The sequence below is a fragment of the Macellibacteroides sp. genome (assembly GCF_050251695.1).
Taxonomy (GTDB): domain Bacteria; phylum Bacteroidota; class Bacteroidia; order Bacteroidales; family Tannerellaceae; genus Macellibacteroides; species Macellibacteroides fermentans.
In genome coordinates this window covers 1-57671 of the sequence record NZ_JBFWMI010000008.1, presented here as the reverse complement: position 1 = coordinate 57671, position 57671 = coordinate 1, and the positions used below count along the sequence as shown (strand labels likewise).

At 41.1% G+C, this 57671-nt stretch carries 36 protein-coding genes (1 of these 36 running past the window's edge); 17 read left to right on the top strand and 19 right to left on the bottom strand.

All coding sequences use genetic code 11. The features are described from left to right. The 7 genes from bglX to AB7E53_RS02520 form a co-directional block, all read right to left on the bottom strand. The coding region annotated (bglX, locus tag AB7E53_RS02550; protein ID WP_446774004.1) for a beta-glucosidase BglX crosses the window boundary (this coding region is incomplete at its 3' end): on the bottom strand, nucleotides 1–799 show 799 of its 2230 nt. 1431 nt of the annotated region lie to the left of the window's left edge. A 93-nt stretch (nucleotides 800–892) separates the two neighbouring features. After that, complete coding sequence (locus AB7E53_RS02545; protein WP_371690261.1) at nucleotides 893–2359, bottom strand: glycoside hydrolase family 30 beta sandwich domain-containing protein; 1467 nt, start codon at nucleotides 2357–2359, stop codon at nucleotides 893–895. A 6-nt stretch (nucleotides 2360–2365) separates the two neighbouring features. Further along, nucleotides 2366–3691: a DUF5125 domain-containing protein gene (locus AB7E53_RS02540; RefSeq protein WP_446774002.1), complete on the bottom strand. Its 1326-nt coding sequence runs from the start codon at nucleotides 3689–3691 to the stop codon at nucleotides 2366–2368. 31 nt (nucleotides 3692–3722) lie between these two features. Beyond that, a complete protein-coding gene (locus AB7E53_RS02535; RefSeq protein WP_446774000.1) occupies nucleotides 3723–5216 on the bottom strand; it encodes a glycoside hydrolase family 30 protein in 1494 nt (497 codons plus the stop codon). An 11-nt stretch (nucleotides 5217–5227) separates the two neighbouring features. Continuing rightward, nucleotides 5228–6745, bottom strand: a complete 1518-nt coding sequence (locus AB7E53_RS02530) for a RagB/SusD family nutrient uptake outer membrane protein (protein WP_068181199.1) — start codon at nucleotides 6743–6745, stop codon at nucleotides 5228–5230. Between the two features lie 12 nt (nucleotides 6746–6757). Then, nucleotides 6758–9712 (bottom strand): SusC/RagA family TonB-linked outer membrane protein, encoded by a 2955-nt coding sequence (locus AB7E53_RS02525; RefSeq protein WP_446773999.1) that lies wholly within the window; start codon nucleotides 9710–9712, stop codon nucleotides 6758–6760. 145 nt (nucleotides 9713–9857) lie between these two features. Further along, a complete protein-coding gene (locus AB7E53_RS02520; RefSeq protein ID WP_446773997.1) occupies nucleotides 9858–12734 on the bottom strand; it encodes a transcriptional regulator in 2877 nt (958 codons plus the stop codon). A gap of 350 nt (nucleotides 12735–13084) precedes the next feature. Between AB7E53_RS02520 and AB7E53_RS02515 the strand changes: the two genes are divergently transcribed. Further along, nucleotides 13085–13312, top strand: a complete 228-nt coding sequence (locus AB7E53_RS02515) for a helix-turn-helix domain-containing protein (RefSeq protein WP_446773995.1) — start codon at nucleotides 13085–13087, stop codon at nucleotides 13310–13312. On the opposite strand, the gene AB7E53_RS02510 is transcribed toward AB7E53_RS02515, so the two are convergent. Beyond that, nucleotides 13309–14307, bottom strand: a complete 999-nt coding sequence (locus AB7E53_RS02510; RefSeq protein WP_446773993.1) for an MBL fold metallo-hydrolase — start codon at nucleotides 14305–14307, stop codon at nucleotides 13309–13311. The genes AB7E53_RS02515 and AB7E53_RS02510 overlap by 4 nt on opposite strands. A gap of 274 nt (nucleotides 14308–14581) precedes the next feature. Continuing rightward, complete coding sequence (rsgA, locus tag AB7E53_RS02505) at nucleotides 14582–15637, bottom strand: ribosome small subunit-dependent GTPase A (protein WP_446773991.1); 1056 nt, start codon at nucleotides 15635–15637, stop codon at nucleotides 14582–14584. Nucleotides 15638–16675: 1038 nt separating this feature from the next. Between rsgA and leuS the strand changes: the two genes are divergently transcribed. Both leuS and AB7E53_RS02495 read left to right on the top strand, forming a co-directional pair. Next, the gene (gene leuS / locus AB7E53_RS02500; protein ID WP_446773989.1) at nucleotides 16676–19465 is read left to right on the top strand and encodes a leucine--tRNA ligase; all 2790 of its coding nucleotides are present in this window, start codon (nucleotides 16676–16678) and stop codon (nucleotides 19463–19465) included. 73 nt (nucleotides 19466–19538) lie between these two features. Continuing rightward, on the top strand, nucleotides 19539–20417 hold the full coding sequence (locus tag AB7E53_RS02495; protein WP_446773987.1) for a YitT family protein: 879 nt from the start codon (nucleotides 19539–19541) through the stop codon (nucleotides 20415–20417). Nucleotides 20418–20431: 14 nt separating this feature from the next. On the opposite strand, the gene AB7E53_RS02490 is transcribed toward AB7E53_RS02495, so the two are convergent. After that, complete coding sequence (locus AB7E53_RS02490; RefSeq protein WP_446773985.1) at nucleotides 20432–21979, bottom strand: phosphoethanolamine transferase; 1548 nt, start codon at nucleotides 21977–21979, stop codon at nucleotides 20432–20434. Nucleotides 21980–22032: 53 nt separating this feature from the next. Here AB7E53_RS02490 and AB7E53_RS02485 point away from each other — a divergent pair, with 53 nt between their 5' ends. Next, nucleotides 22033–22620, top strand: coding sequence for a non-canonical purine NTP diphosphatase (locus tag AB7E53_RS02485; protein WP_446771181.1), 588 nt, complete (start codon nucleotides 22033–22035; stop codon nucleotides 22618–22620). A gap of 24 nt (nucleotides 22621–22644) precedes the next feature. Next, nucleotides 22645–24963, top strand: a complete 2319-nt coding sequence (porZ, locus tag AB7E53_RS02480) for a type IX secretion system anionic LPS delivery protein PorZ (RefSeq protein WP_446773983.1) — start codon at nucleotides 22645–22647, stop codon at nucleotides 24961–24963. A 43-nt stretch (nucleotides 24964–25006) separates the two neighbouring features. Here porZ and nadA read toward each other — a convergent pair whose 3' ends face one another. Both nadA and AB7E53_RS02470 read right to left on the bottom strand, forming a co-directional pair. After that, nucleotides 25007–25993 carry a quinolinate synthase NadA gene (gene nadA, locus AB7E53_RS02475; RefSeq protein ID WP_179399930.1) on the bottom strand — a complete coding sequence of 329 codons (987 nt, stop codon included), beginning with the start codon at nucleotides 25991–25993 and terminating at the stop codon, nucleotides 25007–25009. 452 nt (nucleotides 25994–26445) lie between these two features. Continuing rightward, nucleotides 26446–28302 carry a biotin/lipoyl-containing protein gene (locus AB7E53_RS02470; RefSeq protein ID WP_421468425.1) on the bottom strand — a complete coding sequence of 619 codons (1857 nt, stop codon included), beginning with the start codon at nucleotides 28300–28302 and terminating at the stop codon, nucleotides 26446–26448. Between the two features lie 721 nt (nucleotides 28303–29023). Between AB7E53_RS02470 and AB7E53_RS02465 the strand changes: the two genes are divergently transcribed. Continuing rightward, entirely contained in the window at nucleotides 29024–29554 is a 531-nt protein-coding gene (locus tag AB7E53_RS02465) for an RNA methyltransferase (RefSeq protein WP_068187140.1), read from the top strand. Here the strand turns inward: AB7E53_RS02465 and AB7E53_RS02460 are convergent. Further along, nucleotides 29546–30073: a DUF4294 domain-containing protein gene (locus AB7E53_RS02460; protein WP_394333166.1), complete on the bottom strand. Its 528-nt coding sequence runs from the start codon at nucleotides 30071–30073 to the stop codon at nucleotides 29546–29548. The two genes, AB7E53_RS02465 and AB7E53_RS02460, sit on opposite strands and share 9 nt — an antisense overlap. A gap of 218 nt (nucleotides 30074–30291) precedes the next feature. Between AB7E53_RS02460 and AB7E53_RS02455 the strand changes: the two genes are divergently transcribed. The 3 genes from AB7E53_RS02455 to AB7E53_RS02445 all read left to right on the top strand — a co-directional run bounded on the left by AB7E53_RS02455 (nucleotide 30292) and on the right by AB7E53_RS02445 (nucleotide 33984). Further along, nucleotides 30292–31098: a hypothetical protein gene (locus AB7E53_RS02455; RefSeq protein WP_446773981.1), complete on the top strand. Its 807-nt coding sequence runs from the start codon at nucleotides 30292–30294 to the stop codon at nucleotides 31096–31098. A gap of 14 nt (nucleotides 31099–31112) precedes the next feature. After that, nucleotides 31113–33131: a helix-hairpin-helix domain-containing protein gene (locus tag AB7E53_RS02450; RefSeq protein WP_446773979.1), complete on the top strand. Its 2019-nt coding sequence runs from the start codon at nucleotides 31113–31115 to the stop codon at nucleotides 33129–33131. A 73-nt stretch (nucleotides 33132–33204) separates the two neighbouring features. Beyond that, a complete protein-coding gene (locus AB7E53_RS02445; RefSeq protein ID WP_446773977.1) occupies nucleotides 33205–33984 on the top strand; it encodes a radical SAM protein in 780 nt (259 codons plus the stop codon). A gap of 276 nt (nucleotides 33985–34260) precedes the next feature. Here the strand turns inward: AB7E53_RS02445 and AB7E53_RS02440 are convergent, their stop codons facing one another. From AB7E53_RS02440 to AB7E53_RS02430, 3 genes are all read right to left on the bottom strand, one after another. Further along, entirely contained in the window at nucleotides 34261–35445 is a 1185-nt protein-coding gene (locus AB7E53_RS02440) for an acyltransferase family protein (RefSeq protein ID WP_079684063.1), read from the bottom strand. Nucleotides 35446–35557: 112 nt separating this feature from the next. Next, nucleotides 35558–35803 (bottom strand): GlsB/YeaQ/YmgE family stress response membrane protein, encoded by a 246-nt coding sequence (locus AB7E53_RS02435; RefSeq protein WP_079684062.1) that lies wholly within the window; start codon nucleotides 35801–35803, stop codon nucleotides 35558–35560. 53 nt (nucleotides 35804–35856) lie between these two features. Then, a complete protein-coding gene (locus AB7E53_RS02430) occupies nucleotides 35857–37275 on the bottom strand; it encodes a tetratricopeptide repeat protein (RefSeq protein WP_446773975.1) in 1419 nt (472 codons plus the stop codon). A 259-nt stretch (nucleotides 37276–37534) separates the two neighbouring features. On the opposite strand from AB7E53_RS02430, the gene AB7E53_RS02425 reads away from it, so the two are divergent. Continuing rightward, on the top strand, nucleotides 37535–38368 hold the full coding sequence (locus tag AB7E53_RS02425; protein ID WP_179399937.1) for a helix-turn-helix domain-containing protein: 834 nt from the start codon (nucleotides 37535–37537) through the stop codon (nucleotides 38366–38368). Between the two features lie 92 nt (nucleotides 38369–38460). Further along, nucleotides 38461–39354, top strand: coding sequence for a carbohydrate kinase family protein (locus AB7E53_RS02420; RefSeq protein WP_446773973.1), 894 nt, complete (start codon nucleotides 38461–38463; stop codon nucleotides 39352–39354). Between the two features lie 35 nt (nucleotides 39355–39389). On the opposite strand, the gene AB7E53_RS02415 is transcribed toward AB7E53_RS02420, so the two are convergent. From AB7E53_RS02415 to AB7E53_RS02405, 3 genes are all read right to left on the bottom strand, one after another. Further along, nucleotides 39390–40616, bottom strand: coding sequence for an MFS transporter (locus AB7E53_RS02415; protein WP_446773971.1), 1227 nt, complete (start codon nucleotides 40614–40616; stop codon nucleotides 39390–39392). Between the two features lie 90 nt (nucleotides 40617–40706). Beyond that, the gene (locus AB7E53_RS02410; RefSeq protein WP_446773970.1) at nucleotides 40707–43508 is read right to left on the bottom strand and encodes an outer membrane beta-barrel protein; all 2802 of its coding nucleotides are present in this window, start codon (nucleotides 43506–43508) and stop codon (nucleotides 40707–40709) included. A gap of 125 nt (nucleotides 43509–43633) precedes the next feature. Further along, on the bottom strand, nucleotides 43634–44203 hold the full coding sequence (locus AB7E53_RS02405; protein ID WP_079684056.1) for an RNA polymerase sigma-70 factor: 570 nt from the start codon (nucleotides 44201–44203) through the stop codon (nucleotides 43634–43636). 156 nt (nucleotides 44204–44359) lie between these two features. Between AB7E53_RS02405 and AB7E53_RS02400 the strand changes: the two genes are divergently transcribed. The 6 genes from AB7E53_RS02400 to AB7E53_RS02375 all read left to right on the top strand — a co-directional run bounded on the left by AB7E53_RS02400 (nucleotide 44360) and on the right by AB7E53_RS02375 (nucleotide 57429). Continuing rightward, nucleotides 44360–45232, top strand: a complete 873-nt coding sequence (locus AB7E53_RS02400) for a FecR family protein (RefSeq protein WP_446773968.1) — start codon at nucleotides 44360–44362, stop codon at nucleotides 45230–45232. A gap of 255 nt (nucleotides 45233–45487) precedes the next feature. Continuing rightward, complete coding sequence (locus AB7E53_RS02395) at nucleotides 45488–48778, top strand: TonB-dependent receptor (protein ID WP_446773966.1); 3291 nt, start codon at nucleotides 45488–45490, stop codon at nucleotides 48776–48778. A gap of 26 nt (nucleotides 48779–48804) precedes the next feature. Next, entirely contained in the window at nucleotides 48805–50484 is a 1680-nt protein-coding gene (locus tag AB7E53_RS02390; RefSeq protein WP_079684053.1) for a RagB/SusD family nutrient uptake outer membrane protein, read from the top strand. Nucleotides 50485–50547: 63 nt separating this feature from the next. Further along, nucleotides 50548–52536 carry an FAD-dependent oxidoreductase gene (locus tag AB7E53_RS02385; RefSeq protein WP_446773964.1) on the top strand — a complete coding sequence of 663 codons (1989 nt, stop codon included), beginning with the start codon at nucleotides 50548–50550 and terminating at the stop codon, nucleotides 52534–52536. An 11-nt stretch (nucleotides 52537–52547) separates the two neighbouring features. Continuing rightward, a complete protein-coding gene (locus AB7E53_RS02380) occupies nucleotides 52548–55550 on the top strand; it encodes an FAD-dependent oxidoreductase (protein ID WP_446773962.1) in 3003 nt (1000 codons plus the stop codon). Between the two features lie 16 nt (nucleotides 55551–55566). Beyond that, nucleotides 55567–57429, top strand: a complete 1863-nt coding sequence (locus AB7E53_RS02375) for an FAD-dependent oxidoreductase (RefSeq protein ID WP_446773960.1) — start codon at nucleotides 55567–55569, stop codon at nucleotides 57427–57429. Nucleotides 57430–57671: the final 242 nt, after the last annotated feature.

Here is a 57671-nt window from a genome sequence, read left to right as displayed (position 1 = left end):
GCACATCCTTCAGGATATAACCGTTGCCCGAGGCAGGGATGCCGTCGTTGTCGTTAAAGGAGGTCATATAGGTAGCTGCTCCCGCTTTGGCTGCCGCCTCGAAAGAGGGCAGGTACACATTGCGAAGCAAACGTTCCGGAATATGGGTGGAGTTATAGTCGCGGCCACCTTCTGCTGCCCCGTAGCCCACAAAGTGCTTCGGACAAGCGGCGATGGAGGAGGGATTGTTCAAAGAATCTCCCTGGAATCCCTTCACCATGGCGGCACCCAATACCGAAGTTAGGTAGGTGTCTTCACCCAGACTCTCCGCAATGCGGCCCCAGCGAGGGTCGCGGGAGATATCCACCATCGGTGCGAAAGTCCACCGCACCCCTACCGAAGAGGCTTCGATGGCGGCGATGCGCGCTCCCTTCTCGATCAGATCCGGATTGAACGAAGCCGCCTGTCCCAGCGGAATAGGGAAAATCGTCTTGAATCCATGGATCACATCACGGCCCACAATCAGCGGAATGCCCAGGCGCGACTGCTCCACTGCCGTACGTTGGTAGGCATTGATGGTTTTGGCATCGGCCACATTGAGGATAGAGCCCACTTCACCCTTCTTGATCAGCTCGGCGGTTGTATTTACATCACCCGACGGACTGATCTGATTCATCTGGCCGATCTTCTCTTCCAGCGTCATCTGGGAAAGCAAGGCCTCCACCCTCTTCTCCACATCGTTGCTTTTTACCGAAGTGGAGCTTTGGCATGAAACCAATGCTGCCAAAAGTAAGCAACCTGTGATAATTCTCTTGTTCATATATACTAATTTATTTATACATTTAGTTCAATATATTCCAACCATATCCCGATCCACCGAAAGAATAACCCTCTACAGGATAGTTGATGTTCCTTACCAAATAAAAGAGCTTACACTCCTGGAAGGCACCTTACAGTTAAATGTCTGCTCATCCGCCGAAACCCGGATGTCCACTTCGGCATCCGTATCGTTCTGCAATACCAACCCATAGGTACCGTCGGGATTCAAAACAGCGGTATAATATACCCCATCCTGCTGCATACCTTTGGTCTCAATACGGAAAGCACCCGGCTTGATTACCTTTGAAAGATGGCCCATTGCATAATAATGGCTGTTTTTAACCATCGTCTTGTAATCTTTTGAACTGATATCGATGGCACCCAGACACATGTTGCAACCGTGAGGTCTGTAGGGAGCATGATTTTCATCCAGCATCAGGTTCCATACCATAACCGCTTTACAGAAGTTATTGATAGTACCGATACCTACCTCCCTCATATTCCACATCAAATCATTGGCAAACGAATAGCCGTCGCCCCATTCGCCAATAGATATTTCCGTAAAATATAGATTCTTGTCCGGACGAACCGTATGAATGCGGAGCATTTCAGATTTGTCGCCTCCATAGGCATGGAAAGCTGCTCCATCGATATACTGTGCTGCATCCGCATCTGCATAGATATGCTCCGGATAGCCTACCTGATCGGCACACTCTTCCTTATCGGGATAATCGTAATTGTAGTTGTGATCGTAAGCAACAATCTTGGTCTTGATACCCGCAGCCTTGAAGGCCGGTCCCAACGCCGTTTTAATAAAATCACGTTGTTCCTGCCATGTCATGAACAATGAAGCCGAATTTCCTCTGTTTAGAGGCTCATTCTGAATGGTGGTCGACTCAATCATGAATCCCTCCTTCTCCATCGCCTGGATAAACTTCACAAAATAAGTAGCATAATCCTGGTAGTATGCAGGATTAAGCTGTCCGTCTACCCAGGAAGGGAACGGTTTTAAATCCTTCAGGTTGTTCACCTTCATCCAGATCGGAGGAGTCCACGGCGAACTCATAATCTTTACCTTGGGATTAATCGCCAGGATCTCTTTCAAAATAGGAAACAGGTCCCGTTTATCCAATTCGTGGATGGCAAAGTTTTCGATACCTACCGAATCGCAATGCGTATACTCGTCCATCGAAAAGTCGGAACAGCCCATGGAGATACGGATGTAGCTATACCCCATTCCATCTACCGGATCGAATGTCTCTTTAAGCAATGCCGTGCGGTCTTCGGGTTTCATTTTCAACAAATTGTAGCAAGTTGAACCTGTGATTGCCGCACCAAAGCCATCCATCTCCTGAAATTTTACCGCCGGATTCAGAACAATTGTATTCGCATCCGCAGATGAACCATTATCCAATGGAATGGATAATGGTTTGAAGACCATAGACTGGTCTGCGGTGGTAACAAACGCATTCACATTCTTCTGCGCAGTACAAGCAGAAAACAGAATGGACGTTGCCAGCCCCAGACCGGCCATATGGGTTGTTAATTTACTAATTCGCATAAAATCTTATTTTTTTTCTGTAAGCGTCATCACCGCCTTTTTATTGCCCTGTGAAACATCCAGCGTAATAACATACCACTTGTTGGGATCCAGAATCAGATCGGCAGCAGCCTGGAAGTTACCTGAGTCAGTCACATAAATCATATCCGTTTGTGTAGAAACGTAATCGGCACCTCCGAATTCGCCGCCCCAACCCTTCTGATAGAAGAACTTAAAGTCGTATTTATTGGCAATTGTACCGTCTTCGTTGAAGGTAACCGGATAAGGCTTAAAGGTAAGCTGGAACTTTTTATCTCCGATCTTAGCCATACAAAGCGCCTTGTCGGGATTCCAGTTTACATTGTTTTCGTGGGTAGGCTTACCGATACCCCAGCCAATTACCCAGATTGCATTTCCATCCTTGTCAAGGGCAGAAAGATCATTGCCGTTCATATGTTCGACACTAAAATATTTACGTTCAAAATTGGCAGTAACCCTGTATTTACCGCTAACCGGCAAGAAGGTAAGCTTACCGTCCGCACCTTTGGTGAAGTAATCGGAATCAATCCACCACTCATCATAATCAGCTATACCCGATACCTCGATAACCTGTCCCTTTGTAAACTCCTTTTCAATCTTGTAATTATTGTCGTCCACCATGGCCATTTCACTTCCGGCAAACATCAACTTGATAAAAGGTGCAGCTGCATAGGTAAGCGTATTGAATTCGATATCGTAGGTTCCGGCGGTAGAGTTTGAAAACGAGATACCGTTGGTAGTCCCCTCAACAATGGCACCATTTGCAAAACCGAATACTATTTCATTTCCGGCAGGAGTAACCGTGGGAGTCTTGATATACCCTTTAATCTTCTGTGGAAATTCCGAAGTAGCCTTGTATTGATATAAACCTACACGCTCCATACGATACTCACCGCCTGCCGTTACAAATGTAAGGTACGGATAATCCGGACGGGTAAGAGGAACATTGAATTCCTGTTCGGTGATGGTAAAGTTGATGTTCTGCAGTACAAGTTTCAGAGTAGCCGTTGCGTTGGGCACATTGGCGTAGAAAGGAACAAATATCTTTCCTTTGTAGTCGCCTTTGGTCTTTGTACGGATTACGGTTTCAGACACCTTCTCGTCGCCATAAAAGAGCTGGGCCTTCAGTGTTGAAAGAGGCACATCGTTATCCGCCACTTCGGCACTGAATGCAAGACTGTCGCCAAACATAGCCGCCCCAATCTGTGTTGTGGGGTTGATAACCGGATTACCCGGAACCAGATCGTCGTCTTCGCAAGCCGCTAAACTTAACAAACCTGCAAGAGCAAAAACTAATGATTTATATTTTTTCATGATTCTGTTATTTTTAAAAGTAAAAGATTTATTATTTCCACTTGACGGAGACCACCGATTTGGCGGAGACTTCGAAAGTGAATGTATGTGATCCGTCTGCCAGGGTAATATTGAGCGGTTTATCCGTATCGTTTTGCATAACGGCCGCATAAGAGGCATCCGGGTTCACAAAAGCGGCATAATACAATCCGGTTGCCTTGTAACCGGTAGTAGCTATACGCTTTGCTCCGGGAGCAATAACTTTGGCAAGGTGACCGATGGTATAGTAATGCGAATTGCGTGTCATCGTTTTATAATCAGACTGAATATCGATAGCTCCGTAGCAGGTTGTACATCCTCCGGGACGATTCGGTCCGTGATTTGCATCCAGCATAAAGTTCCACACAATCACCGCCTTTGCCCAGTTATTGATCGTACCCAGACAAACTTCGTTCATATTCCACATCAGGTCGTCTGCAAAACTATAGCCCCAGCTGCCGATGGATATCTCCGTAAAATATAAATTCTTGGAGGTATTCCGGGCATGCACATCCGCCAGCTCCGACTTATCGCCGCCATACGCATGGTATGCCGCCCCGTCAATATACTGAGCCGCCTCGGGATCACTGTAAATGTGAAGCGGGTAATCGATCTGATCCTTGTTTTCGGCCCTATCGGCATCATAGTTGTAGTTATGATCGTACACGATGATTTTAGACTGTATACCCGCACTTCTGAAAGCCGGTCCGAGTGCAGTCTTGATAAAGTCGCGTTGCTCCTGCCAGGTCATATACAACGAAGCCGAGTTGTAACGGTTTAAAGGCTCATTTTGGATCGTTACCGAAGTAATATTGATCCCTTCAGACTTCATTGCCTCGATATACTTCACAAAGTAGGTGGCGTAATCCTGATAATAAGCCGGATTCAGTTGTCCGCTTGTCCACGAATCGAAAGGTTTCTTCTCTGTTAGGTTGTTCACCTTCATCCACTTCGGACAGGTCCACGGCGATGCCATGATGCGGATATCCGGCCGGATGGCCAGAATCTCTTTCAGCACAGGAATCACATAGGTTTTATCCTCTGTATGCAGGGCAAAATTTTCAATTCCTTTGGTATCGCAATGGGTAAATTCGCTCAGTGAAAAATCAGAACAGCCCATGGAAATCCTTATATAACTGTAACCCATCCCCGAAACCGGATCGAACGTTTCCTTAAGCAGTCTGGCACGGTCGCCGGCCGACATCTTAAGTAAATTATAACAGGTAGAACCCGTTATCGCCGCACCAAACCCCTCCATCACCTGATAACTTTCCGCCGGATTAAGCGTAATAGTATAAGGTGACATATTCGGCTTGGAATTGAAGGCGATTGAGTCGTGGAAAAACTTTCTGCTGCCGTTGGCCGTGGTGATAAACAGATCCACGTCGGAAGCTACCGTTCCGGGTTGATCCGGATCCGGTACACCTCCATTGTCTTTAGGATCACTGCCACAAGCTGTGAAGAGCAAAAGAGCGGTAAAAAATACGATCGGTAATTTTGCAAACATGCTGATGCTCATTAATAACCCTTGTTTTGAGTCAAATTAGGATTCTTGTCGATCTGAGTCTGCGGTACAGGCAACAGAACGGTCTCTTCGGTAACGGGAGTCATCGGTAATCGGCCCGAATCACGTGTATTCAGACTATTCAATATGCTGAACACCTTACCGGTACGTACCAGGTCGAACCAACGTTGTCCTTCATAAGCCAGTTCAAGTCTGCGTTCATTCAATACGGCATCCGCCATCTTCTCTTTCGAACTTACAGTAGTTGCAGGTAAATCAGCTAATTTGGCCCGGTTGCGAACTGTATTAACAAGAGCGGCTGCAGCCTGCAGGTTTCCGGTTTCCACATACGCTTCGGCCTTCAACAATAAAATATCTGCCAAACGGATCTTGATAATGCTGTTATACTTGGAACGGGTCTTATACATGAAAGGATAATGATCCGAAGGATAATGGTTACTCCAGGAAGGTTGTCCCCATACAATGGCCTGGTTCATACGAACATTGTCGCCTTCGTTTTCGTAAGCCTGGATCAGATCCCTCGAAGGAGTGATCCATTTAGCCCAGTTGTATGTACTGTTCGGATCTACATGGTCGATACCAAACATCCAGGTTACCCAATTGCCACTACCTACAGGGTAGGTAACTTCAAAGATCGATTCGGATGTATTCCGGAAATTCACATCGGTTTTTGCATCATTAACAGAAAACAGATCGGAGAAATCGGGAACCAATTTAAAACCATCGTTCTGTACAGCCTCTGCATATTGAATTACCTTAGCATAATCGCGTACCGGTTTTTCTGCATAAACACGGGCCAGCAACGCATTGGCGACTGACTTGGTAAGCAGGAATTTATTACCGGCATTCACAGCAGGTGCACCACCGGGTTCCAGAGCTGCGTTCAGGTCGCTGATAATCTGTGCATACACTTCGGCAACCGGTTTACGCGACGGATACAACAGAGGATACACCTCTTCCACATTTTCGGCAGTAATATCCGGAGCCTCTTCGGTTACAACCGGTACATCGCCCCATAATCTTACCATATCGAATAAGATCCAGGCTCTCCAAATCTTGGCTTCCGCCTTCCACTGTTTGCGTTCTGCCTGGGTAAGAGATTGGTCGGGAACCAGATCCACGTTATTAATCACACGGTTGGCCGTGTTGATATACCCTAAAAATGCATTCCAGTCACGTTCAATATTCTTGTTGGTTCCATCCTGCGTCTGTTGCTCGAGGGAGGTAAGTTCGGCGCCCGAAGAGCCGCAGTAAGCATTATCGGAATGAGTCTCATTCAGTACAAGCATATCCGCATACCAAGCCTCCTGTGCATTCTGAATTGCTTTATAGATACCATCGTACTGCGTTTTCATCTCTTCTTTTGTCTTGAACTTGACAGAAGTATCTGTCGTATCCTTACCGCCTACCGTTATTTCGCTGAAGTCGGAGATAGGATCCTGATCAAGGGAACAAGATGTTGCAAAAAGCACCGCTCCCATGAATAAACCTAGTTTTATTCTATTTTTCATAATACGATTCTATTAAAATTCAACATTAACACCAAAAACATACGATCTAACCTGAGGATAGGTACCCCAATCGATACCCTGAACAGTAGCACTGCCACCCCATTGGTTCACTTCGGGGTCGAAACCGGAATAGCCGGTAATTGTGAACAGGTTCTGGGCTGTTACATAAGGTTGTAATCTGCTTACGCCCCATTTCTTAAGTAATCCGCCTGCAAAATTGTATGATAAAGTCACCGTTTTCAGGCGTACAAAGCTACCATCTTCAATAAAACGGGTGGAAGCCTTCAGGTTATCCGTAGTGGCAACCGCACGAGGCATATCCGTAATCTGTCCGGGTATTCTCCAGCGGTTAAGTACTTCCGTAGATTGATTCTTGGCATCATACATTCCTTCTGTTTCCATACGTGATGCGTTGTAGATATCATTTCCAACGGCACCCTGGAAGAATATATTCAGGTTAAAACCTTTGTAAGAAAGGTTGTTTGTAAGACCAAAGGTGAAATCGGGATTTGGATTTCCGATGTATGTTTTATCACTGGAGGTAATCTTTCCATTTCCATCCAGGTCGCGGTACATAAGGTCGCCTGTTTCAGGATCAACTCCGTCGCTGATGTAGCCCCAGAACATACCTAAAGGCTGACCGGGAGTCATACGTACTACATTCTCGCTGGTAGCTTCGGATGTCTGTGCATAATAGTACACATTCTGCAAAGTAAACTTCTTAACCTCGTTGCGGTTCAGAGAGATATTGAAATCGGTATCCCACTTGAAAGCCTTTACAAAATTCTTCGAACTTACGGCAAACTCGATACCCTTGTTCACCATTTCGCCTTCGTTACGGGTAATTGAACCCACGTCGGAAGTAGAAGGCAATGGAACATCCATCAACAAATCTGTGGTATACTTGTAGTAAGCGTCCGCATTAAACACCAAACGGCTGTTGAAAATAGACAAGTCCACCCCAATATTGGTTTGTGTAGTAGTTTCCCAGGTAAGGTCCTTGTTCTTCATGTTAGCAGGCGAAAGGATCACCATGGCGTTTTCCTTTCCTGTTTCCCACCAGTTCTGACGGGTGATGTTGTATCTCTGAAGATAGGCATAGTCGCTGATACCCGACTGGTTACCGGTCTGTCCCCATCCACCGCGAAGTTTTAAATCATCAATCCAGGTGATATCCTTCATAAATTCTTCGGAAGAGATACGCCATGCAGCCGAGAAAGAGGGGAAATAGCCCCAACGTTTGGCCGGAGAAAGCTTGGAAGAACCGTCTGAACGGAAGTTGGCGGTAAACAGATACTTGCTGTCGTAGTTATAGGCAACACGGCCCAGGTAAGACATGATGCTCCAGTCGGCGGCACGTGTACCGTTACCCTGTGAAACTTTATTTCCGGCATTCAACGTCTTGATTTCAGAATTCATAAAGTGACTTACAGTCTGGTAGCTTTCCGACCATTTGGAAGTGGTACCGGAAGTACCCGCCATTACATTGAAGCTGTGCTTTCCAAAAGCTTTGTCGTACGTCAGGATGTTATCAAATACCATCACCGTACTTAAAGAGCGATCGTCTGTAGCATTTCCGTACTGAGAACGGCCGTATTCTGTCTTTTTAGGATCCAGGAAACTGGTTTTATGGAAGTAAACACGGTCGATGGAGGTGGTAGACTTAAGCTTCAACTCCGGAAGGAAGGTAATTTCGCCGCTTACGCTACCGATAAGGCGGTTGTTGTTTGTCTGGTTGTCAGCCGTACGCGACATATTTTCCACCGGATGGGTGATATTTGCTCCGTAGAAGTTATTGTTATACTGTCCCGGATTCTGCGGGTCCCAGATGGTTGCATAGGTAGGTGTGTTGATTACAGAAAGAACAACACCGGCACGGTTGGAACCCTGACCGGAAACGATACCGTTGCTTGAATAATCAGAATAAGCCACATTGGTGTTGAATTTCAACCAAGGACGAATCTGGTTCTCCAGATTGGCTCTCATGTTATAACGTTCGTAGAAGGCTACTTTGATAACCCCGTCTTCTTTGGTATAACCTCCGGAAACATAATACCTCATCTTATCGTTACCGTTGGAGAACGACAACTGATAGTTTTGTGTAACGCCCGTACGATAGGTTTCGTCGAACCAGTTTGTCTGATCTGTAAGTCCGGAAGGCAGATTAACACGTCCGATTTCCTTCATTAAATCGGCATACTGCGCTACATTCAGAGATTCAACTCTTTTGGCCACATCGGTGATACCGACATGTGCAGTAAAGGCAATCTTGGCATCGCCTCTTGCGCCTGCCTTGGTAGTGATCAATACAACCCCGTTGGATGCACGCGAACCGTAAATAGCTGCCGAAGAGGCATCTTTCAGGATCTGCATACTTTCGATGTCGTTGGGACTAAGGAAATTGATTTCACTCATGGGCACTCCGTCCACTACATACAACGGATCATTGCTTGCGTTGATGGATGAATTACCACGTACACGCACCACCATGCCTGCACCCGGTTCGCCGTTGGGCTGGATAACATTTACCCCTGCTGCCTTACCCTGAATAGCCGAAGCAGCCGAAATAAGGGGACGCTGATCCAGGTCCTGGGTAGAAACAGTGGCTACCGAAGTGGTAACATCTTTTCTCTTTACAGTACCGTAACCAACCACTACAACCTCTTCCAGCACTTCCGAGTCTTCTCTCAGAACAATGCGCATGGATTTTGTTGCATCGGCAACCAATTCCTGAGGTTTGTAACCAATATAAGAAACCACTAAAAGACTTTTTGCCGGTGCGGCAAAGGAGAACTGACCGTCGAAATCGGTCGTAGTACCGATGGTAGTACCTTTCACTACCACATTAACGCCGGGTAAAGGAAGGTTATCCTCTCCGGAAATAACAACACCCTTAATCTGCACGTCTTGCGCATAAGCAGAAAGGATCGTGCACCACAGGAGCACAAATGTTAACAAATTTCTCATAAAATAATTAAATTAAAGATTTCTTAGTCTGAAACGATGCAAACATAGGTGAATAAGAGGTGCAGAAGTTATATTTTGGTTACTTTCAAATACGTCAGATACAAAATAAGAATACGTCAAATACTCGCTGAAGAATTATAAGTTATTAAATATCAATGGTATTCAAATACTCCAGTAAATTTTCTTCACGTTCCAAACCAATTTTTTTACGCAAACGATAGCGGAGCGTCTCTACCCCGCGTACGGAAAGATTTAATAAGGGAGCAATCTCCTTGGACGACAAATTCATCTTCAAAAAGGCACACATCTTACGCTCATTAACGGACAAGTCGGGGTGCTTTTCACTTAATTTTGCCATAAAATTGTTATGAACCAGATCGAACTGCTCTTCAAATCTTTTTAGCAGATCGTCGGACTGCATGTTGGTATCGATGCTATTGTTAAGCGTTACCAGCATACGTTTGGCCTTCACGTCGGAATCCGACTTCAACTCGGCCATTATCTTGTAGAGCTCGCTCTTTATATCCATCAGAATCTCATTCTTGCGGACAAAGTTCATCATAAGGTTGGCCATTTCCTGACTCTTATGGCGCAGCTCATACTCCAGCCGCTCGTTCTTTAGAGAAATGATTTCATTTTCCTGTCGTGCTGCAGCCTTGATAAAATCCTGTTCCTTCAACCACATCTCCTTCTCCTTTATGGCCACCTCCTGCTGCTTTTTACGTTTGATGCGCCATTCGTCCCATTGATACAGAAAATACAAGAATGCCATCAACAGCAGGAAATATACAAAGTAGGCCCACATGGAACGGTACCAGGGAGGCAGAATAACAAAAGAAAAAGTAGCCGACGAAACCTTGCCGTCGTTCATCAGCGCCTCTACCCTGAAGGTATAACTTCCCTCTTTCAGTCCACTGTATTCTTTCACCTCGGAGGTGGTATATTCGGACCATTCGGTGGCAGGACTCAGCATAAAACGGTAACGTACCACCTTCTCCAGATCGAATGCATGCATGGTGTACTCGAACCGAAGGGAGTTTTGGCTGTAAGGAATTTCCGGAACGTACGAATTTCCTGTAAAGTTAGCATTAAACAACAACGAATCCTTGGGATAGGTAGAATAGACACTCTTGATAAAAAGCTCGTTGCCAGTCTCCACCTTCTCTTTAAAGGCCAGATCGAGTAAAGAGAACCCATGTTCGTTGGGGATAATTACGACTGAATCTCCAATTATTTCAAAGTTCTCATAGTATTTTATGAAGTCTAGCTGCTTGTGATTGAAGGGATAGATAACAGAAAACATCTTGTCGCCGGTCCGGTTTTTCTTCAATATCCCCAGACCATTCCTGCTTAATCCATACAGATCCGTTCGGCCTTTTTTAAGCACCGAATGCGGGAAAGCAACCGGAATGGTACGGTTAGGTATCATACGATCGGCCGCCTTATCATATTCAAACAATCCGGAATCGGACGAGAAATAGAGTTTGTTCTCTAATTTAGAGATAAAAAGATTCCGAATGGATTTCAATCCATCCCTCGAAGTGTAGAATCGGCTACTCTTCACCTTGTAGTTTACCGTATCCAGTACAACCCGCAAAGCCCCCTCGTTGGTGTTACGTACCCAAAGAACTTCGGGCGATTCGAACTCGAAATTCTTAAACCAGTCGGAAACCCCTTCCAACTCCTTTAACACCTGCCATTTTCCCTGCATGCGTTGTATCAGATAAAGCCCCTCATAGGTACCTACCCATAATTTATCCGGATCGGTACAATGGGGCACACAGGTCCATACACCTCGTAATCCGCTTACCTGTTCGATGGATTTCCCGTCCAGAATAAATAGCCCCTTGTCGTGCATACAGAAAAGTTTCCCGTCAATTATACGCATATCCCACACCTGTCCGCTCAGTTGAGGGATAAAATCGATGGCGGCAGAGGTTTCGGTAAACCGTACCGGCCAACTGGTATGGTAGACTCCGCTGTTAGTTCCAAGATACAATTTTCCCTGAAACAAGACCGAAGCATAACCTGCACCCGACGAATAGGGATAGGTATAAAGATTGGTAAACGGAGTGTCCAGCGAAATATAATCGATTCCATTGTCCAGCCCCAGCCATAGGTTATTCCGCTTATCAAAACTGATAGATAAAACCGTATTATTCTGCAAACCGTTCCGCTCGTTGAAATACTTGATCAACCGCGACCGGCGGTTTACGAGAACAAGCCCTCTTCGCACTGTACCGATGGCAATGTAATCGCCCGAAACAGCCATCGTAAAAACCTCGTTCTCCCTCATAAACTGTTCAGCTCCGGTAATCAGGGGAGTCACCTTTCCGTTTTCTGCATAGAATAATCCATCCACCGCTGTGGCAATCAGCATCCCCGACTGATAAGGTTCAATACTTCGAATATGTTTTCCCTCCAGCAGTTCCCCTCCTGAAAGAGGGAAGAAACTATTTCCTACTAAAACGAACACCCCTTTATAGGTACCGATGTATAACGAGCCGTTCACCACATTGGAACGGTCTATTTTGTGCACGGACGGAATCAGCGTAAACTCATCGCCCAACTGTTTTACAATAAAGTTATCCGAAACAAAGTAGAATATATTATCCACTTCAAATACCCCCCAGTACCCTACATTGAACTTACTTTGCGCCGGCAGGGAATCCGACAGATTCACATAGAGCAGTTTTCCGGAAGCATCTGCATGGAAATAACCGAACTCTCCCTCACCTCCCACATAAATACGTTTCAATTTAGTCGATATATGCAGCGAACGCACATCTGCTTCGTTGTGAAGAGGGTATAATTTCCAGCTGCTTCCCTCGTATTGAAGCAGTCCGTTTTTATTGGCAAAGTAAACCCAGTTTTCGTTGAATGCATTGATCTGCCAGGTTTGTGACCCTTTGCCGAACAACTCTTTCTTATAATTTGTGACATAGTTGTTCCATTCCGCAAACAGGTTTGCAGTAAACAACATAAGCAGGCATAGCATGTAAAGAATACGGATTTTAAACATGTATCAGCACTATTCTGGTTTATTCACCTCGCAAATGTACATAAACTTCGCGCAAAAGAAAACATCAAAGACTGGTTTCGTCTATAATGTACGTTTGCAGTCTATCCTATTTACCTGGTGCAGACATCCGTTGGCATGATACTATTAAGAAATCAGGTTTTATTCCTTTTCAATCGTATAAATTCCTGCATTCTCAACAACCTTCCATCCTTGATTTATATGAATCGAATAATTCTCACCTTCAACAATATTATCTGTTATCTTATTAGGAGGAAGGAATCTATCAAATTGGAAATATAACTTTCAATTACTCACTTTGTAATATCCGTTTTAAAGATTTAGCTCAAAATATGTCTGTAAGACAGTCTGATATTCTCAGAATATTGGTCCAACATCTTAACTCCATCGTGGAAAGAGATTATATACTTGAGAATGTTTGGGGATGTAGCAATTACAATAACTCATTATCACTAAATGTGCAAATTACTTATTTACGAAAAATACTGGAAGCAGATAATACCATATCTATTAATTCATTAAGTAAAAGAGGTTATGTACTTAAAGTTTCGAAAAACTAATTAATTTTCCACCATTCGGTAAAAATCTGGGTACTATCTTTAAGATTTACAGGATCCCCAATCATTGGTGTTAAAAGTTTAATATTACGTTTTTTACTTGAACTGGCAATTTTTATCAATGGTTCATCCCACGCATGATTCGCCAAGGCAAATTTTGAAGAATGTACAGCAAGCAATCGTCGGGCATTTAAATCATCAAATGCCTTCAATAGATCTTCCGGCAATAAATGTATATATTTCCATTGTTTATTATACTGTCCGTTTTCCAGAATAGCTAAGTCAAACGGTCCATACTTTTCTCCGATTTCTGCAAAGTGTTTATCATATCCGCCATCACCACCAAGATAAAAATTCATAGTTGGTGTCTGCAAAACAAACGAGACCCAAAGAGTTTGATTACGCTTTAATCCGCGTCCGGAAAAGTGCCTTGCCGGTACAGCGTTTACAATAAATCCGTTGTCCAATATGGCTTGTTCATTCCAATCCAACTCAATTATCGAATCTTTATCAAATCCCCAATATTCAAAATTCTCACCCACTCCCAAACCACAAATTACTTTCTTTATTTTGGGCTTTAATTCCATTATTGTTTCGTAATCCAGATGATCCCAATGGTCATGAGAAATAAAAAGATAATCAATGTCCGGTATATCGGCAGGCGTATAAACAGTAGTGCCTTTAAAGGCTTTGATTGAGAACGAAAACGGAGATGCATTGCCACTCAGCACAGGATCAACCAGAATTCTTTTGCCATCTATCTGTATAAAATAAGAGGAATGTCCAAACCAAATTAATTGGTCTGCATTACTATCCATGTGTAGCAAGTCGGGCTTAACTGATGGTATCTCATTCGTTGGATATACACTTTTTTTATCTCCAAAAAAGAATTCTTTTCCAATAGTTAAATAGCTGGCATCTTCCGCCATAACAGGTGTTTCAGACAAATTCTGAAAAGAACCATTTTTATAATTTGGAGACCTCTTAATTCTTTCCAATCTCTTACCGGATGGTAATCTGCCAAATTTGGATTGTTTAAGAGTAAGCATAGTTAGTATAGAAAGTACAATTGTAACAGACGCTGCAATAAGCATAATTCTCTTCATTTAATATTCGTAATGATAAATCTATTAACTCAAAAAAATAATAGTAGTCACAAAGTTTTCAGGCATACTAACAATTATAGTTTTTTATTAAATGCATAGCATCAACTAACTATATATACAAAGTGCAGGTACTCTTTAACAGAATACCTGCACTGATAGATAGAACTTAGTAATTGCCTTTGCGTTTCTTTACCTCGTCTACGATTTTAGAAAACGATTTCTCCTGTTTTCTTTTCTCGTGGACAGAAGCCGTATAATGCCAGGCTTCCCTGCGGAGCTTAAGATAGCTTTCGTATACGCCACGGTCTAATTCTCCTGTACTGACCGCTTCAAGTACGGCACAACCCTTTTCATTTACATGCTTACAATCTTTAAACCGGCACTTGCCCTCATAAGCTGAGATATCCAATATTTCTGAGAGGTTATCCGTATTATCGTTTGTAACACCGAAAAGTTTTACCCCCGGAGTGTCGATCAGCACACCGGAACCCGGCAACAGTACCATTTCCCTCCGTGTAGAAGTGTGCTTTCCTTTACCTGTAGAATCACTGATTGTTCCTGTCTGCAGAAGTTCCCTGCCGCAAAGAGCATTGATCAGAGTGCTTTTCCCCACGCCGGACATGCCCGTAAATACGACGGTTTCGCCTGTATGGATTGTTTCACGCAACATATCGATACTTTCAGGCAATTGCGTACTGGTATAGAAAACCGGCATCTTATGGGAAAGATGTTTTATCGCTTTATTTATCTCATCGGCATCAAATCCTAAATCTGTTTTCGTCAGGATCAATATCGGCTGAATACTTTCGGATGAAAGTTGCAGCATGAAGCGCTCAATACGGCGTACATTGAAGCTGTTATCCAGACTTTGTACTATAAATGCTTTGTCAATATGGGATGCTATAGCCTGTCTCTCCGATACGGAACCGCTTTTAAGGCGATACAGGGTTTTCTTCCGCGGTAGCATAGCCAGAATAATACCCTTGTCCGTGTCTGTTACCTGGAAAATAACCCAGTCGCCTGTACATGGATAATCGGATACATCCCTCCCGTAGAGCATATTCCCTGTCATTTCGCAGGAATAGTGCCCTGCTTCAGAAATTACCTCATAACAGGTTTTATGAGTAACTGTTATTCTTCCGTGAATGAATTCTTTGTAACCGGAATTTTGTTTTTGTTGGAAAAGCTCGTCATTCCAACCATATAAATGTAAATCGTGCATTGTTTTGATCTTTAAATAAGGAGACTCTATGGAGGCAATCTCCCTGATTGTTGTTAATTTTCTTCCCAAAAGTCATTTCTTGACAGTGTAAGTATATACAAAAGGGCATACCAATGCCTTAAATCATTGTATACAAATCAAATTATAATTGACATAGAAACGACTCCCGGAAAGAATATCCGAGAACAAACAAAGGGACAATCTGTATAAGAAACACAGATTGTTTGTTACACCAAATCCGATTTAAACATTGTAGTCATGCCACAAAAATACATAATCTTTTGTATTTCAGCAAATTTGAGTCAGATAAGCATGCTGAATTTTCAAAAGAAAGTTACAAATTAAAAGAGTCATCCATCTGCTGTAAATTATTTTAGGATGGATTTTGTGAAAGTGTCCGGACTTTCAGTAGAATCATTTCTTATATGTCTGGTTTCCAACACCCCTTCTGCGTAAATTTTCCCTTAAGTATAAAAAAAACTTTACTTAAGGGAAAAATAAATTATACTTAAGGAAAGTTTTGTCGGGACTTTTCTTCTCATTTACCGGTACTTTTTATCTAAAATGTATATACATTTTGGACGATTTATTATGACTTTCGCTGTTCAAAGATATAGGAACAATTTTCCAAAGATATATGAATTGTTTCTCAAAGATATAGGAACTGTTTTCCAATCCTATAGGAATGAAAAGCCAAACAGGTAAGGAAATAAAAACAAATTATACGCAGCCAATTGGCAGGACGCTTACCATCCGTATGACAGATGACAGACGGCATGATAGATGAAAACGGGATCTGTCATGTTTTTTATATTTGAATATCAGTCTATTAAACTCAAAAAATGAGAGATGACAGATGTTTTTGAAAAAAATCGGTTTTAATGGAGCGGAAAGGATAAAATTAAGCATCAATCTTGAAGCATTAGCCATGATTAGGGATAGTGAGTACTTTTTTTTCTTATTTTTGCACAGAAATTCAAGGATTTGATTTTTAAACACATAGTTACCGTCGATAATAATAAAAAATTAGATACTGACATGGAATACAATTTCAGAGAGATTGAGAAGAAATGGCGCGAATATTGGATTGCCAATAATGTTTACAAAGTGGTGGAAGACGAAAGTAAACCCAAATACTATGTATTGGATATGTTTCCTTATCCTTCGGGAGCAGGTTTACATGTAGGACATCCGCTGGGATATATTGCTTCCGATATCTATTCACGCTACAAACGTCTGCAGGGTTTCAATGTATTGCATCCCATGGGATATGATGCCTACGGATTACCGGCCGAACAATATGCCATTCAAACTGGTCAGCATCCCGAAGTAACTACTAAAAACAACATCGCCCGCTACCGCGAGCAGATGGACAAAATAGGTTTCAGCTATGACTGGAGCCGCGAAGTACGTACTTGCGAACCTATTTATTATAAATGGACGCAGTGGGCTTTTATTAAAATGTTTAACAGCTATTACGATAACGCTTTGCAAAAAGCAATGCCTATCGCTACCCTGGAAGCTGCTTTTGCTGCAAATGGTACCGAAGGTGTGCAGGCTGCCTGCGGCGAAGAGCTTTCTTTTACAGCTGCCGAATGGAATGCCAAGCCGGAAAAGGAAAAACAGGCTATCCTGCTTAATTACCGTATTGCCTACCTGGGCGACACCATGGTTAACTGGTGTCCTAAATTGGGTACCGTGCTTGCCAACGATGAGGTGAGCGAAGGTCTTTCGGTTCGCGGAGGTTACCCGGTAGAACAAAAGGTGATGCGCCAATGGTGTTTACGTGTATCTGCCTATGCACAGCGATTGCTGGATGGTCTGGACGAGATTGATTGGACCGAATCGCTGAAAGAGACTCAGAAAAACTGGATAGGTCGTTCCGAAGGTGCGGAGATGAACTTCAAGGTAAAAGATTCGGATCTTTCGTTTACCGTATTTACCACCCGTGCCGATACGATTTATGGTGTTACCTTTATGGTGCTGGCTCCGGAAAGTGAGCTTACCGATCTGCTTACTACAGATTCGCAGCGTGCGGAAGTTACCAATTATGTGCAGGCTACCAAGAAGAAAACGGAACGCGAACGTATTGCCGACCGTCGTGTAACGGGGGTATTTTCAGGTTCGTATGCCATCAATCCTATCACCGAAGAGGCTATTCCGGTATGGATAAGCGATTATGTACTTGCAGGTTACGGTACCGGTGCCATTATGGCTGTACCGGCGCACGACAGCCGCGACTATGCTTTTGCCAAACATTTCGATCTGCCTATCATTCCTTTGATTGAAGGTGCGGATGTTTCTGAAGAGAGTCTGGATGCCAAAGAGGGTATCATGATGAACTCTCCGCGTGCTGGTCACGAGATAGAAGGCGGACTGGTGCTGAACGGCTTGCAGGTGAAAGAGGCTATTGCAAAGACAAAGGCTTATATCGCCGAAAAGGGAATTGGCCGGGTAAAGGTTAACTTCCGTTTGCGCGATGCTATTTTTAGCCGTCAGCGTTATTGGGGAGAACCGTTCCCTGTTTACTATAAAGAAAGCATGCCTTACATGCTGGATGAATCCAAACTTCCGTTGGAATTACCCGAAGTGGATAAGTTCTTACCAACCGAACAGGGCGAACCGCCTCTGGGACGTGCCAAGAACTGGGTGTCCGACGAAGGCTTCCCATTGGAATTGTGTACCATGCCTGGTTTTGCCGGATCGTCTGCATACTATTTGCGTTACATGGATCCACAAAACACCGAAGCGCTGGTTTCCAAAAAAGCCAACGAGTACTGGCGTAACGTGGACCTATACATAGGTGGTACGGAACATGCCACAGGTCACCTTATCTACAGCCGTTTCTGGAATAAATTCCTTTACGACCTGGGTGTTGCTTGCGAAAACGAACCTTTCAAAAAGCTTATCAACCAGGGTATGATTCAGGGTCGTTCTAATTTCGTATATCGTATCAAGGAGACCAACACCTTTGTTTCGTTGAACCTGAAAGATCAGTACGAAGTTACTCCTATCCACGTGGATGTTAATATTGTGAGCAACGATGTGTTGGATATCGAAGCATTCAGAAACTGGAATCCGGAATACAAGACGGCCGAATTCATCCTGGAAGATGGCAAGTATGTATGTGGATGGGCGGTTGAGAAGATGTCTAAATCCATGTTCAACGTGGTTAATCCGGATGTGATTGTTGAAAAGTTTGGTGCCGATACGCTTCGCTTATACGAAATGTTCCTCGGACCGCTTGAGCAGTCGAAGCCCTGGGATACCAACGGTATCGATGGTGTACACAGATTCTTACGCAAGTTGTGGGGGCTGTTCTATACCAACGACGATCAGCTGCAGGTTACTAACGAAGAGCCTTCTGCCGAAGAGTTGAAGTCTCTGCACAAACTTATCAAGAAGATCTCTTTCGATATAGAACATTTCTCGTTCAATACTTCGGTAAGTGCATTCATGATCTGCGTGAACGAACTGAGTGCCCTGAAGTGCCGTAAGCGTGCCATACTGGAACAGCTTATTACTTTGCTGGCTCCCTTCGCACCGCATACTGCAGAAGAGCTATGGCATGTATTAGGTAACGAGTCGACGGTTTGCGATGCTCAATGGCCCGTTTGTAACGAAGCTTATCTGGTAGAAAATACGGCTACTTACGTGGTTTCATTTAACGGAAAAGCTCGTTTCAACATCGAACTGCCGGCTGATATGCCGGCCGGCGAAGTGGAAAAGATGGCTCTTGCCCATGAAAGCGCAGCCAAATGGGTGGAAGGTAAAACTCCCAAAAAAGTCATCGTGGTTCCGAAGAAGATTGTTAATATTGTAATCTGATAATAAAACAACCGTTTCAGGAGTATGATTCATAGTTCCTGAAACGGTTTACTTAATTTGATATAAAATACATATGGGAAAGAAAAGAAAACAAATTACGCAATTATATTATTCCATTAACGATTACCTGCTGATTACACTGGGATTGGTTTTATATGCATTTGGCTGGACAGCCTTTATTTTATCCAATCAAATTGTTACCGGTGGGGTAACCGGTATCTGTGCCCTTATCTTCTTTTCAACGGGATTACCGGTTTCAGTTTCCTATATCGTTATAAATGTTGTTTTGCTGATCTTTGCCTTTAAGATACTTGGCGCCAAATTCCTGATCAAAACTGTTTTTGGAGTTGTAGGTCTCTCGGTTCTGCTTACTTTGTTTCAATATGTATTTACCGAACCAATTCTGAAAGGCGAACCGGCCATGGCCATTGTTATTGGTGGTATTTTATGCGGTGCGGGTCTGGGTCTGATTTTTTCGGGTAACGGTAGTTCGGGTGGAACCGATATCATTGCATCCGTTGTAAACAAGTATAGAAATATATCCATAGGAAGAGCTATGATTTTTTGCGATTTCATTATTATCGGTTCCTCCTATTTTCTGTTTCACAGTGTTGATAAGATTGTTTTTTCCTTTGTAGAAATGCTGGTGTGCAACTATGTGCTCGACATGGTGCTGAACGGGAACCGCCAATCTGTTCAGTTTTTCATCTTTTCGCCCAAGTACGACGAAATATGCGAACGGATTATATCGGATATAGGCCGTGGTTGTACCATTCTGGACGGTACCGGCGGCTATTCGCACAAATCGGTAAAGGTGGTGGTGGTACTTGCAAAGAAGTCGGAATCCGTGGCCATATTCCGACTCGTAAAGCAGATAGACAATAAGGCGTTTATCTCCCAAAGTACTGTCAGGGGAGTTTACGGAGAGGGTTTCGACCCAATCAAGACTTAAAGGTCCCGGTTAGCTTACCTGAAGATACTTAACGTATAATCTTTATATTGAGAATCGATTCCTCCAGCATCCAGCAAGCTGTGAAAAAGGAAATCGGTTCTCATTTTTTTATCACGTTTTTGCATAGCCTTCTCGTATTTTTGAGGGTAATCGGCTTTGTAGGATGCCGACATCCAGACCATGCCTGCCGTTTGCTGCGTGACGGGCGATTGAGATGCATGTAGCCAGATTCCGTCTTCACCCAAAGCTTCGCCGTGATCCGACAAGTACACGAGTATAGCTCTTTCATTTCTCAACTTTCCGATAAGGCTATGAATGAAATAATCGGTATACAAAACAGTATTGTCGTACGAATTTATCATTTCTTCTTTTGTGCAGGAGGAGATAATTTTGCTTTTGGTTACCGGTTGATAACCGGCAAATGAATCGGTGTAATGGGAATTATACCACCAATGGGATCCGATTGTGTGAAGAATAATCAGTTTTTTATCGGCGGCCGACTTCAACGCTGAATCAAATAGGGGAAAAAGAGATTCGTCCACCCATTTATCGAACACATAGGAAGATTTCTCTATATTGGCATAAAACAAAGAATCGCATTCGTGCATAAAGTATGCATAACTTTTGGCCGACTCCTGATTGGCCAGCCAGACTGTATAGTAGTTGCACGAATTAAACATACTTACGAAAGATTCTTCGGTAAAGGCTCTGTCCGGATTAAGACTGTCCGCCCTGGTGAGTATATGCGGCAGGCTTCGATTGGTGTAGGTATATTCCGTGTGTATGTTTTTAAAGGAGATAATATCTTCCTTGCTTAGCAAAGGGGTGGTATTTCGCTGGTATCCGTTCAGTCCCAAATGATCTGGACGCAAAGACTCACCCAATACGAACACCACCGTGAGGGGTTTATCGTCTGTGCATTTACTTTGCTCTGTTAAGCTGATCCGCTGTTGCTTTATGCTTTGTTTTTCTTCGTTGTATTTGCTTGCAGTATAATAAATATTGAATGGTATACGTTCTGATATAGGTCTTTGAAAGGCGCTTACGTTTGTTAAGAAAAGCATGCCTGCCACTCCTGTAAGCAGGAGACCCGGTTTATATTGGACAATGCCTAGTTTAAAACGCAGGTAAATAAGGCCTGCCGACAAAAGCAGGGCTGCCAATAGAAACAATATAAGTCCGCCGCTTACCAATTGCGCAGAGGTGCCCAGGTCGTTATCCAGTGCCGCATCCAGCAACATGGGAGTCAAAGTAGCATTGATGGTGTACCTGAAATAGGCAAGCACTGCCGATACCAAGGTTAGCAACGGCATAAGGAACAGGAAAATGTAACGGTTTACCGATAAAATAAGCATTACAAAAAAGAGACTGAGGGTTACAACAATCCATTGCATAAATAGTATGCAAACGTCATTAAATGAATTTACAGGAATGGTAAGAAAGTCGGTCGACGTAAACATGAGTGCTATAAACAGGGTGCTGATACATACAAAAAGGTAGTATCTTTTATGGATGTTTAGTAAGCCGGAAAGTCTATTTAAAGGTATTTTTATGCTTTTCATTGTAGTATAGATGCTATTTTTGTACAAAAATAGAAATATAAGCTAAATAACGAATGAAGAAAATTGTATTTGCAACAAATAATCAGCATAAGCTGGATGAAGTAAAAAAGATTACAGAAGGATTAATAGAGATTGTGAGTCTTTCTGACATCAATTGTACCGATGATATTGAGGAAACAGCCGACACTCTGGAGGGTAATGCTTTGCTGAAAGCAAGGTATATTAAAGAGAAGTTCGGTTTTGATTGTTTTGCCGATGATACGGGCCTTGAAGTGGAGGTGCTGAACAATGCTCCGGGTGTTTATTCGGCTCGTTATGCCGGAGTGGCACACGATTCTGAAGCCAACATGCAAAAGCTTCTTGATAATATGAAAGGTACCGATAACCGCCATGCCCGTTTCAGAACGGTTATCGCTCTTATATTGAATGGTAAGGAATATTTGTTTGAAGGTATTGTAAAGGGAACTATTATCGAAGAGAAAAGAGGCGATCAGGGCTTTGGATACGATCCGGTTTTCGTTCCCGAAGGATACGATCAGACCTTTGCTCAGTTGGGCAGCTCTGTAAAGAATTCCATCAGCCACCGTGCCAGAGCGGTAATAAAGTTGCACGATTTTTTGCTGACCTATTCCGATAAATGAAACAAGCCGTAAATTAATACTCATATGAAAAAAAGAACTGGTTGTTTGCTTTGGTTACTAATGGTGGTTGTACAATCCGTATGCGGACAAGCCATTGGAACCTGGAAATCGTATCTTGCCTATACGAATACTACAGAATGTGCCGAGGCAAACAACCTGGTTTATGCCATTGCCGACGGCTCCATGTTCAGTTACAATAAAACGGATCAGGAGGTTGTATACTATTCCAAGGAGAACGGACTGAGCGATAATGAGATTGGGCACATCGGCTTCAACGAATCTATCAACACATTGTTGATAACCTATGCCAATGGGAATCTGGACCTGCTCAATGAACAGGGTATTTATAATATTCCTTTCCTTAAATCGTCTGTAAGTATTCAGGATAAAACCATCAATTCCATCTATTTCCACAACGAGTTTGCCTACCTGTCCACGGAATTCGGCATCATGGTGGTAAATATGAAGAAACGGGAAATTAAGGATACTTATAAATTTGATAAGGCTGTATTGCATGTGGGTATTGTTGGAAACAAAATATATGCTGCCACGTCAGGTGGTTTGTTTACAGCCGACACTTCCTCCAATCTGCTGGATCATAACAACTGGCAGAAAGTTGTTTTGGATGCATCGCAACTCAATGAGAAAGAAATTAAAAAGCTTGCCTATTTCAGCGGGGTATTATGCTTCATCGTTCCCGGAAACGGTATTTTTTACCTCAACAGCAGCGGTGCTACTATCCGCCTGCTGGCAGATAACACATTGAAAGACATGGTGCATCAAAATGGAATGCTTATCCCCTACTCTGTAACTTCGCTTACCATTTATACTTCGCTTACAGATAAAGAAAAAGTAAATGCCGGTATCGTAAATCACGTATCGTCCCTTAAAGATAATACGGTTCTCTGGATCGCTGCCGCCGATGAGGGATTGAAAGCCATTAAGAAGGGCAATGCCGGAAGCTATGAATCAATTGTTTCGGGGATTACATCAAACAGCATCAAAAGAAACCTGACGGCTTATATGACCTTCAGTAATTCTAAATTATTGGTAACAGGTGGCGAAAGGTGGGCCGACAGAGGATTCAAGCCTGGCACATTGATGGTATACGATGGAATAAACTGGTATAATTTTGATGAAAATAAAATTGCTCAGCAGAGTGGAATCAAGTTTTCGGATATCACATCCGTTGTTGTCGATCCCAAAGATCCCGCTCACTATTATGCCTCCTCGTGGGGAGAAGGGGTGTTCGAATTCCGTAACAATGAATTTGTGAATCTCTATTCGTTGGGGAACAGTTCATTGGAATCAGCTTTACCGGGTAGCTCGGAAAGAAATTATGTTCGTGTAGACGGACTCTGTTACGATTCAAAAGGAAATTTATGGATGACCAGCAGCGGAGTAAAAGATGGTATAAATGTGCTGAAAGCAGACGGTTCGTGGTCGAAGCTATATTATGAAGTATTGAACAGTAAAAGCTTAATTGATAAGATTCTGATTACCCAAAAAGGATATAAGTGGGTGAACATACCCAGGGAAACACCCGGTATATTTGTTTTTGATGATAAAGGAACCCTGGACGATGTGAGTGACGATGTTTCCAACTTTTATAACCTATTTACAGACTCCAATGGTAAGACGATTGAGGTTAGCAGCTATTATTGCATGACAGAGGATAAAAACGGTACAATTTGGATGGGAACGGACAAAGGTCCGGTTATTTGTCCCGTTCCGGACAGAGCCATCGAAAATCCGGGAAATCTGTATTGCAGTAATATTATCCGCCCCCTCGAGGATGGTTCTTCCAATGGGTACCGTTTGCTTGAAAACGAACGGATAAATGCCATTGCAGTGGATGGAGGTAACAGAAAGTGGATCGGTACCCAGTCGTCTGGTATCTTACTGGTAAGCGAAGATGGGATGGAGACGATTGCTCACTTCACCACAGACAACTCCCCTATCCTATCTAATAACATTAAGTGTTTAGCGATAAACAGTGCCACCGGCGAGGTGTTTATTGGAACCGACAAGGGTTTGGTTTCTTATATGGGTGATGCAGTTGAAGGTAAAGATGATTATTCGGAAATAAGGGCTTTCCCTAATCCGGTTAGACCCGAATCGGACGACAGAGTTACCATTACCGGTTTGATGGAACGGTCTAATGTAAAGATAACCGACCTGAACGGACATATTATTTACCAGGGAACATCGGTTGGCGGTCAGCTTACCTGGAATTGCAGGAACCGAAAAGGAGAACGGGTGGCTTCGGGTATTTACCTTGTATTGGCAGCCACGCCAGACGCCGGTGAAAGTGTAGTTACCAAAATTATGATTATCAAATAACAATAAAGGCGGTTGATACCACCTTTATTGTTATTTACTATTGTTATAAACCAAGCTTTTCTGAAAGTTCCAACATGCGTTGAATGGGTAAGACTGCTTTTTTCTGTACAGCTTCGTCCACATGTATTTCAGGAAGTTCAAATTTAAGGCAGTTATATAATTTCTGCATGGTATTAAGACGCATAAAATTACATTCGTTGCAAGCACAGGTGCTGTCGTTGGGAGGAGCGGGAATAAATTCCTTATCCGGACTCTTTTTCCTCATTTCATGGATCACACCCGATTCTGTTGCCACAATAAACTGTCTCTTGTCTGACTGAATGGTATGTTTAAGCAATGCAGCCGTTGAACCTATAAAATCGGATACTGTTAGCACCACTTTCTTACATTCCGGGTGAGCTATCACTTCTGCTTCCGGATATTGCTTTTTAAGCAATAGAATCTTTTCCAACGAAAACTGTTCGTGTACATGACAAGCTCCGTCCCATAACAACATGTTACGTCCGGTAATGCTGTTGATATAATTACCCAGGTTACGATCCGGACCAAATATTATCTTCTCGTCGGCAGGAAAACTTTCAACAATCTGTTTAGCATTGGTGGATGTTACCACTACATCGGTCAATGCCTTAACGGCAGCCGTTGTGTTTACATACGATATTACCGTATGATCCGGATGGGCTTTTACAAACTTTTCAAATTCGGTAGCCGGACAGCTATCCGCCAGTGAACAGCCTGCATTCAGATCCGGAACCAGTACCTTCTTATCGGGACATAATATCTTGGCGGTTTCACCCATAAAATGTACACCGCACAAAACAATCACATCCGCCTTCGTTTTAGCAGCCCATTGCGCCAACGCCAGACTATCTCCTACAAAATCGGCAATGTCTTGTATATCCCCTGTCTGATAATAGTGAGCCAGTATAACAGCATTCTTTTCTTTTCGAAGCTGATCAATGGCTTTGGCTAAATCTATATTTTCGGGAACCGGCACATTCATATATCCTATCGATTGGTTTGTCAACATACCTTTTATATATTTTATTATTAGTTTTAATAAAGAAATAAATAATGATGATAATAGCCTGTTGATAGTGTTGATAAATAAACCTCTTTATGGAGGTCCATATTTCCTTAACCGGTTATCAACAACTATATTAAACTTTTAACTACTGATTATCTGTAAATTATATTAGTTATTAACATACTGTTTATAAGTTACAAAGTTATAAACTTTCTTTCTTACTTTCAATTAAAACTGTGTGAAACAAGCTCAAAAGAAATGAATAATAGCCTTATATTTTATTTTGTCAGATAAATGGACGCTCCGTATATACAGAAATATCATTTATCCAATAAATAATTATCCTTTCTTTTTTACAGGTTATAAACAGGTTATCAATAGTGTTTAAACAAAAAAGATACGGGACTATAAGAATCCCGTATCTTCTGTTATTTCAAGTAATATACCTGTTGTTGTTACTCTTCGATTTCCATTATTACGGATTCGGCTTTTACAAACGATCCTTCTTTTACAAATATACGTTTTACAGTACCATTGTATTCGGATGCAATATTATTCTCCATCTTCATTGCTTCAAGAATAAGAACAGAATCACCTCTCTTGATAGTATCACCCTCTTTTACAAGCAGTTTCCAAATAGTACCAGGCATAGGACTTTCTATCACTTTTCCGGTGATAACCACTTCCGGTTCTTTTACAACTTCTTCCTGTTTCTTTTGTTGGGCAATTTGCTGGTTAAGCTCGTTGTATTCTTTTTCTCTCACCCCTTTCAGGTAATTAAGAGCTACCGTAGGGAATAGTTCCAGCAAAAGTTGTTCTTTTTCATCCTTTGCCAACAACACATCACCAAACTCAGGTAAAACCGGATTGGGTTGGTGTTGATAATTGGAAGTATCATACGGAATTTCTTCACGTGTTCCCGCAATTTTTAGACGGAAATCAGGATCCACCGGTACGGGTGTTTTACCGTATTCGCCCTTCACCAATGAAATAAACTGGTTGGAAACGTTCGAGTATTTTTCGCGATTAGCTTTTGCCGCTAGTGCCGAGTTAACAGCCTGCGAACCGATAATCTGACTGGTTGGTGTAACCAATGGAGGCAGACCTGCATCCAGTCTTACACTTGGAATCAAAGCCATAGCGTCTTCGATGATATCCAATGAATTGAATTGCTTCAACTGGGCTACCATGTTTGTATACATACCACCCGGTATTTCGGCCTTTTTTACAAGTTCGTTGGGAGCCGGGAAATTAAAATAAGCTTCAATAGCATGACAAGCTCTTAATAAGCCCTCTTCGTCGTTGTTCTTAGCTGCAGCAATGGCATTGTCGAACTCTTTATCAACAGATGCAGGAAGTGTATCTGTTAATGGATTGAAGGGCTTTGGAAACTGCTTAACAGCATCGAAGGCTTCCAGTTCTTTACGGATGAAATACAATTCGTTGTTGATTTTTGCAACAGCTTCCATATTCACATCCATCTGAATACCTAATTTTTTACAAAAAACATAGATAAGTTCAATGGCAGGTGCAGCTGGACCGCCTGCAAAGTTCCATATATTTGTATCAACGATATCTACTCCATGAATGATGGCAGACAAAACAGATCCTAAACCATATCCGGGTGTACAATGCGTATGGAAGTCGATAGGAACGTTCAGGTGCTTCTTAAATAAATCAATGAGTCTGGCTACCCTTAATGGAGGAATAAGGCCGCTCATGTCCTTAATTGTGATCATATCGGCGCCCAACGCAACCATTTCCTTGGCTTTGTTCAAAAAATAGCTGTCTGTGAACACCTCCTTAGGAAGCGGTTTGCCTTTTAAGCGGGCTTTGATTCTTTCCATGGTAGTGAAATGCGGGTCAACCGTATAACAAACAGCACAATCGGCCATACCGTTATACTTCTTGATGCTTTTTACACTTGATTTGATGTTCTCAACATCGTTAAGCGCATCAAATATTCGCATGATATCCAGACCGGAAGAAACAGCATTCTTAAAAAAACCGTCGATGATCTCGTCTGTGTATGGTGCATATCCATACAAATTACGACCACGGGAAAGAGCTGTTAATTTAGAGACATTTCCTACTCCTTCTTTAATTTTTTCGAGTCTGTCCCAGGGATTCTCACCCAGGTATCGCATTACTGAGTCGGGAACTGCTCCTCCCCACACTTCCATTGCATAAAAACCTGCGTCTTTATAATAATCAAGAACACGATCCACCTGATTTTGATTCATGCGGGTAGCAAAAGCAGACTGCTGTCCATCTCTGAGAGTTAGATCTCTGATTAGTAGCTTTGTAGACATACGTTTAAAATTTAATTTTTCCTTTTTCAATTTGTAAGCAAAAGTAGTCGAAATATGAGTTCAAATATACTAATTTTTCTTATAATAATTAGTAAATTGTAATTTTTAATATCACTATGTCAAATCAAAATTTATACCCCCTAAATACTTATAATCCAGTATTATATTTCTCTATTTATTTTCATTCTATAAACAAAAAGGGCAATATCATTTTGCTTAAATTTCATCACACCATTTATCCCATCTTATCCACTTATCAACACTTTATATATTATATTCTTTTATTCTTTAATTTTTTTTAAAAAAAGTATGAATATGATGTCCTGTTGATATGGTTTAAAGATTTTATCAAAAAGATTTGGTTAGTATCTTATCAAATGACGAGTGAACCTTTTGTAAAGGTTATAAACAGATAATAAACAACATTGTATTCAGTCAATCAGTTACTTAAGTGATTCTTTGTAAAATTGTTGATAACCTGGTATGTAGATAAGTTTATTTGAAAAAACACTGTTTAAATGTGTAAAACCCTTGTTGAAAGAACATCATAAATAGATTGTATTATTTCTTGCTTTGTTGGTTTGTGTCGTGCTTAATCAACTTTATGAGATTATCAAGGATTATTTATCATTTTCTATACACACTTTATCAATACCATTTCAACAGTTATCCCATAGTATTTCAACATTCTTTATTTACTTTTGTATTCAAATAGAATGGTATGCGCAAATTAAAAATTACAGAAATGAACCGCCTCACACCGGAGGCATTCAGAGAAAGTAAAAAAATTCCTTTAATCGTTGTATTAGACCATGTTAGGAGTCTGAATAACGTTGGTTCCGTTTTCCGTACATCCGATGCTTTTAGAGTGGAAGCTATTTACTTGTGTGGAATTACTGCCAGACCTCCTCATCCGGAAATTCATAAAACGGCTTTGGGAGCAGAAGAATCCGTTGACTGGATCTATTTTGAAGATACACACCTGGCTGTTGATAAGTTGAAGAATGAAGGGTATGAAGTATGTGCCATTGAACAGGCTCATGGCAGCATTATGTTAGATAAGTTGCTGTTGGACAATACAAAAAAATATGCTGTTGTGTTGGGAAACGAGGTAAAGGGAGTTCAACAATCGGTTGTTGATAACTGTAATTATTGTATTGAAATACCTCAATACGGTACCAAGCATTCGTTAAATGTTTCGGTAACGGCAGGAATTGTTATCTGGGATTTTTTCAAGCAATTGTCAGAGTAATCCGTTTTCAACCAATACCACCACCCGTTCCGTTACTTTGTCTTTTCCTTTCGGATCGTACTGGGACTTCAGACTGGCACCGAACATGCTTGCAAAGAAGTTCCAGAATCCTGCTCTGAATGATCCCAGGTAAGCTTTCAATAGGTTGTAACTCGATTGATTGCATTCTCTGTCGATCAGTTTGATAAGTAATTTGCCCTGAGAGTAGGATAGTCTCCTTAACTGAGGTTTATATTCCTTAAACATCTCTTTTTCCATCCTTTTGAGATGTTGTTGTTTAGCTTTTTCATTGGGCAGGGTTTCCATATACTCGTATGTTTCTATAAGGGTTGAATAGACCATCTTGGCATAGGGTAAAGTGCGCTTTACATCGCGTATAAGCTTGTAATAATTATCCTGCTCTTTTTTATTTTTGAATTTCATTTCCGGAAAGATATAAACACCGGGCAGGTTTACAATGGCAAAAGTATCTTCGCCAACCACATACGCAGGCTGAAAACCGGCGGGAGCGGAATTCATGGAAACATCCTGTGCAAATGTACTTGCAGAACTTAGAATAATTCCCAGCAAAAGTCCAACTAAATATCTTCTGTTCATGACATTGCAAATGTATATCAATTGTTGGTTTCTTGTACCTCTTTTAATTTATTTTCAGGAATGGATCTGAATTTACTTTGAATGCATTATTAATATAGTTATTTTTGTGAAATATATACCAAAGCCTTTATAATAATAGTATGAAAACCACCTCTATTCTGTTTTTAATATTTCTGATATTTCCTTGTCAGGCTTCCGAATTTTTACGTGTTGGAGATACCCGGTCTCTTGGATTGGGTGGGGCAGGAGTCACCCATACATTTACCTTTAATCCGGCTCTTCTGGTTTTATCAACAAATAAACAGGCAGGTGTTGATATCTTTAATCGATTTAATGTAAGTGGTTTGCAGACGCTTCAGGCATCATTTATCTACTCTAACGATTTATTGCCGGCGGGTATTAACATCTCTTCCTTTGGTAACGATGCCTACAGAGAAACCTGTTTTATGCTTGCTGTTGGAAAGCAGATTAATGAAATGGTTACTTTAGGAATTGCTTCAACCTATTTATTTATTCAGAGTGAAGGTGTGGATAAGAATCCGAGTCGCCTTGCTATCGATGCCGGTGTTGTTATTAAAACTGTTGATAAGCTGTTGATTGGGATTTCAATTCTTAATTTTCCATCTGTAAATCTGACTGTTAGAAATGAACAGTTTAAACAAACACCTGTTTATAACCTACGCACTGGATTTAATTGGAACATTATAGAATCATGTATGCTGACGTCGGAATTGATTTGTTCCGAAGAGAGTCCCCTGACTGTTAATATGGGCGTTGAATACTATCCCTACTCTTCTTTTTCGTTACGTGCCGGCCTGCAGGATAATTTTAGAATGCCTACCTGTGGTATAGGATATGTTTTTTCAAGGTTTTCTTTTCAATTGGCTACGCAGTTTCATCCTTTGTTGGGTACTTGTACAGGATTGGGGTTAAAAGCTCTTTTTTAATACAATCGGATGCTATGGAAAGGTTGTTTATAATTGTGTTGATATCCTTGTTGATTACAAGTTATGATGCTAAATCACAGATTAATACATCTGTTGATAACTGGATGGATTATGTGGAATCGATGGCCGGGGATACGGATGATCAGGAACGGATTGAGACTTTGTTTACCGAACTGTCTTATTTGGCTGAACATCCGTTTGATATAAATAAAGTAACTGCGGAGGAGTTGGGACGATTACCGTTTTTATCCGATCAACAGATAGATGAAATAGTTTCGTATCGTGAAAAATACGGACTATTTGTAAGTCTGTACGAACTTAAGCAGCTTGTTTCACTGGATTTTTCATCAATCGGACTTCTGCTTCCTTTTGTTTATGTTGAAGAAGCAAAGGCGCCTTCCTACAACGGAAAAAGAATGAGAACGTATGGAAAGAATGAGTTGTATCTTCGTTATGATAGAAGTTTTCAACAGAAAAAGGGATATGGTGAGTACTCGGATTCCTTGTTGAATGTAAATCCGAATAAAAAGTATTTGGGTGAACCTTTTGCCCACTCGCTCCGCTATTCATATTCTAAAGGATCGAATATACAGTTGGGTATAGTGGGAGAGAAGGATGCGGGCGAATCGTTTCTTTCCGGAAAGAAGAAAGGGTATGATTACTATTCGGCGCATCTGATAATTAAAGAGATGGGTGTTTTAAAGTGTCTGGCTTTGGGAGATTATAAAGTATCATTTGGACAAGGTCTGGTAATCAGCAACGACTTTTCTCCATCCCGTAGTTCGATGGTTCTGCAGACAAAACGAAGGAATAACGGATTTCGTCGTCATTTTTCAACCAATGAAACCGACTTTTTCAGGGGAATTGGATCTACGGTGACTTTAGGTAAGTTGGATATGAGTTTGTTTTATTCGTTTCGAAAACTTGATGCCACAACAGACAGCCTGTTGATAACTTCGTTTAAAACCGATGGACTGCATCGTATACAAAGGGAATTGGATAAGAAAGGGGTGGTATCCACCCATACCGGTGGTGGAAATATACGGTATGCATCGCCTCTTCTTTCGGCCGGTTTTACCGTTATCGGATATTCTTTTGGAAACAGACGGGTTGAACCGGAGATTAAGCCTTATACGGCACATGCATTTAGAGGTAGTTTCAATCTTAATATGAGTCTGGATTACGAATTAAAGTTCAGGAAAATGATACTGTATGGTGAAACAGCATTTAGTAGGAATGGTGCATTGGCTACTTTAAATTGTTTACAGGTAACTCCGGCATCTTTTATATCCTGGCTTATTACGCATCGCTATTATGATAGACGGTACCATGCTTTTTATGGTAATGCTTTTGGACAGAACAGTAATGAACAGAATGAACAGGGTGTTTATATTGGAATGCAGTTATTTCCAGCTTCAGACTGGAAATTATCAATGTACGCCGATCTTTTTTCTTCTCCTTGGTTGAAGTATGGAATGAATACGCCTTCCTCGGGAAAAGAATATATGGCCGAAGCCACCTATACTCCCCGAAATGCATGGTCGGTTTCCTTTCGATATCAGCATAAAGAAAAAGAGGCTGAATCGGTTTCCGAACAGCATCGGATGCGTTTACAAGCGATAGTTTCGCCGTCGGAAACAATTTCCTTACGAACAACGCTGAATGGAATATTGTCTGATCCGTTGAATAAGAGAAGTTACGGTTGGATGGTTTCCCAAAGTGCAGGGTATAAACCGGCTTCATTACCTATACAAATGGATGGTTATTTTTCATACTTTGATACGGATGATTATGCCACCAGGATTACTTCCTATGAAAAAAATCTGTTGTATGCTTTTTCGATGCCTTCTTTTTACGGACAAGGCATACGATGTGCGTTTTCCTTTAAAGCGTCTGTTTTGGATAATCTGTATTTATCTGCAAAATTGGGTTGGGTACATTACTTTGACCGGAATGAAATAGGGACTGATATGGAGTTGATAGAAGGTTCTGATAAAACAGATTTGAATGTTTTGGTGGGATGGAAGTTTTAGTTTTGGAGGCTTTAGGGTGTAAGCAAGCGGATTATTGCTACTTTTGTAGCCCATAAAATCAAGTGTAATTATCATGTCTACCATACTTTTTGATAAGATCGTATTCGGACCAGTCCATAGCAGAAGATTAGGTGTTTCACTGGGTATAAATTTGCTGCCGGTGGACGGTAAAGTTTGTTCTTTCGACTGCATCTACTGTGAGTGCGGACTTAACAGGGATGGTCGTACGGGTAGCAAGCTTCCTACCCGCGAATGTGTAAAAAAGGAATTGGAGGAGACACTTCTTTCGATGGCTGCAACAGGTAAAGCTCCCGATGTAATAACTTTTGCGGGAAACGGAGAGCCTACATTACATCCCGACTTTGGAGGTATCATTGACGATACGATTTGTTTAAGAAACAAGTTTTTTCCGAAAGCTAAAATTGCTGTTTTATCAAATGCTACCATGCTTCATAAACGTGAGGTTTTTAAAGCATTGTTACTGGTGGATGATGCCATATTGAAGCTTGATTCAATTAGTGACAGAAGGATACGTCAGATCAATGCTCCTAATTCTCCTTCTTTCTGCAGTAAAGAATTGGTTGAACAATTATCCCAATTTAATGGAAAGGCGATTATACAGACCATGTTTTTAAAAGGGAATCTGCAGGGGGAATCGGTCGACAATACCACAGATGAAGAGATCAAGGGTTGGATTGATGCACTCAAAGTCATACAACCAAGACAGGTGATGATCTATACAATAGACAGGGAAACACCCGTAAAAAATCTCCAAAAAGTAACAAAAGAAGAATTGGAGGTAATTGCGGAGTATGCAAGGATACAGGGTTTTGAAGTTTCAGTCTCCGCCTGATTAGCTTCGATTTAAAATGAGAAACAAAGAGGCTCGATCAAACTTCATTTATACTTTGCGAAGCTTATTCAATTAAAGTTGCTTAAAGGATTTTCCTGCCATTATAGGGTAGGTATATAGTATTGTTTAGCAAATCTTATCATACAAAGTATTTTGACTATACAAAAAAGAACCCTGAAAGCTTTTAGCATAGCTTCCAGGGTTCTTTAAATATATCATGCTTTTTAGTATAAATACCGGATAGTTTGTGTTATTATATGGTATTCTTAATTTCAATTACAGTTTAATGTAGATCTGTTTTTTATACAGATAGTAGCCGGGTATCCAGTTTAAAATTACATAAAATAATGCCCAGGCCAGAGATCCTGCATACGCTCCAAAAATAGGACTGAACACATCGTTGTACATGAATCCTTTAAAAGTGGTTGTACCCTCTGCGGCAGGGAACCAGTTGCAGAAACCTATTATTGAAGAAAGTAAAGCGGCCTGTACATACAGATACAACGGATTGATACCGAATGATTCGAAAAACAGGCTCCATTTCTTTTTACCGTTTATATCGATAATCCAGATTAATAATCCAAGGAATAATGAACCTAATCCGCAAGTAGTAAGAGCGAATGTACTGCTCCATATTTTTTTGTTGATGGGACAACCGTATTGAAGAAGCAGTCCGGAAAACAGTAAAATGGTTCCGAAAATAAACAGACGTCGTATAATAAGTTCGTTGTCTTTTTTACTGTCCAGAATCAGTTTCCCGGCATAAAATCCCAATAAAACATGGCCGATACTTCCTAATACACTCAGCAGACCTTCCGGATCAAAAGGAATTCGAGTTCCATCGGCTAATGTATCCTTATACATTCTGTCAGCACCAAAAAGTGCTTTATCTACAACTGCTATGATATTATTCTCCGAAAGCTCCATGCTGTTGGTAAAGCCAAGCAATGCCCAGTAGAATACAAGGACAGAAGCTACCAATGGTAGAATATATTTATGTTTAATGGATAGCCCTATCAACGAACCTATACCATAGGCAAGTGCCAGACGCTGCATAACGCCCAAAATACGTACATTTTCAAAATGGGTGAAACCGCGCCCGATACTTTCAAGCAAAGGTACACCGTCTGCCTGCAGCGATTTCATATACCCCATACTATGTCCGAACCAGTTTAAACCGTAACCCACCAGAAAGATAAGTAATGTACGTTTCAGAATTTTACTTACACTCTCTTTGCTAAGAGTGAAATTATATTTCCTGAGTGAAAGAAACATGGAAACACCCATGATGAACATAAAAAATGGAAATACAAGGTCCGTGGGGGTTAATCCGTCCCACGAAGCATGTTTTAAAGGTGCAAATACAAATTCCCAGCTGCCCGGGTTATTAACCATAATCATTCCTGCGATTGTTATTCCTCGCATTACATCCAAAGAAAGGAGTCTTCCTGTTTGTGCCATAGTATTTCAATGTGATTTAAAGATTTAAGCAGCTCCAAAAGTAGTGCAAAGAATATTAAATCACAAAAATATGGTTTACTTTTAGCTCAGAAAGGCTATTATACCAACTCTTTTACTTTTTAAAGAGAGAAACTGCCCAGAGTAGAACGATAGCACCGGCTGTCGAGGTTATCAAACTTCCAATAATGCTGTTATCATTTACACCGATTCCCAATATACTGAATAGCCAGCCTCCAAGTACACCTCCGATAATACCGAGTACCAGATTAACCACTAATCCGAAACCTCCTCCTCTCATAATCTTACCGGCGGCAAAACCGGCAACTATTCCGATAATGATATACCAAAGAAATCCCATAATTCTATAATTTAAATGTGATAAATAGATTTACTAATCTCTTTATTATTAACCTATAGAGCTTCGTTTTTGTTGTTATCGCTTTTTGATTCTTTGTTTTTTATCTCAAGGGCTTTAATCACAGCCTGCAGATCATCGGCACTTAGCATAGATTTTTTTCCATCCGGAGCCAACATGGGAAGTTCCTTTATTCCTTTAAAGAATAATTCCTGATGGAAGGATTGCAAGAGATTGGTAAGGTAACGCAACTGTCCGGTGTTTGGTCCGTTTTTCAGCATTTCCGATGCATAGTAATAATGGATAAATAGTCCCCTCTGCTTTTCTTCTTCAGTACGGTAGCTTTCATTATTTTTAGCTGAATACATAAATGCAATCTGAGCCAGATAATCAATTTGTTTTTTATTTCTTTGGTAGGCTTGATAGTATAGCCTGGATGATTCCTCGAAATTCCGTGCTTTCATATGTATATCTGCACGGAACAACAGTAACTGATTCACAAGAAGTTCGCTTGGTTGCATGGCTTTCTCGGCTTTGTCGAAAAAGACAAAAGCTCTTTCCCTGTCGTACGTTTTTCCCAGTGATGATCCGAGTAAAAGACAAATTTCGGCACTGGTCGTATCCATTTGATAAGCAAGCTCCAGAGGTTCGATAGATGCAAGAAACAATCCGGCGTTATATCTTGACACTCCGGTATAAGAAACGGTTGTATAGGAAGAATCTCCTTCGGCCATCAATGCGGTATAAACTGAATCTGCCGCTGCATATTGTTTATTTGTATACAGAGCCATTCCTTTACTCTGACGTAGCTGTATGTTTCCCGGATTGTAGAACAAAGCCGTATCGCATATAGCTAATGCATCTGCAGCATCCTTACCTCCCAGCCGAAGCAACGTATTTATAAGTGTATTGGCCAGACTACCATTTTCGCGGTTTAGCGAATAGGCTTTAAAATACGATAGGGTAGCGATTTCATTTTGTCTGGTACGCGTATAACAATCGCCCATGCTTCGCCAAAGGGCACTGTTATCCGGATCTTTATCAAGCAACCTGGAGTAAATTTGCATAGCATCCTTCAATTCGTCCAATTGATAATGGAGTCGGGCCAGCTGGTAGCTGGCATAAAAGTTGGTACTATCCATGGCCAGAATCTTTCCATAGCTACTCTTTGCCTCCGAAACTTTACCCAGATTTGTAGCTGTACGGGCCATGGCATACAGGAAATCCCTGTTTAATGAATCCAGCGCATAGCAAATTTTATAAGTACGAAAGGCATCTTTATATTTGAGCAGCCCTTCATAAGCTTCACCTATTGAATACATGGTTTCTGCATGTGTTGAATCGGATGAGGTCAACAGTTTGGTCTGCGACAGAACCTCTTCAAATTGTTTCCTGTTGATTAGTTCACGTAAGGAGTTTTTTTGAGCGTTGGCTGTAAATGCAATGCAACAGAGAAGCCAAATAAGTTTGTTCATGGTGGGCTGTATTACGGTTTAAAGACAAATCTACGAAACGAATAGTTATTTACATTGTAAATACAATTAAATTGTGTTAATTATTTATACAAATAAACCTTGTTGTAATATAGTATTTCTATCTGGATAACAAATGTATAGCTTAGGATAACAAACCAGCTGCTTTCATGTGTACAAGCTCCTTTTCTTTTTTTTATACCGAATACTTGTTGTATCTTCGTTTACTATAAATTATAAAGCTAACTAACTAAGTAAAATTATGAAAAACCTACCTTTAGAGTTGGAGATTCAAAACCTGGCAGATGCGAAGGCGAAATCACTTATTTACACAAGACCATTGAGAGCAACTTCTTATCAACTGATTTGGGTATCCGAAGGTGAAGCTATTTTTGATATAGATTTTAATGAAGTTACAATTAAAGCCGGTGAACTTCTTGTTATTTATATAGGTCAGGTTTACAGAATGAACACTAATGCATCTTTTAACGGCAAGAAAATACTGTTTTCGGATGCATTTTTTAAGCAAACGGAACTTGATGATAATTTTCAACAAGTTGCCGAACTGTTGAATCCGGATAGTCCGAACCAGAAAGTGAAGCTGGACATAGAAAAAGTAGAAAAGATCTTTTCTCTTGCTGAAGCAGAGTTGAAAAACGAGGCAGATAATTTTCAGACACAGATTGTATATGGATACCTACGTACCTTGCTATTTGAAGCCGAACGTATCCTCGAAGCAGGTCAGCCAGCAGTTCGTTATAGCCTAAGTGATAATCTGACCCGTCGTTTCTGTAATGCGGTTGAAAAGAATTTCCATACGTTGAAGCACACAGAGTTTTATATGCATATGTTAAATGTCTGTGAGAAGACTTTGACAAGGCAATTGAAGAACGACATCGAAATAACTCCCAAAAAATATCTGATCAAACGGGTGGTGCTGGAAGCCAAAAGAATGTTGGCAAGCAGCGATGCTTCCGTAAGAGAGGTCAGTATTGATCTGGGATTTGACGAAGTGACAAATTTCAACAAGTATTTTATACTTCATACCAGTTTTACTCCGGGGGCCTTTAGGGATAATCATCGTTTCAATTCCTGATTGTAGTGTAGTATTATTATTATCTAATTCTTATTTGACAACGGATATTTATTTTTACTTTTGCATCAATCAATAAAATAAGAATTGTAACTATGCATGATCTTTGTTGCGTTGGCCACATCACTTTGGATAAAGTTGTGACACCGAAGAATACCGTCCACATGCCTGGAGGTACCTCTTTTTATTTCTCACATGCCATAAGAAATCTCAAGGATATAAATTATACATTGGTAACAGCCATAGCCGAATCGGAAATGGCTGTTGCTAATGATTTACAGTCGAAAGGTATCGATGTAAAGGTAATGCCCAGTAAGCATTCGGTTTATTTTGAAAATATATACGGAGAAAATCAGGATAACCGTACACAACGGGTTTTAGCTAAAGCTGATCCCTTCACGGTTGATTATCTGGAGGATATAGATGCCCGTATTTATCATTTAGGTAGCTTGTTGGCAGACGACTTCTCACTGGATGTTATCCGGTTTTTATCTCAAAAAGGACTAGTTTCGGTCGACTCACAAGGTTATCTGAGGGAGGTTAGGGAGCAGAACGTGTATGCTGTGGATTGGACCGAAAAGAAGGAGGCGCTTAAATACATTCATTTTCTGAAGGCTAATGAACACGAAATGGAGGTGCTTACCGGTTACGATGATGTGGCGATGGCCGCAAAACAACTTTATGATTGGGGTGTTAAAGAGGTGTTGATCACCCTTGGTAGCATGGGGTCTGTAATTTATGATGGTACCACTTTCCATAAGATTCCGGCCTATAAACCCAAAGAGGTGGTGGATGCTACCGGATGCGGGGATACCTATATGACCGGCTATTTGTATAAACGTGCCAAAGGGGCAGGAATTGAAGAAGCCGGACGTTTTGCTGCAGCCATGTCGACGCTTAAGATTGAATGTCTGGGACCGTTTAAAGGAACTAAAGAAGATATAGAACACTGCCTTGAAACAGCAGAACAAAAAATGCCTGAACTTTAATAGTTCAGGCATTCTTTGTTTTCAATAAAAGTATATTATTTTGTAGATTCTTCAATCTTGAATGCCTTGCTGAAGCTGGTCATCAGTAAGATGCAAAGCCCCAATAATCCAACCACCATATAGGCATATTTCATGTTGAATGCCTGCGAGATAGCCCCGATAAGCAGCGGAGCAACCAACGATCCGATAAAGCTGATACTTGAAAGAATGGTAAGAGCAATGCTTACCGGTGTTTTTGATTTAGCTCCAACCAGACTGTAAATGGTAGGTACCATGCACGAAATACCCAGACCTACCAGCATAAATCCAAGCGAATTAACCACAACCGTTACGATCATCGATTCAAATAGTCCGCCAAACAGGGCCGAAACCATGAAACCGGCAAAGATAAGTGCTCCAGCTACTTGCAATACACGCTGTTTTCCCAACACACTATAAGCATAGTTGGTAAGGAATCTTCCTACCGTCATCATCACCATAAATACAAGGAATCCAATTTGGAGGGATTTCGGAACTTTCAATACCGACTCAAAATATAGTCCGCTCCAGTCGAACATGGCACTTTCTACAATTAATGCAAATAAGCCCACAATACCCAACTGAATAAGCAGTTTTTCGGGTTTTCGTATAAAGCTCATCTTATCGGCCACCGGTTCTTTAGTATCTTTTACTTCTGCTTCCACGTCATCCTGTAAATATTTCCGGCTGATCAAAACAATGCATGTAATGATCGCAGTGATGATAGTAAAATGCCAGAAAGGGGCAACTTCCCACACAATCATGATAAAACCAATCAAGGCCCCTAAACAGGCAGCAAGACTCCATCCTCCATGAAAGGAGGCCATGATTGTTCTTCCATACAGTTTCTCAATACCGATACCTTGTGTATTAAGTGAAATATCGCATAAGTTCCAGCAAACACCGAAACAGAATAAGAAGAGGCCGAGCAGATATACATTGGATACTGATCCGATGGCAAAAAGAGAAAGTGCATATCCAAGGATGCTTATCTGTACCATAATACGGCTTCCCAGATTTGTAACCAGATAGCCGGCCAAAGGAATAGCGGTAAATTTTCCCACAGGAATCAGAAACAAAATCAGTCCCCAGTAAAAGGCATAGTCGACTGCAAATAAATCCTTGATATCCGGAATACGGCTTGCCCAACTAGAGAAGCACAGCCCCTGGGCAAGATAAAAAGAAAGCACGGCATATCGTATAAGCCCCTTGGGGTATACTGCCTTAGTTGAAGTATTTTCCATGATATAATTTAAAAACGTTAAACGAAAAACATGCGAAACTACATCTTTTATTTCTTTTATTGTCAACTATCAGCCTTTAATTTCCCAAAATTACCACCGGCCATGTCCTTGTCCGCCTCTGTCGAATCTTCTTTCACGCATGCCATCTCTCATACCTTCGGGTCTCTCGCCCGGCATGTTTCCTCCTTTTCCTCCAAAAAGGTTGAATCGGTAGGTGAACGACGCAAGGAAGTAGCTTGTAAGGCTGTTGTTGATAGATTCAGTGATGGCCGTTTCTGACACAGAACGGCTTATGTTTTGTCTTTGTTGGAGGATATCGTAGATACGGAAGGCAATCATTCCGGCATTTTTCAATACTGATTTCTGTATATTGGCATTCCATATTGTCTGATTCTGACTGTATCCGGCGGAATATCCAGAACTGGTTTGATAACCTATATTACTTGAAAGAGAAATACTGAGTGGCAGAAACAAAGTAACATTGCCGTTTACACGGTAGGTAAATACATCCTGGTTGCTGCTGGTCTTGGCAGTACTTCGAACACCGTTGTACCCGATAGAGCCGTTGGTTGCCAGTTCGATTACCGGTGTAATAAACCGTATGCCCAGATTCTGATTCAATATGGAATTCTTTGTGATATTCTTGGTCGGGATTGTAGCCAACCGGTCGGATGTGTAGCCCACGTGGTTGTTAAAGCTGAATCTGGTAAATGAATTAAACCGGAATTTGGTTGAAAAAGGAAGGTTGGTCATCAGAAATGCCGATGTATTCCAAACCCCGTTCACATTGTCGTAAGTAGTCTCTCTTTTACCAGAGCCATCCTCGGCATAAATTACTTTCGAAACAATGCTGTTGTTTGTGGTGCTACCTTCCAGACTTGCCATGATTGACCGCTGCGACTTGCGTTCCATCAACTGTAGGCGAACTTCCAGCGACTGACTGAAACTGGGTTTCAGTCCGGCATTTCCATACCGGATGTTGCTGGGATTTGAATCATCTATGGTTTCGTCAAGCTGACTGAGATCGGGTTGAGAGGTATTGGTCCGGTAGTTTATACGCAGATTCTTTTCTCTGGAGAAATTATACTGAAACCTTGCAGTGGGAGCCCAGTTTGTAACCGATCGGCTTAATACCTTATTTTCCGATTCCACAAGATATGAACGCCTGCTGGTTGATTTCTGAGGTTCGATATTCACGCCAAGCTGATATTCGTATTTTTCTCTTACGGTACGGAAGCTTGCCTGGATCTGCTGACGGATATTGTCGTTTTCAAAGTTGTTGGTCAGACTGATGCTTTCATCCAATTCACCGATCAGATCCTCTTCCGATTTACGAGCATAGGTCTTTTTATCGCTTTCTCTGTTGTTAAACCTATAAGAGTATGATAACTGCAGAAACCGGTTGGTAAACACCGGCTCTACGTATGAGGCATACACCCGGTAATTATAAGACGATGTGATATTTTCAACCCTGCGGATAAGGTCTGTATTGTTCGCATCAGGATTGATGGTGTATATGGCGGTAGAGCGTGAAAACGATTCCGATTCATTTTCGCCCACCGTTCCGCTTACACTCAGGTTAAACCTTCTGCCGGGCTTGTTTTTAAAAGAATGGCTATAGTCCACGTCCATTCCTCCACTTTGTGAAGAGGATTCTGAAGACGACTTAGAATTACTTTTATTCAGGAAATCTTCCGGATTTCCTGCTTCCGTATAGGTGTTGTTGTCGCTTTGCGAAAAAGAGTTCGATTTGGAATAGCCTGCTCTGGGTTTGAAACGGAATGTATTATATTCGTCGGGTTTCCATTCCAGACGAAACTCTGTATTGAAATCGTCTGTTTCAGAAAGGTTGAATGAATTTCTGTCGGAGAACTGAGATGAATTACTCAGAAATGTTTCGGTGTAACTTTTGGATTCGGCGTCCGTATTCCGGAACGAATACTGTCCGCTTCCCTCAATCTTAAGCTTGGGACTGGTTTCTGTACCTACAGAGAAATTGAGAGATCCGGCTTCGGTATTTCCATTTCCTCCACCGTAACTACGGTTTCCACCTCGTCCGGAATTGGTATTGCCCACATTACCGATAACCGAATAGACGTTATTACCTACAAAACGGTTGAACATACCGTTTCCTTCGTATCGGTCTTTATTTCCAACACCGGCACCGAAGTTACCCAACCACCCCTTTTTCCGTTCGGGTTTAATCTGCAGATTGATAATCGTTTCCTCTTCACCATCGCTTATTCCTGTAAGCCGTTCCATCTCCGATTTACGTTCCACAACCTGAAGTTTATCAATCATGTCTGCCGTAAGATTTTTTGTAGCCATGGTTGGATCATCAGCAAAAAACTCTTTACCGTCTACTAGGATTTTCTTTACCTGTTTTCCTCCGGCGGTTATCTTTCCATCGCTTGCTACTTCAACACCCGGCAATTTTTTTAATAAATCTTCAACCACGGCATTCTCTTGTGTTTTGAAAGCCTCCGGATTATATTCTACCGTATCATTCCTGATCACCATTTCGGCAGCCTTTCCTACCACAGTTACACCATCCAGTAAAACATTGTCGGTCGACAGTTTTATAACCCCCAACGTATGTTTGTTATTTTGAGATGTTATACGGATGTTTTTTGTGTTTGCAACATATCCGATATAGGATGATTTGACTACGTAATTACCATTTTTTATCTGATTGATGCTGAAGTTTCCATTGGAAGAAGTAACGGCACCTTTTGCCATCGAACTATCAGGAAGATTTAACACAACGACTGTAGCGTGTTCTATGGGCTTGTTGAATTCATCTACAACTTGTCCGGAAATTGTACCCGATGATTGGGCAAAAGACACTGAACTGAAAGCAGACAAAAGCAAAATAAGAAATGACTTTTTCAAAATAAGTAGAATTAAAACCTGTGAATAATCAATTATCTTTAAACTAAGATAGAAACAAAACGAAAAGGTTTAATCGGAAGAAAAAACTTTTGTTAATACGATTACCTAAATTAGGTATATTGCTTTTAAACAAAAACAATAAAAAACTGTCCTAACAAATTTTTGCTACTGTATTTTTTATTAACAGAAGCAGATATTTTCTTATACGCATTGGCAATATGGGCTTCAACAGTTTTTTCTGAAATATCTAATAAAGCTGCTATTTGCTTGTGTGTAAGTTTGTCTGATAAAATCAATCGAAATACCTCTTTACATTTTGGAGGCAAAGAATTAATAGCTTCCTGAATTAGTGTTTGACATTCATCGCTAAGAAGTTGTACTTCTGGATTGGTTTCATCAGCAATATATTCTATAGAGTAAAGATCTGTGTTGTCTTCTTTATAAATGTTTCTCTTTAGGTATTGAAGTGCCTGGTTTTTGACGGAAGTATATAAATAGTTTGAAAGATCTTCAATTTCACCTAATCTTTCTTTCCTCTTCCAAATGATAAAAAATACATCAGCAACCACTTCTTCAGCCGATTGTCTGTTTTTCATAAAATAAAGAGCTACATGAAATAGCCTTTGATAATACATATCAAATAATCTTCTGAAAGCATCTTCATCTCCTTCAATAATTTTCTTCAAGAGCTCCATATGGTTTTATTCAGATAGAAATGAATAATATATTAACAAAGTCGTTTCGGAGACAAATATGCGTATAAAATATGAACAAAAAAAATAATAAAAAATGAAAGGTTGACATAGGGTTTTCTATGTATAGTGTCATCTTTATATGTAAATGACGAAAAAATGGATATAAACAAGTGTTTTGATAAAATACATTTTAAATCAGTAGAGACAGATTCGGAAGCTCTTTTCATGAAAGTACAACAACGTATTTTGCAGGATAATATATCGTACATAAAAACAGGAGTTTCGCGTTTTTGGAAATATTGGGCAGTTGCAGCGTCTGTTGCATTATTTGCTTCGTTTGCTATGTATTTTATATCAGAAAAGAAGGATGAAACAATTCCTATTCTGGAGGTAATGGCTATTTCTGGCAGTAAAACTAAAGTTATACTTCCAGATAGTACAATAGTTTGGCTAAATAGTAATTCAACTATTAGATATCCGCAGAAGTTTATTTCTATGACAAGGGAGGTTGATATTGTTGGAGAAGTATTATTTGATGTGAAACGAGATGTTCATAAACCGTTTATTGTTAAATCTAACGGTTTAAAAATACAAGTTCTGGGTACAAAGTTTAATGTGTTTTCCGATTATTGCTCCGGTGTAATTGAAACAACTTTACTTAGTGGGTCCGTTTCTATCTATAAAGAAAATAATGATTCGTCCAAATCGGACTTAATTCTGAAACCTGATCAGCAAGCAATATATCGTAAATCGGATAATCATATAGAAGTCAAAAATGTGCACGCTGATTCATATCAATCGTGGGTTAGTGGAATATTTATATTTGAAGAAAATACTGTTGAAGAAATTATGTGTTCCCTTGAACGAGCATTTAATGTTAAGATTCATCTTGAAAATGACAAATTGAAACAGGTACGGCTTACCGCTCAATTTAAAGAAAGAGAAACATTAGATGAAATATTATCGATTCTTCAGATATCCGCACACTATTCTTACACAAAAAAGAAAGGAGAAATTTATATAAAATAATATTGTTCAACCTTAAATCTCATTAAACAATGAATTCGTCTTAATAAAAAAGAATTGGGAATGCTACCAACATTCCCAATCAGAACTAATGCAAAAGTCATTTAATTTAACGGTAGCTACCAACTACCAAAGTAAACAACCTATTAGAAATACAAAAATATGAAAAATCATTGGACCAACGCACTTTATTGTAATCAAAAGTGCTTGGTGGAGAAACTATTATCTCCTCAATCAATAAAAAGAATATTAATACGCATGCGAATAATATTAGTACTTCTGCTTTTGTGTACAGGAAGTATATTTGGTACTTCGGAAGGACAAAACTTAGCCACGGTTAGTCTTTCAATTCAGAATGGCACAATACAAAATGCATTGCAGCAGATAGAAAAGCAATCTGGATACTCATTTGTATACAATGTAAACGAATTAGATGTAAACAAATCTGTAAATATAAACCTAAGTAATAAATCTCTTGCTTCTGTTTTAGAAGTTTTATTTACAGACCAATCTATTGGATATAAAATAGCAGGAAAACACATCGCACTTTATCTGTTAGATGAAAATGAAATAAACCAACAAAGTAGAAAAAGGATTACCGGTGTTGTTAAGGATGATAATGGAGATCCGATTATCGGTGCTAATGTTGTTGAAAAAGGAACAACCAATGGAACTATTACTGATTTGGATGGAAACTTTGCTCTTCAGGTTCAAGCGAAATCAACGCTTGTATTTTCTTATATTGGTTTTCAGGATAAGGAGATTGTAGTTGGAGATAATACTACATACCAGGTTCAACTAACAGAAGATACAAAAGCTCTGGAAGAAATTGTCGTTGTTGGTTATGGAACCCAGAAAAAAGCAAACCTTACGGGTTCAGTAGCTTCTGTTTCAACTGAAGAGATGGGAAAAAGACAGGTAGGGCAGACTTCTCTCGCCCTTCAAGGTCTTGTTCCGGGTGTGTCAATAACTCAAAGAAGTGGTCAGCCCGGAGCCGACGGTGGAACAATCAGTATCCGGGGTAAAACAACACTCGGAAATAATGATGCCCTGATACTGGTCGATGGAGTTGAAATGGGAATTAATAATATTGATGCTTCTCTTATTGAATCTGTATCTGTATTGAAAGATGCAGCATCTTCAGCAATATACGGATCTCGTGCTGCAAACGGTGTAATACTGATAACTACTAAACGTGCTGAGGCAGATAAATTTTCAGTATCTTATAGTGGTTATGCCGGTTTCCAGAGTGCCATAGATCTACCAGATATGGTTGGGGCATTGGATCATATGAAGATGACTAATCAAGCGTATACAAATATAGGTAAATCACCACTTTATTCGGATGCCTACTTACAGGAGTATGCAGAAAATATGAGTATTAATCCCGATAGATACCCTGATACGGACTGGATAAATGAGACTTTAACAAACAACGGTTTGATTCAAAATCATTTTGTAACTTTAAGCGGAGGATCAAAACGAATAAGAACTTCTGCCAATATAGGTTATTTGGATCAAAACGGAATAATTGAAAATTCTAATTTTAAGCGTTATACTTTTCGTATGAATACTGACATGGACATATCCAAACAGTTTTCTGCCCGAATAGATGCGCATGTAGCGATGACGAAAAGAACAGCTCCTTCCAGAGGAGATGCTTTTCACTGGATGAGCAGAATTCCGGCAATTCAAGCCGGCCGGTTGTCGACAGGTCAGTGGGGAGAAGGTTGGAACGGAGACAACCCGATTGCTTTCACTAATGATGGCGGATTACAAAAAGTTAATAGTCCATCCGCAGTCCTTAATTTTTCATTAGATTATAAACCAACAGATTGGCTTACAATTCATGGGAATTATTCTCCTAATTACTATGAAACCCATAATACATCTTTTAGTAAAATGGTGCAAACATATAAATATGATGGTACACCATACTATAGGGCTCCTCAAAAAAGTTCATTAACTGATGAAACTAACAGATCGTTAAGAAATCTGCTTACAGCTTCGGTGACTTTCGATAAAACCTATGGTAATCATGGCTTAAAGGTAATGTTGGGTTATCAACAGGACGATTTTAGAAATGACGGACATAGCGGATATAGAGAAAACTTTGCATTTCCAGATTACCCAGTATTAAGCGCAGGAGGAGAAGATAATCAGAAAGCGTATGGATGGGCTTCGGAATGGGCATTGCAGTCATTGTTCGGACGCATAAACTACGACTATAAAGAAAGGTATCTTTTTGAAGCCAATATGCGATACGACGGATCTTCTAAATTTGCAGATGGTCAAAAGTGGGGTATTTTCCCTTCGTTCTCAGCCGGATGGAGAATTTCTGAAGAGGCTTTTTGGGAACCACTAAAGAATGTTGTCGATAATTTCAAAATCCGAGGATCATGGGGGCAGTTAGGTAACCAAAATATCGGAGATAATTATCCATTTTCTTCCGATGTTGATCTTAATCTTAAATATGTTTTTAACAAAAGTGTTACTTCTGGGGCAGGAATAACCAGTCTGGCCAACTCTCTTATAACCTGGGAAACAACAACTGTTACAGACCTTGGACTGGATCTGACTTTGTTAGGAAAGTTGAACTTTACAGCCGATTATTTTTATAAAGTAACGGACGATATACTCTTAAAGTTAAATGTTCCTCTTACCATCGGGATGAGTGCGCCACAACAAAATGCTGGTAAGGTAGAAAACCGCGGATGGGATCTTGGCATTAATTATGCTAATAGTATCGGTGATTTTAACTATAAATTAGCTTTTAATTTATCCGATGTTAAAAATAAAATTCTTGATTTGAAGGGTATTAATGAGACCGGGCTCACTGTAAGTCGCGAAGGTGAGGAGATGTTTTCTCTTTTCGGACTGGAAGCTGAGGGGTATATTGTTCCTGAAGATTACGATGCAAACGGGAAATATCTGTATGCCACACAGTACGGAAACTTTGGTCCTGGAGATATAAAGTACAAAGATCAACTAACGATAGACACAGATGGAGATGGAATAGCAGATAAAGCTGATGGTGTTATCAATACATCAGACCGTGTAATTATTGGAGGAACTATTCCCAGATACACATTTGGCCTGTCTATGTACGGTGATTATAAGGGGGTTGATCTAAGTCTTCTATTCCAAGGTGTAGGTAAAGCTAACGGGTATCTATACGGACAAGGAATTCAGACTTTTGTAGAAGGAGGTTCAGTTCAGGAACAGCATAAAGACAACTGGAGAGAAGACAATCGGAATGCAAAATTCCCAAGATTGGCTTTTAATGAAACCAACAACATGCAGAATTCTTCTTTTTGGATGAAAAATGCTGCTTATGTACGTTTGAAGAATATACAATTGGGTTACACAGTTCCCCAAAAGCTAGCCAATAAGGCTTTTATATCTCATTTGCGCTTTTATATCAGTGCAGATAACCTTCTTACTCTGGATAATTTCTGGAATGGTTTTGATGTTGAGGCTCCGGTTGGTAATGGTGGATATTATCCACAAATGAAAACTATAAGTTTTGGATTAGACGTTAGATTTTAAATGTTCATCTGATAAAATTGAATACAATGAAAAGATTACTTATATATCTTACTGCAATCATGTTAGGTTTATCTTCATGTGAAGGTTACCTTGATAAATTGCCGCTAAATACTCCTTCGGATCAAACGTTTCTAGCAACAGAAACTGAAATGCAGATGGCTCTTGCCGGATGCTATTCTGCACTATGGCTTAACCATGAATCTATGACCTTCTTTTTGGCTCTGGATGAGGCTTCGGATATCGGGTATGATAGAAACACCAATGCATTACAGTCATTAGGACAAGGTTCTGCCGATGCTACTAACGGGATTGCGTTGAGTTACTGGACCGGTTTTTATAGTGGTATTGCAAAATGTAACTATTTACTGCAAAATATGAATCGGGGAGAAGCCAATGTAGATCCAGCTACATTTGCCCAGATTAAGGCCGAGGCACGCTTTTTAAGAGCATTGTTTTATTCATACCTCATCGAATTGTATGGAGATGTTCCATTAATAACACAAGTACAGTCGCTCGCAGATTCAAATCAGCCCCGTACATCCAAATCTCAGGTTGCAGACTTTATCATTAAAGAACTGACGGAGGCGGCAGCTGTTCTTCCTGCTACCAATAATCCAACATCGGGAAGGGCATCAAAGGGTGCTGCTTTGGCCATTAAGGCAAGAACAGCCCTATATAATGAGCGTTGGACAGATGCCATTTCAGCCTCATCGGAGGTAATGGCTATGGAGGGTTCATTATATAAGCTGGAGGATAATTATGCCACGTTGTTCCGTAATGAAGGTCAGAACTCCAAAGAGGTTATATTCTCTGTTCAGTATCTAGTTGGTACAAATGTTCATGCTTTATACCGATTGTTCGGATCCCGTAATGCTTTGGCACATACAAACAAGAAACCAGCCTATCAATTGGCCGATTCTTGGGAGTGTACAGATGGACTGCCAATTGATAAATCACCTCTTTTTAATCCGAAAGATCCATATAAAAACAGAGATCCCCGACTAGGATATACATTGGCTGTTCCCGGATCGGTCTTTTTAGGATATCAGTTTGAAACACATGGCGACAGTTTAAAGTGTTGGAATTATCTTACCAACACACGTGTTAACAATTTGGAAGCAACACATGCATATGCAACTTTTACAGGGTTATGTTGGCGGAAATATGCAAATGTAGAAGATCGCCTTGCAATAAATGATTGCGAGATGAATACGATTCTTATAAGATATGCAGAGGTATTGCTTACTTATGCGGAAGCTAAAATTAAGGCCGGACAGATCGATGCATCTGTTCTGGAAGCGATTAACAAGGTTCGTAACCGCCCATCTGTAAAGATGCCGCCTGTAACGACTACAGATCCAACACAACTGTTCTATGCTGTATGTAAAGAGCGAAAATATGAATTGTCCGGAGAGGGACTTCGGTTGTTTGATATACGCAGATGGAAAATCGCTGAAGTGGTTATGAATCAACCTTTATTAGGAAGAATGAAAAAGTCATATCCGGACAGAGCCCCTCGAATCGATGCTTATGGTAATGCTTTTTATGAAAATATTCCAGTAGCAAATCAAGGAGAATCAGCCGATTTTAAAATGCGTGTGGTTGATAAAAGAACATTTAATCCGGCAAGAGATTATGTTTGGCCTATTCCATATATAGAGAGACAGACAAATCCTTCGTTAACGCAGAATCCGAATTACGAATAATGTTTATAAATAAGGGAAGAGTCGGAATCTCTTCCCTTATTTGCTAATTAATATTGACAATCTATGAAAAAATATATATTATTAATTCTGTCATTTCTTATTGTAATCCAAATTAACGGACAAGAAATACAAAACCCAAGAGAGGTAGATATTTGTGTATATGGAGGAACTGCTTCGGGTGTAATCGCTGCATATTCTGCCAAAAAGATGGGTAAATCGGTTGTTTTGATTGAACCCGGGAAATATTTGGGTGGGATGACTACGGGTGGACTAGGCTCTACAGATATTGGCAATAAATATGCAGTAACTGGGTTATCCCGACTTTTCTACCGTCGTATAGGAACTCATTATAATAAGTTTGAACAATGGACTTTTCCTCCCAGTGTAGCTATGCAGGAGATAACAAGGTTTGTAAATGATGCCAATCTGGATGTTCTTTACCTAAAGCGTATTGTAAATGCAAAAGTTGAGGAAAGAAGGATCCAGTCAATTACGTTGGAAGATTCTAAAGATCCTAAAGGTAAACCATTAATGCAAATACGTGCAAAACAGTTTATTGATTGTACGTATGAAGGAGATCTCATGGCAAAAGCCAATGTATCTTATTTTGTTGGAAGAGAATCGAATGAAGAATTTGATGAAACATTAAATGGAGTACAAATGTCTTATTGGCATCAATTTCCTGATGGTGTGGATCCTTATGTAAATGAAGGAGATCCCGGTAGCGGATACTGTTGGGGGATAAGCAACAACCTGTTAAAAGAAACCGGAAGTGGAGATAAATTGATACAAGCTTATAATTTTAGATTATGTCTCACTAATAACAAAGAGAATCAACGACCTTTCGAAAAACCGGATAATTACGATCCTGCCAAGTATGAACTGTTGGCAAGGGCTGTTAAAAAGATGGATTTACATATTGATAATTATTTGTTGATTAACTGGGGTACTATGCCAGAAAACAAATATGATGTAAATAATCGTGGACCATTATCGACCGACATGATCGGAATGAATTACGAATATCCGGAGGGTGATTATACTGTACGAGAAAAAATTTGGAAGGAACATGTAGATTATACGAAAGGTTTGCTTTATTTCCTTACACATGATCCTAAAATACCTGAGAAATTGAAGCAACAGGTGCAAGAGTTTGGATGGGCTAAAGACGAATTTGTTGATAATGATAATTTCCCTACACAACTGTATGTACGCGAAGCCAGACGTTTAAACGGAGAATATGTTATGACGCAGAGTAACTGTCAGGGAGAAGAAACGGTTGGAGATGGTATTGGTATGGCTGCATATGGTATGGACTCACATAATTGCCAGCGCATTGTTGTAAATGGTATGGTTAAAAATGAAGGAGACGTACAGTATCATGGGTTTTCGCCCTATCCTATTTCATACAAAAGCATAACACCCAAGAAAACAGAGTGTGTCAATTTACTGGTTCCTGTTTGTGTATCTTCAACACATATAGCATTCGGATCAATCCGTATGGAGCCAGTCTTCATGGTTTTGGGGCAGTCGGCTGCAGTTGCCGCAGCAATGGCCATAGATCAACAATCTGCTGTACAAGATGTAAATGTTACCAAGCTACGTAAAATATTAAAAGATAATCCTTATCTTGATGGAACTTTACCCGAATTACTGATTGATGAGAATGATATCGATAAAATTAGTAAGAGTGGAAGTTGGCGTAAAAGTTATGGTGCTCATTATAAAAACAGCTACTTGTATTCTGAAAATCTTAAAAGCGCAGATTCTTTTACCTTCAAGCCAATAATAAAAGAGAAAGGAAGTTATGAAGTCATGATGTACTGTACTTCGCTTGGTGATGATTTACTGGCTGATGAAATGGGGATTGATATTGTTCACGCAAACGGAAACAGCACAGTCTTTGTCAAACCAAAGACAACAAAAGGAGCGTGGGCTAGTCTGGGTACATATTCATTCGAAAAAGGATCCGGATCATCGGTGGTAATAAACGGAAAAAAGACAAACGGACCGTTATTTGCCGATGCTATATTACTAATACCTAAGAAATAATACGAATTGAAATGATAACACGAAGAGATTTTATTAAGGTAGCGGCAGCTGGCGGGGCTTTGGCTACGTTGGGAGATATGCCGGAAGCAAAAGCAGCAGTGAAGACTATTGTGCCCGATCCGGCTTATTGTTATGAATCAGAAAAGAAAATACCTGTTATAGCCGAGGTCGATCTGGTTGTGGTTGGTGGAAGCTCGGCAGCAGTGGCTGCGGCGACTGCTGCAGCCAAAGCGGGAAGAAAGGTTTTCCTTTTTACCCCGCTTTCGTATCTGGGTGACGATATTTGCGGTTCGTTTCAATACCATCTTAAGAAGGACGAAAAACCGGTGACGGCTCTTTCTCAAAAAATCTTTGTGCAAAAGAAGGAGCCAACGCCGTTGCATGTTAAGCAAATCCTCGAAAACGAACTGATAGACAATGATGTTGTTTTTCTATATAATTGCTTCTTAACCAATGTGCTTCAGGATAACAACCATGCAGCAGCCGGTGTGGTCTTTGCCAATCGATCCGGACGGCAGGCGGTTGCCTGCAAAGGAGTGATCGATGCAACTTTAACGGCTGTAGCTGTACGTATGTTCGGACTGCAATTCTCTCCGTTTGTTACGGGCAAACAACGTTTTGAATTTACTGTTGTGGGTAACTCGATCAAAAAAGCTCCCGAACTTCTGTCGGCCGAACTTTTACCATATAAGATGAAAGCCAAGGGGAAGGAGTTCCCGGTTGTAAACTATGCGTTTGAACATGAACTGAAAAGTGACACTTATGCATCGCTTATGGAGGTTGAGCAGAAGATCCGGGATATCACCTGGGACGCAGATCAGGGAGATAGTTCCGATCTGCTGTGGTATGTGCCGCAACAGAAAATTATTGGTCAGCAATCCTATACTAATACATTTACATCTGTACGGGATATTCCGCTGCAAGCCTTTACCCCTCAAAACAAGAAAAATATCTGGATTCTGGGACCTTCGCTGGATGCCGATCGTAAGATTGCCGAGGTACTGATGCGACCGGTTAACGCATTGCTGCTGGGAGATATTATGGGTGAATTGGTTGCGGCCCGGTTAGCAGATACTTCAATGCCATCAGAACTGCACACGGTACAAAGTAATGCCATGGCATCGGATTATGGTCTGGTGGGCGAATTGCTTAATCCGCTTCGGCCTTCGATGCGTTTTGGATTTGCCCAATCGGAAAGGGGAGCATTGCCTGTATTGGGTACTTACGACGTTGTTATCTTAGGCGGAGGAACTGTGGGTGCTCCTGCCGGTATAGCTGCGTCCCGTCAGGGTGCCAGAACATTGGTTATTGAACAACTGCACGGATTAGGAGGTATGGGAACGCTCGGATTGATAGGCCGCTATTGGGATGGATACCGGGATGGGTTCTCTTCCGAAATAGATTTGGGGGTAAAGAATATGGCGCCAGAGGATCATCCCCGTCAGCAAAAGAACTGGAAAAACGATTACAACTCCGATTGGAAGCAGGAGTGGTATCGCCGGGAAATACGCCGTGCCGGAGGCGAAATCTGGTTCGGCGCCATTGGATGTGGCGCAGTGATAAAGAATAATGTGATTACCGGAGTGGTGGTAGCTACCCCTTTGGGCAGAGGTGTTATCTTGTGCCGTACGGTTATCGACAGTACAGGTAGTGCTGATATTGCCATTGCTGCAGGGGCTCCATTCGAATATACCGGAAAAAGAAGTATTGCCGTACAGGGTGCGGGATTGTCTCATATCTCTCCGACCGACTATTACAATAACAACGACTGGGCTTTTATCGATGATTCGGATATGCTTGACGTAACTCGTATGTTTGTACAGGCCAAGGTTAAGAACGAGGGAGCATACGATATTGTAAAACTTCCTCAAACCAGAGAGCGCCGACGTGTTATTGGCGACCATATCGTATCTGTTTACGATGTGCTTAATCATCGTCGTTATCCGGATACCATTTCATATCATAAAAGCTCCTTCGATACCCATGGGATGATTGTTGACCCCTTTTTTATTTTAAGTCCGCCTTTGGCCCGTCATACCATTTACGAAGCAGATGTTCCGTTGCGTAGTCTGCTTCCGTCAGGGTTGGACGGCATTCTTACTACCGGATTAGGTGCCAGCGCACATCGGGATGCCATGCCAGTGATCCGTATGCAATCGTGCCTGCAGAATCAGGGGTATGCCGTAGGTTATCTGGCCGCATTGGCCGCAAAAGAGAATAAGACGGTCCGGAAAGTCGACTTCAAGAAAGTGCAACGTCATCTGGTCGGTATAGGTAATTTACCCCAAAGGGTATTAACCGACAAGGAGTTCAAAGGTTTTTCCAATAAGGAGATGGAGCTTGCAGCACAAAGTATTCCCGATGATTTTAAAGGATTGGAAAAGCTGCTTACCGACACCAAACGATGTATCCCATTGGTAAACAAACAGCTTTCACTATGCTCCGATGCCGAGGCTAAGGTGAAATATGCAAGCATACTTTGTATCTTAGGCGAAAGCAGTCATGTTACTTTGTTGGAAGATAAAATCAAGTCTTACCCGCAATGGGATAAAGGATGGCATTATACGGGTATGGGGCAGTTTGGTATGAGTATGAGCACGCTCGATGCCCTTATCATCGCCTTGGGAAAAGCGAAACAGACCTCATCACTTCCTGTTATTCTGGAAAAGGCCCGATTGCTGGAGCCGGATGACTATTTCTCTCACTTTAGGGCTATTGCTTTGGCTACTGAATCGATCCGCTCCGGAGAGGCAGTCGCTGTATTGGCCGAATTGCTTTCCAAACCGGGTATCAGGTACCATCACATAGCCAACTTAAAAGATGCCCGGAACCGGGTAGTTCCGGGATCGGACGATGTAAGTACCCGTAACAGGGCGCTCAAGGAGCTGCATCTTGCCCGGGCATTGTATGGTTGTGGCGATCAAGATGGAATGGGAGAGAAGATACTGAAAAAATATGCCGAAGGTTTACAGGGACATTATGCCCGCTATGCGAATGAGATTTTAAACAGTTAATTTAATCCGGATTGATATGAAACAGATAGTATATTTCTTACTAATTTTTTTATTCAGTTTTAATCTGTCGGCACAAAACAAATACGACCTGGTTATTGTGGGTGGTAATCCGGGAGGAATTACGGCAGCTATCGCCGCAGCCAGAATGGGCAAAAGTTCTGTTATTCTGGAAAGGACCGCCTATATAGGAGGACTTCCGGCCAATGGGCTGGGCGCGACAGATATTGCGACGCGAATGGCTACAACCGGATTATTCCTTGAATTTGTAAACCGGATTAAAGATCATTATGTACAAACCTATGGAAAAGATTCGCAACAAGTAAAGGATTGCAGTGACGGATATCACTTTGAACCATCTGTAGCGACTAAGGTCTTTAATGAGATGTTGGACGAATACAAAAGTAAGATAACGGTTCTTACGATGCGTCAGTTTGATTCTGATCCGGTAAATCTGGATATGTACAATGACCGGATTCAATGTATCAGAGTATTGAACAGGTTGACCAACGTTGTTGAGGAGTATAGTGCTTCTGTATTTCTGGATGCCACCTACGAAGGCGATTTAGGGGCTGCTGCCAACGTTCCGTTTCGGATTGGCAGAGAAGGAAAAGATGAGTTTAATGAACCTGGTACAGGTAAGATCTATAAATTCTGGGGTGGTCCCGAAGCACAGGGTACTACTTTTCAGCCTGATAATGCCGTGCAGGCTTATAATTACCGGTTATGTCTGACCAATAATGCGTCCAATAAAACTACCGTACAGAAGCCGGCAAACTATAACAGAAGCGAATATGTATCACTTATTGAGGATGTGTTTACGGGACGAAATACGCAGGTAGACATGATGCAGGTAACATCGGAAATGATGGATAAAAACCGGATGTTAATCCTCAAGGGGCAACCAACCCAATTACCGGGGGATGTGTGGGGTATCCATAAAATAACAAACATGGTATCGGTCCCAAATAGTAAAACGGATGCGAATAATCAACACCGGGCCTTTATTTCTACAGATCTTCCGGAAGAGAACTGGCCATGGCCTACAGCAAGCTGGGAATGGAGAGACCGTTATGCACAGCGTTTGAAGGAATATACCCTTGGTCTGATTTGGTTTGCACAGAATGATGCGGAGCTGCCTTCTCATTTTAGAAAGGAGGCTTTAAAATGGGGATTAGCTAAAGACGAATATGCTGATAACGGAAATTTTCCAAGACAGGTATATGTGCGTGAAGGCAGACGGTTTGAAGGTCTTCATTTTTTTACAGCGAAGGATGCTGTTCCGGTTAGTGCCGGAAGTCGTCCTCCCGTCTATGCCAATAGCATAACAGCAAGTCATTACGCGTTGGATTCCCACGCCGTACTGAAAAGAGAGAAGGGGAGAATTCATTTGGATGGTTTTTTAAGTTATCCAACGGCGGTTTATACGGTATCCTATGGTGTTATAGTTCCCAAAAGTGTTGATAACCTTCTGTTGCCTGTACCTGTTTCCGGGTCTCATATCGGTTTTTCTACGCTTCGCATGGAGCCTTGTTGGATGGCAATGGGGCAGGCTGCAGGTATTGCCGCCTCTGTGGCAATAGATAAGGATGTTAAAGTAAGAAATGTAGACATCAATCTGCTTCAAACAGAGTTACTCCTGCAGCATGCAACGTTGATTTATTACAAGGACGTGTTGCCGGACAATCCTCACTTTGTATTGGTTCAGGCTATGGGATTACGCGGTTATTTACCCGATTGGGAAGCCCGCCTGAATGATCCTGTGGATGCCGAAACCATCAAGCAATGGAGTTTACTGGCAGGACGGAAATTATCTGTCGGTGCAGGGGAAACAACCAGAGTTAAACTTTTAACCGAAATATTTGAAATGTTGAAGCATTAACTTCCATACGGTATGATTTTCTCGAATTTGATCTGTCATCCCTCATTTTTTAGGGTTAAATTGTTGTATGACAGGGTGATATTTAATGACAGATGGGGGTGATAGATGCAATTTGAGTCGAGTAGGCCTGAGCATTTCAGCTCAAGCCTCTCCCAGAACCGTGCGTGACAGTCTCCCGTCACACGGCTCTTCTTATTCAGTCTGATAAGATTACCATTTACTGTTAGCTGTTGGAGTCACTC

What these genes read in the sequence shown, in the direction of transcription:
- AB7E53_RS02545 (WP_371690261.1), bottom strand. Translation starts at nt 2,359, where the DNA reads ATGCGAATTAGTAAATTAACAACCCATATGGCCGGTCTGGGGCTGGCA.
- AB7E53_RS02540 (WP_446774002.1), bottom strand. Translation starts at nt 3,691, where the DNA reads ATGAAAAAATATAAATCATTAGTTTTTGCTCTTGCAGGTTTGTTAAGT.
- AB7E53_RS02535 (WP_446774000.1), bottom strand. Translation starts at nt 5,216, where the DNA reads ATGTTTGCAAAATTACCGATCGTATTTTTTACCGCTCTTTTGCTCTTC.
- AB7E53_RS02530 (WP_068181199.1), bottom strand. Translation starts at nt 6,745, where the DNA reads ATGAAAAATAGAATAAAACTAGGTTTATTCATGGGAGCGGTGCTTTTT.
- AB7E53_RS02525 (WP_446773999.1), bottom strand. Translation starts at nt 9,712, where the DNA reads ATGAGAAATTTGTTAACATTTGTGCTCCTGTGGTGCACGATCCTTTCT.
- AB7E53_RS02520 (WP_446773997.1), bottom strand. Translation starts at nt 12,734, where the DNA reads ATGTTTAAAATCCGTATTCTTTACATGCTATGCCTGCTTATGTTGTTT.
- AB7E53_RS02515 (WP_446773995.1), top strand. Translation starts at nt 13,085, where the DNA reads ATGTCTGTAAGACAGTCTGATATTCTCAGAATATTGGTCCAACATCTT.
- rsgA (WP_446773991.1), bottom strand. Translation starts at nt 15,637, where the DNA reads ATGCACGATTTACATTTATATGGTTGGAATGACGAGCTTTTCCAACAA.
- leuS (WP_446773989.1), top strand. Translation starts at nt 16,676, where the DNA reads ATGGAATACAATTTCAGAGAGATTGAGAAGAAATGGCGCGAATATTGG.
- AB7E53_RS02495 (WP_446773987.1), top strand. Translation starts at nt 19,539, where the DNA reads ATGGGAAAGAAAAGAAAACAAATTACGCAATTATATTATTCCATTAAC.
- AB7E53_RS02490 (WP_446773985.1), bottom strand. Translation starts at nt 21,979, where the DNA reads ATGAAAAGCATAAAAATACCTTTAAATAGACTTTCCGGCTTACTAAAC.
- AB7E53_RS02485 (WP_446771181.1), top strand. Translation starts at nt 22,033, where the DNA reads ATGAAGAAAATTGTATTTGCAACAAATAATCAGCATAAGCTGGATGAA.
- porZ (WP_446773983.1), top strand. Translation starts at nt 22,645, where the DNA reads ATGAAAAAAAGAACTGGTTGTTTGCTTTGGTTACTAATGGTGGTTGTA.
- nadA (WP_179399930.1), bottom strand. Translation starts at nt 25,993, where the DNA reads ATGTTGACAAACCAATCGATAGGATATATGAATGTGCCGGTTCCCGAA.
- AB7E53_RS02470 (WP_421468425.1), bottom strand. Translation starts at nt 28,302, where the DNA reads ATGTCTACAAAGCTACTAATCAGAGATCTAACTCTCAGAGATGGACAG.
- AB7E53_RS02465 (WP_068187140.1), top strand. Translation starts at nt 29,024, where the DNA reads ATGCGCAAATTAAAAATTACAGAAATGAACCGCCTCACACCGGAGGCA.
- AB7E53_RS02460 (WP_394333166.1), bottom strand. Translation starts at nt 30,073, where the DNA reads ATGAATTCCGCTCCCGCCGGTTTTCAGCCTGCGTATGTGGTTGGCGAA.
- AB7E53_RS02455 (WP_446773981.1), top strand. Translation starts at nt 30,292, where the DNA reads ATGAAAACCACCTCTATTCTGTTTTTAATATTTCTGATATTTCCTTGT.
- AB7E53_RS02450 (WP_446773979.1), top strand. Translation starts at nt 31,113, where the DNA reads ATGGAAAGGTTGTTTATAATTGTGTTGATATCCTTGTTGATTACAAGT.
- AB7E53_RS02445 (WP_446773977.1), top strand. Translation starts at nt 33,205, where the DNA reads ATGTCTACCATACTTTTTGATAAGATCGTATTCGGACCAGTCCATAGC.
- AB7E53_RS02440 (WP_079684063.1), bottom strand. Translation starts at nt 35,445, where the DNA reads ATGGCACAAACAGGAAGACTCCTTTCTTTGGATGTAATGCGAGGAATA.
- AB7E53_RS02435 (WP_079684062.1), bottom strand. Translation starts at nt 35,803, where the DNA reads ATGGGATTTCTTTGGTATATCATTATCGGAATAGTTGCCGGTTTTGCC.
- AB7E53_RS02430 (WP_446773975.1), bottom strand. Translation starts at nt 37,275, where the DNA reads ATGAACAAACTTATTTGGCTTCTCTGTTGCATTGCATTTACAGCCAAC.
- AB7E53_RS02425 (WP_179399937.1), top strand. Translation starts at nt 37,535, where the DNA reads ATGAAAAACCTACCTTTAGAGTTGGAGATTCAAAACCTGGCAGATGCG.
- AB7E53_RS02420 (WP_446773973.1), top strand. Translation starts at nt 38,461, where the DNA reads ATGCATGATCTTTGTTGCGTTGGCCACATCACTTTGGATAAAGTTGTG.
- AB7E53_RS02415 (WP_446773971.1), bottom strand. Translation starts at nt 40,616, where the DNA reads ATGGAAAATACTTCAACTAAGGCAGTATACCCCAAGGGGCTTATACGA.
- AB7E53_RS02405 (WP_079684056.1), bottom strand. Translation starts at nt 44,203, where the DNA reads ATGGAGCTCTTGAAGAAAATTATTGAAGGAGATGAAGATGCTTTCAGA.
- AB7E53_RS02400 (WP_446773968.1), top strand. Translation starts at nt 44,360, where the DNA reads ATGGATATAAACAAGTGTTTTGATAAAATACATTTTAAATCAGTAGAG.
- AB7E53_RS02395 (WP_446773966.1), top strand. Translation starts at nt 45,488, where the DNA reads ATGCGAATAATATTAGTACTTCTGCTTTTGTGTACAGGAAGTATATTT.
- AB7E53_RS02390 (WP_079684053.1), top strand. Translation starts at nt 48,805, where the DNA reads ATGAAAAGATTACTTATATATCTTACTGCAATCATGTTAGGTTTATCT.
- AB7E53_RS02385 (WP_446773964.1), top strand. Translation starts at nt 50,548, where the DNA reads ATGAAAAAATATATATTATTAATTCTGTCATTTCTTATTGTAATCCAA.
- AB7E53_RS02380 (WP_446773962.1), top strand. Translation starts at nt 52,548, where the DNA reads ATGATAACACGAAGAGATTTTATTAAGGTAGCGGCAGCTGGCGGGGCT.
- AB7E53_RS02375 (WP_446773960.1), top strand. Translation starts at nt 55,567, where the DNA reads ATGAAACAGATAGTATATTTCTTACTAATTTTTTTATTCAGTTTTAAT.